Source organism: Micrococcus sp. KRD128 (assembly GCF_017168395.1).
Classification (GTDB): domain Bacteria; phylum Actinomycetota; class Actinomycetes; order Actinomycetales; family Micrococcaceae; genus Micrococcus; species Micrococcus luteus.
Genome location: NZ_JABFAX010000019.1, coordinates 107,417 through 161,653, shown reverse-complemented (window position 1 = coordinate 161,653; position 54,237 = coordinate 107,417). Strand labels below are relative to the sequence as shown.

Here is a 54,237-nt window from a genome sequence, read left to right as displayed (position 1 = left end):
GGCGATCAGGTCGCGGCCGCCGGGGACCTCGTCGATCTCGGGGCGGAACAGCACGCGGGTCAGCAGGAACCAGCACGCGAAGAGCAGCACGACGGCGATTGGCACGCCGACCAGCATCCACTGGCCGAAGCCGATCTCCACGCCGTGCTCGGCGGCCATGTGGCCCGCGAGCAGGGTGTTGGGCGGGGTGCCGATGATGGTGCCGAGCGAGCCGATGGACGCGGCGTACGCGATGCCGAGCATGAGCGCGGTGCCGAAGTTCGACTTCGTGAGGGAGCGGATCTCGGCCTGCGTGGGGGCCTCGCCGGGCGCGGATGCGGGCGCGTCGGGGCGGTCGACCTGGTCCGCTCCCTCGTCCGCGGTCAGGGCGTCGTCCGTGCCGTAGCGCTGGACGAGCACGAGGATGGACACGCCGATGGGGAGCATCATCACGGCGGTGGCGGTGTTGGACACCCACATGGAGATGAACCCGGTGGCGATCATGAAGCCCAGGGCGAGGTTCACGGTCCTGGCGCCCATGAACGTCAGGACGCCGAGCGCGATGCGCCGGTGCAGGTTCCAGCGCTGCATGGCCAGGGCGAGCATGAAGCCGCCCATGAACAGGAAGATGACGTTGTTGCCGTAGCTCGCGCCGACGGCGTCGAAGGTGATGCCGCCGTCGGACTCCTCGGCGGGCACGCCGAGCGGGAAGATGACGAGCGGCAGCAGGGCGGTGGCGGGGATGGGCAGGGCCTCGGTCATCCACCACACGGCCATGAGCACGGCGGTGGCGGCGACGAGGCGGGGCCAGACGCCGAGGTCGCCCGGCATCAGCAGGAACAGGGCGACGGCGAGCAGGGGGCCGGCCACGAGGCCGATGATGCGCTTGACGTTCTCGCCGCCGGTCAGCGGCTCGTCACGCATGCCCGGAGAGAGCTCGTGTTCGAACTCCTGGGCGGCCGCCCGGGGGTCGAAGCGGGAGACGTGCTCGTTGACGTTGCTCGGCGGGGGGATCGATCGGGACTCCACGGGGCCTCCTCATCACGTCAGGCCCTCGGCGCGGCCTGGCAATTCTCTGTGAGTTTCACCGTATCAAGTGATCTGGATCACCAGAAGGCGATCCCCTCCCGGCGAGGGCCCACCCGCCCGGCGCCCGTGCGGCCCTGCTCACGCCTCCCGCGCCGACTCCGCCCGACGACGGCGCAGCTCGTCCTCCTCCACGCCCGCGACCAGTTCCGGGGCGGCCAGGGGCCGGGGTGCGGACTCGAGCGTGCGGATGTCCGGCGTGGGAGCCAGGCCCGGGTCGGCGTCGCGGAGGCGCCGGGCGGCGGGGAGCACGCGCGACTCGACGTTGCCGACGAGCTGGTTGTAGCGGTCCACGGCGGTCTTGAGGGAGCCGCCCATGCGGTCCAGGTGGGTGCCGAGCGTGCCGAGGCGCTCGTAGAGGTCCTTCGCGCTGGCCACCACGGTGTGGGCGTTCTCGGCCAGGGTGTCCTGCCGCCACGCGTAGGCCACGGACTTCAGGGCGGTCAGGAGGGAGACGGGGGCGACGAGCGCGACGTTCCGGGAGAACGCGTGGTCCAGCAGCCCGGGGTCCGCGTCCAGGGCCGCGGCCAGGAGCGACTCGGCGGGCAGGAAGCACAGGACCAGCTCGGGGGAGTGCTCGAGGCCGGCCCAGTAGGACTTCGCCGAGAGCTGGTCCACGTGGCGGCGGACGGCCGCGGCGTGCTGGGCGGCCAGCGCCTGGCGCCGCTCGTACGCCTCCTCGCCGGGCTCGTCCGCGAGGGCCTCGGCGGCCAGCGCGTCCCCGATGGGGGCCTTGGCGTCCACGGCCATGGCCTTGCCGCCGGGCAGGGACACCACGAGGTCCGGGCGGAGACGCTCGCCGTCCCTGCCGGACAGCGTGGCCTGCTCCGTGAAGTCCACGTGGTGGAGCATTCCCGCCGCCTCGACGACCCGCCGCAGCTGCGCCTCGCCCCAGTGGCCCCGGGCGGAGGTGGACTTGAGGGTGGCCATGAGCGAGGTGGTCTGGTTCAGCAGGTCACGGTCGGTGGCCGCGGCGGCGCGGAGCTGCTCCCCGAGCCGGCCGAACTGGGACGCCCGATCCCGTTCCAGCACGCTCACCTGCTCCTGGAGCGCCGCCAGCCGCTGGCCCAGCGGCGCGAGCGTGGACATCACCTGGGACTCCGCGCGTTGGCGTTCGGCGTCCTCGGCGCGCGCGGCCGTGAGCGCGCGCTGCTCCGCCCGGGCGGCCGCGAGCTCCTCTCGCGCGCCCTGGTGCTCGGTGCGCAGCGCGGCCAGCTCGGCCTGGGCCCGGCGGGCCTCTTCACCGCCGCCGGCCGACCGGCGCCACATGAGCCACGCGCCCACCAGGGCGCCCAGCACGAGTCCGAGGATGAGGGCGAGCAGCAGGCTGAGGATCTCCATGCCCCCACCCTCGCAGGCCGCAGGGACACGTTAGGCGGCGGCGCGCCGTCGTCGTGGTGGGCGGCTCAGCCGAAGAGCGGGTTGGGGCCGTTGGCCACGACCTGCGGGTCGCCGTCGACGCGGGCGGCGATGCCCGCCGCGGCCACGCCGGGCAGATACGGGAAGACCATGCGGGTCGAGGCCAGGGCGGCGGCGTCGAAGGCCTCCACCGCGACAGCCGGGCGGGGTCCGTCCGCCGTCTCGATCTCGCCGTCGAACACGGCCACCGCCCGCGTGGGGCGCGGGCTGATCTTCGCGACCGTGGCGGCCGCCTGCTCGGGCTCGAGGTCCGGGTGCTCCCACATGCCGCGCTGGCCGTCGGCGGCGACGGCGAGGATCGTGGGGGCGAACACGGACTGCCGGCCGAGCGTGTCGAACACGTGCTCCACCGCGAGGCTGATCAGCGGCAGCAGCTCGCCGCCGGGAGGCGTGGGGGTCGGGCCGGTGGGCGTGGGGGTGCTCATGGGGCCGAGGCTACCGGCCCTGTCCGACGGCGCCCACCCGCGCCTAGCGTGAACCCATGCAGCTCACCATCGCCCCCGGGGACATCACGGCCACGCGCGCGGACGCCGTCGTCAACGCCGCCAACTCCACCCTGCTCGGCGGCGGAGGCGTGGACGGCGCCATCCACCGGCGCGGCGGCCCCGAGATCCTGGCCGAGTGCCGCCGCCTGCGCGAGACCGACCTGCCGGAGGGGCTGCCCGCCGGGCAGGCCGTGGCGACGACGGCGGGGCGCCTGCCCGCGCGCTGGGTCATCCACACGGTGGGCCCGGTGTGGGCCAAGACGATCGACAAGTCCGACACCCTCGCCTCGTGCTACCGCGAGTCCCTGAAGGTGGCGGCCGGGCTCGGCGCCCGGACGGTCGCGTTCCCGGCGATCTCCGCGGGGATCTACGGCTGGCCCATGGAGGACGCCGCGCGGATCGCCGTCGAGACCTGCCACGCGATGGCGGACGAGGTGGGCGGCACCGTGGACGAGGTGCTGTTCGTGCCGTACGGCGAGACGGCGGAGGCCGCGTTCCGTGCGGCGCTCGGGCGTCTCACCTGAGCGCCTCCGCTGAGCCGCCCCTACAGCCACCCGCGGTCGCGCGCGACCGTCGCGGCCTCGCCGCGCGTGCTGGTGGCCGTCTTGCCGATCGCCGCGCTCAGATGGTTGCGCACCGTGCCCGCCGAGAGGTGCAGGCGTCCGGCGATCGCCCGGACGGAGGCTCCCGTGAGCGCTTCGCGCAGCACGTCGACCTCCCGCGGGGTCAGCGGGCTGGGCCCCGCCGCGAGGGTGTCCACCGCGAGCGAGGGATCCACCACGCGCTCGCCGCGGGCCACCGCGCGCACGGCGTCGGCGAGCTGCTCGGCCGGGGTGTCCTTGACCACGAATCCCCGGGCCCCGGCGGCCAGGGCCCGCTCCAGGTAGCCGGGGCGGCCGAAGGTCGTCACCATCAGCACGGCGCAGTCCAGGCCGCGGTCCCGGATCCGGCGCAGGGCCTCGAGCCCGTCCACGCCGGGCATCTCGATGTCCAGCAGGGCGACGTCCACGTCATGGGCCTCGACCGCGTCCGCCACCTCGTCCCCGGAGGCGGCCTGGGCGACGACGGTCAGGTCCGGCTCGGTGTCCAGGAGGGCGGCCAGGGCGCGGCGACGCTCCGGCACCTCGGTGACGGCGCCGGGCGGCGGGGCCTCGACGGCCATCCCGGCGTCCCGCAGCGCCCCCATGGAGAGGGAGAGCTGCCCGCCCAGCTCCGGGGCGGCGAGCTCGGCGACGGCGGCCCGCGCCTCGGCGAGGGCAGTGCGGGACAGGGCGATCACCTCGGCGGCCTCCTGCTTGGCCCGGGCGGGGTCCGTGTCGATCAGCCGGTGCACGAGCTGGGTCTTGACGTTGATGGTGGTCAGGGAGTGGCCCAGGATGTCGTGCAGATCCCGGCCGAGCCGTTCCCGCTGGCCGGCGAGGTCGAGTTCATGCGTCATCTCCATGACCCGGTCGTCCCGGCCGATGGCCAGGCGCATGCCCACCAGCACCACCAGGACGACGGCGAGGTTGCCCAGCACGACGGGCAGCGCCGGATCGCCGGGGAAGAACAGCAGCCCGGCCGTCAGTGCCGCGGCCACCGTGACACCGGCGCCGATCAGGCCCACGCGGAGCCGGTGGGGGAAGAGCCATGCGGCCACGAGGAAGGGGGAGTAGAGCAGGGCGTGGACGCCCAGGATCCGGGTCAGCACGGCCACGCACGCGGCGAGCACGAGCCAGGTGAGGATCGTGTTGGCCCAGGCAGGCCACGCGCGCACCGGGCGCGGCACCACGAACGCGGCCAGGTAGACGAGGACGAAGACCGCGATGGCCGCCACCCCCAGGATCGCCTCGCCCCGCCCGTCCCCGGGCGTGAACGCCCGGCGGAGGAGCTCGACGAGGACGAAGCCGAAGCTGATGAGCCACACCCCGGCGAACCCCAGCGTGGACGGCCACAGGTGCAGCGGCAGGACGGCGGGGTCGTGCTCCGCCGTGCCGACCGCCGGGCGGGCCGGCGCCGGGGATCCTCCGTCGGGGCTCATGCGCGGGCCGTCCGGGAGCGGGAGGCGAGCAGGCAGACCACCGCGAACACCGCCGTCCAGGCCAGCAGGTTCACGAGCGGCAGCCACAGCGGGTCCGCGGCGGCGGCGGGTTCCGTTCCCATCGGTGCCCTCTCTCCCTCCATCTGCGGCCACCGGGCGAGGGCGCCGGCCCCGTACACCGGAGTGAAGCGCCCGATGTCCAGCATGATCCCCGAGAGCGGGACGAAGAGGTTCCCGAGGAAGCCGAACACCACCAGGATGCCCGACGCCGCGGACACGGCGGCCTCCGAACGGAAGAGCAGGGCGGCCGCCAGGCCGAACAGCGCGAACGGCAGCGAGGACACCAGGGCGAGGGCGCCCGTCGTGAGCCAGCGCAGCGGGCCGTCGAGCTCGGCGCCTGTGAGCGCGCCCGCGGCGAGCACGGCGAGCACGGGCAGGGCGGCGATGGCCAGGGCCACGAGGCACTTGCCGGCGAGGTAGGCGCCCGGGGTGAGCGCGGTCAGGGAGAGCTGGCGGCCCCAGCCGGACTGGCGCTCGACGGCGGCCGAGCCGGCGATCGAGGTGGTGGCCATGACCGCCCCGTACACGGCCATGCCGGTCATGGTGTACGCGGACACGTTCCCGTGGCCGACGGGGAGGTCTCCCCAGTCGGAGAGCGCGCCGAACATGAGGTAGAGCGCCACGGGGAGGACGACGATGAAGAACGAGCTCTCGATCATCCGCACGTTGCGGACGAACTCGCGGCGTGCGTAGCCGACCAGGCGGCCGGGGGCGGTGGTGGTCGTGCTCATGCGAGGGACTCCTGCGGCTCGGAGGGTGCCGGCTGGCCGGCGTCGGTCAGGGAGAGGAACACGTCGTCGAGGGAGGCGTGGGTGATCGCCAGGTCCTCGACGAGGCGCTCATTCAGCAGATGGCGGGCGACGTCGTCGCCGGTGACCGAGCCCCCGCCGGGGACGCGCACGCGCAGGCGGCCGGGGGAGAGGTGCTGTGGTTCGAGCTGGACGGCGTCCTGCGGCAGGCCCAGGGCGGCGGCGAGGCGGGCGGGCGCGTCCGGATCGTCTCCGCCGCCGGCCCAGCGGCCCGTGAGGGTGACGGACCCGCCGGTGGCGAGCTCGGCGGGCGTGCCGTCCGCGTGGATCCGGCCCTCGCGCATCAGGACGATCCGGTCCGCGAAGTCCTCGGCCTCGGGGAGGAAGTGGGTGGCGAACACGATGGTGCGGCCCCGGTCCGCCTCGGCGTGCATGGTGTCCCAGAAGTCGTGGCGGGCGCGGACGTCCATGCCCGCGGTGGGCTCGTCCAGGATCAGCAGCTCGGGGTCGGTGAGCAGGGCCAGGGCGAAGCGCAGCCGCTGGCGCTCGCCTCCGGAGCACTTCTTCACGCGGCGGCCGGCCAGCCCGGTGAGGCCGGCGCGCTCGAGGGCGGCGGGCACGCCGATGTGGCGGCGGTGGCAGCCGGCCACCATGGCCACGGTCTCGCGCACGCTCAGGTCCTCCAGCAGGCCGCCCGTCTGCAGTACCGCGCCCACCCGGCCCTGGCGGACGGCGGCGACGGGGTCGGCGCCGAGGACGCGGACCGTGCCGTCCGAGGGTGGGCTGAAGCCCAAGGCCATGTCCAGCAGCGTGGTCTTGCCGGCGCCGTTGGGCCCGAGGAGGGCGAGGACTTCGCCGACGGGGACGGTGAGATCCACGCCGTCCACGGCCCGGACCGGTCCGAAGCGCCGGGTGAGTCCCCGGGTTGCGAGTGCGGGTGCGTTGCTCATGGCTCCAGCCTCGCCGCGGGGCGCGCCCCGTGGGAGCGGCAGACGTCAGGAATGCGCCATGACGGATGTCATGGGTGGGCCCCGCCGAGGCGGGCGGGCCGCCCTCCAGAAAGTTGAGCGAAGTTCACGCAGATTTCTGGAATAGGTTCGCCGGGCGTGCTGTTGTGGTGATCAGACGCCGCGGTGTCAGCGGCGCCCACCCGACTCCCGAGGAGAGTGAACCGACATGGCCCGTCCCATCGATCCGTTCCGTGAGATGGAGCGTCCCTTCCGTGAGATGGAGCGCCTGGTGAACGGTCTGACGACCCGCGCGACCGGCACCGCGTCCATGCCCATGAACCTGTACCGCGAGGGCGACGCCTTCGTCGCCGAGGTCGAGCTGCCCGGCGTCGACCCGGCCTCCATCGACGTGGACGTGGAGGAGCGCACGCTCACCGTCCGCGCCGAGCGCAAGGAGGACCCGGCCCGCGAGGACCGCCGCTGGCTCACCCGTGAGCGTTCCGCCGGCACCTTCGCCCGCCAGCTCACCCTGGGCGAGGGCCTGGCCCTCGACCGCATCCAGGCCGACTACAGCGACGGCGTCCTGACCCTCACCATCCCGGTGGCGGAGCAGGCCAAGCCCCGCAAGATCTCCGTCACCCACGGCGGCGCCGCCCCCGTGGCCGCGCAGACCGTGGAGGGCGAGACCGCCGAGGCCTCCGGCGAGTGATCGCCCTCTGACGGAGCCGCGCCCGCGACCGGCGCGCGGCCCGTCCCCCGAACGCAGATGCGGCGGGCCCCCACTGGGGGCCCGCCGCATCTGCGTGGTGGTCAGGCGCGGTCGGCCAGGATCAGCTGCGCAGCCTTCTCACCGATCATGAAGCACGTGATGTTGGGGTTCACGGTCACGTGCTCGGGCATCACGGAGTCGTCGGCGACGCGCAGCCCCGTCACGCCCTTGACGCGCAGGCGGGCGTCGAGCGGGCTCATGGCGTCGGCGTCGGCGTCGGTGCCCATGCGCACCGAGCCCACCGGGTGATACACGGTGTTGTGGGTGCGGCGCACGTCGTCGGCGATCTGCTCATCCGTCTGCGCCTGCTCGCCCGGGGCGAGCTCCCGGCCGACCCACTCCGCCATGGCCGGCTGGGAGACGATCTCCCGGGCCAGTCGGATGCCGGCCACCGCGACGGCCATGTCATGGCCCTCCGGGTCGGTGAAGTAGCGCGGGTCCACGGCCGGCTTGTCCCGGTAGTCGTTGGAGCGCAGGCGCACGGTGCCGCGGACCTCGGCGTCGGGCGGACCCGGTGGCCCTGCGGTCTCGGCTGTCGCCCACTGTTCGGCAGACACAGGTGTGCGTCCTCTCATCGGGGTCAGGGCGACCCGACCACCCTCCAGATCGGTCATCTGGGCGGGGCTGCGTGCTGGGCGGTGCGAGTCTCTGGGTTCCGTGGGGGCTGGGGCTGGCGGGCCCCGTGGCCGCTGGGCCTCTGGGTTCCGTGGGCGGAAAAGCGAAGGTTTCTGCCCCCGGACGCGAAAACCCTGCCGGTTCTGCCCCCGGAACGGGGGAGAGCGCGCTTTCTGCCCACGGAGCGGGCGGGGCTGCTGGTTCTGCCCATGGAATGGGGCCGGTGCGGGACGCGTCCGCCTCGGCGGGCCCGCCGGTAGACTGCCGGACTGTGGCTTTGACTATCGGATTCGTGGGACTGCCCAACGTGGGCAAGTCGACCCTGTTCAACGCGCTGACGCGCCAGACCGTGCTCGCGGCGAACTACCCGTTCGCGACGATCGAGCCGAACGTGGGCGTGGTGAACCTGCCGGACGAGCGTCTGCCGCAGCTGGCCGAGATCTTCGGCTCCGAGCGCATCCTGCCGGCGACGGTGTCCTTCGTGGACATCGCCGGCATCGTCAAGGGCGCCTCTGAGGGGGAGGGCCTGGGCAACCAGTTCCTGGCGAACATCCGCGAGGCCCACGCGATCGCCCAGGTGGTGCGCGCGTTCGACGACGGCGACGTCGTCCACGTGGACGGCAAGGTGGACCCGGCCTCGGACATGGAGACCATCAACACCGAGCTGATCATCGCGGACATGCAGACCGTGGAGAAGGCGATCCCGCGCGTCGAGAAGGAGGTCAAGGGCAAGAAGAAGGAGCCCGCCGACCTCGAGGCGCTGCAGGCCGCGCTCGCAGTGCTGGAGCGGGGCGAGACGATCTTCGCCGCGAAGGACAAGGACAAGCTGGACATGGACCGGCTGCGCGAGCTGAGCCTGCTCACCGCCAAGCCGTTCATCTACGTGTTCAACTCCGATGAGGGTGTGCTGGGGGACGAGGCCAAGCAGCAGGAGCTGCGCGATCTGGTGGCCCCCGCCGACGCCGTGTTCCTAGACGCCAAGCTCGAGTCCGACCTCGTGGAGCTCTCCGAGGAGGAGGCCGCCGAGATGCTGGAGATGGCCGGCCAGGACGAGTCCGGGCTGGACCAGCTGGCCCGCGTGGGCTTCTCCACCCTCGGCTTGCAGACCTACCTGACGGCGGGGCCGAAGGAGACGCGCGCGTGGACCATCCCGGTCGGCGCGACCGCTCCGGAGGCCGCCGGCGTGATCCACACCGACTTCCAGCGCGGGTTCATCAAGGCCGAGATCGTGAGTTTCGATGATCTGATCGCTGCCGGCTCTATGGCTGATGCCAAGGCTGCCGGTAAGGTGCGCATGGAGGGCAAGGATTACGTGATGAAGGACGGGGACGTGGTTGAGTTCCGGTTTAACGTGTAGTTTCAAACTGACTGCGAGGAGTAACTCCGTTGCTCTCTACGCGGACTGGGTGAGAACAGCCGGTGCGATCGGAGTTCGCACCGGCTGTTCTTGTACCCAAGCGGCCCTAGGTGTTGTCGGTCATGAGGTTCTTGCCACGGGGTACGGGCTGAGATGAGACGAGCGGGCCCCTGCCGCAGGATGGAAGTTCCTCAACAACCCACCTGCTAGAAGAGACCCGCTCATGACTCACGCTAACGCACCCCTGACCCCGACCGGCCGGCTGCGCATGGTCCAACGCCACCTGCACGACGGGATCCCGCAAGCACACGTGGCAGCCGAGTTCCGTGTGAGCCGCCCCACGGTGGCCACCTGGGTGGCCCGCTACCGCGCCCAGGGAGAAGCCGGCCTTCAGGACCTGCCCAGCCGGCCGCACCGTTCACCTGCCCAGCTCGATCCGGTCCTGGTCGCCCAGATCCACGCCCTGCGGCGGGAGCGCAAGTGGTCCGCACGGCGCATCCATCACCACCTCGTCTCCGAGGGCCACCGGGTGTGTCTTCGTACCGTGGGACGGTGGCTACACCGACTCGGGATCTCCCGCCTACGGGACCTGACCCCGGCCGGAGAAGACCTGCGCCAACGACCGCAGAAGATCACCGCCTGCGGCCCGGGGCACATGGTGCACATGGACGTGAAGAAAATCGGGCGCATCCCCGAGGGGGGCGGCTGGCGTGCTCACGGCCGGGACTCCGAGAACGCGCGGGCGGCCAAGCGCGGGCCTGGCTGCCGGGTCGGGTACACCTACCTGCACTCGGCGATCGACGGGTACACCCGGCTGGCGTACACCGAGGCGCTGGAGGACGAGAAGGCGGTGACCACGATCGGGTTCTTCTGCCGGGCGCGGGCGTTCTTCGCCGCCCACGGCATCACCGTGGACCGGGTGGTCACGGACAACGGGAACAACTACCGGGCCGTGGACTTCACCGCGAAGGTGGTCTCGCTCGGGGGCCGGCACCACCGGATCCGCCCCTACACCCCGCGTCACAACGGGAAGGTCGAGCGGTACAACCGGCTGATGGTGGACGAGGTCCTCTACGCCCGCCCGTACTCCTCAGAGACGGCCCGGCGTGAGGCGTTGGCAGTGTGGGTGAACCACTACAACTACCATCGGCCTCATACCTCCTGCGGGAACATCCCGCCGGCCTCGTTGGCCCCGGCGCGAGTCAACAATGTCATGCCCTCCTACAACTAGGGCGTGTCTCCCTTATGCGCGCAGCCAGGTGAAGATGGCGCAGAGGGTGACGGCGGCGCGGTAGGTGATCGCTAGCTTGTCGTAACGAGTGGCCAAGCCGCGCCATTGCTTGGCTAGGGCATGTCCCGAGCCACCCTAAACCGACGCATCCGCGCCATACCTGCTGCAAATCAGCGCTCTTGGCGCTGCCCCATCGTCTGCAAGCGACAACAGGGGAGGGGGAGCCATCCAGACTTGTGTCATATGACGCCCCATCACCAGGAGGACCACCGGACGGGGACGACGGGACGCGGCCCAAGGCATGTCGACGTTCGTCCACGTGAGCTGCTGGCGTGTCCGGTGGGGTTCGGTCAGCGGGACAGCGGGGTGGGCACGGTGGCTGAGGTCTCCTGAGATCGAACGGCCCCGAGGCTTTCGTCTTGCGGGGCCGTCCCGGGGTGGTGGCGTGCCGTTCAGTAGCGGGCGGCGGTGCCCATCATGTTCCAGGGGCTGTAGTCGACAGCGGTCACGGCCACGCCCATTTGCGGGTTGCGGGCGTGGGCGATCTGGCCGTCGCCGATGTACATGGCCACGTGGTAGGTAGATCCCGGAGGCCGAGCCGTTGTTGGACCAGAAGACCAGGTCACCGACCTGGAGGTCGTCAGGGAGACGTATTGGCTAGCGGCCGCATATTGGGCCTTGGAGTTCAGAGGCAGCTCAATGTCGGCCTGCGCGAACGCGTTCTGAATGAAGCCGGAGCAGTCGTAGCCGGTCGGGCCATTCCACCCCAGACGTAACCGACGCCCGGATCGGCAGCCTTGGCCGTAGCCCACTGCACGGCCGCCCCCCAACCAGTACTACTGGAGGAAGCGGTGGAGTAAGAGGCCCGCTGGATATCCTGGGCCGGCTCACTGCTGGTCGCGGACGAGTGCGTGTGAACCCTGGAAGAGCGGGACGTCTCGGCGGCGGCACCGCCCTCCCACGTTCAGGAATTAGCAGTGGAGCCGCTGGGCGCGGAGTGGGCGCCCTCGTTGGCTGCGGCCGGGCCCATGCCGGCCACCGTGGCTCCCACCACGGTGGTCAGGCCTATCGCACCCATGGTGAGGGAACGGCGGTACTGGGAACGGCGGGCATTGCTTCAGCCTCGATGCGGGCACGGCGGGTGGGGTAGGACATGGGTTACCTCGGTAGACATTGGCGTGCATTTTCTGGACTTTTTCCACGGCCTCCTAATTCGGCGTCGAGCAAGTTATCACTTAGTCGAAATGGTCCGTGACCAGAACGTTATGCAACAATGCGGATTCGTGATCTGGTCGCAATTTGCCGGAGTGCCAAGTTCCGAGCCGATTCAGGGTTGAGCCGGGCCCGGAAAGGCCGTCATTTCGGGCCTAGCCGCCCGCTCGAACGGCTCGGGCGGAGCCCGTGGCCAGCTGGGATCTTCACGCAATCTTCAAAGTTGAGCCCCTTTTCCGGGCCGGGCGGGGGGTCTATGGTGGGTTGCATGGCGGGCCGGTTCCGGCCGGTTCGTTTTCCGAACCGCACCGATGAAGGAGTAAGCCATGACCCATCACGTGAGCTCGATGCTGGAGACCTACCCGAAAGACTTGGGGGACATCGACCGGCAGAAGCTGGCCGAGTGCATCGAGGCCTGTTTCGAGTGCGCTCAGACCTGTACGGCCTGCGCGGACGCGTGCCTGGCCGAGGACATGGTCGCAGAACTGAGGCAGTGCGTCCGGTTCAATTTGGATTGCGCCGACATCTGCGCCACCACCGGGACGGTGCTGTCCAGGCAGACCGGCAACAACGTCGAGACCACTCGTGCCCTGCTGGAGGCCTGCCGGACCGCCTGCAAGACGTGCGGGGACGAGTGCGCCTCCCACGCTGAAATGCACGAGCACTGCAAGATCTGCGCTGAGGCTTGCCGGCGCTGCGAGCGGGCCTGCGCCGAGTTGCTCGCCTCCCTGGGCTGAGCGCAGTCCAGGCCCATGCCGTAATGCCGGTCAGGGCCAGCAGGCGTGGAACATGTGCTGCTGTCCCTGACTGGCCCGGCGGTACAAGAACATCCCCGCAGGAGGAGAACTCGACGTGTCAAAGACAGAGCACAGCAGTGACCTGTAGCGCCCGTTGCGTCCTGACCTCGGAACGAAACCCAGGCGCTTCACTTGTGCATGGCTGCATCCAGTTCCGTCCCGCTGTGGTCAGCGCAGCAGGACGGGTCGGGCGTCGATGCGGGTGCGGAAGAGGGTGTAGGGCTTGACCCGTTCATCCTGCCCCTGCCGGTAGTCGGCCTGGCGGTGGAGCTGGTTCGCGGTGATGTAGAGGTAGCCGTCGGCCGCGACCGAGAGCGTGTCCGGCCACAGCAACCGAGGGTCGCTGACCACGGTCTCCCACGCCCCGACGGTGTCGACCCGACGCCGCAGCACCGCGTTGTGCTCGTAGTTCGTCGCATACACGTTGCCCTGTGCGTCGGACTCCAGGCCGTCGCCGGCCCCGCCCTTGTCGCCTTCATCACGCACGGTCGCGGCCACCGCCGCCTCATCCAGGGCTCGGTCCACCAGCGCGTCGGTAGCCACACTGTAGAGCCGCCGGGATGCCAGCGGGCAGTAGTAGAGGCGGGCGCCGTCGGCGCCGATGGCGATTCCGTCCGCGCCCATCGCGATCGCCGGCGCCACGGTCCCGTCCTCCTGGCGGGCGACCATCGGGCGGCCCTCGACAATCGGCACGAAGTCTGTGAGCGGCTCGGCCTTCGTGGAGGGGTGCTCGTGCAGCCGCCGCCAGCTCTGACCGGTGGCCAGGTCCACCACCACCAGCGCGTTGGGTCCCTGGTCGGAGGAGTCGGTGAGGTAGGCGACGCCCTCGGCTCCGCGGCGCAGGTCGAAGCGCACGTCGTTGAGGTAGCTGGTGGGCAACGCGACATCCTGGGGGAACAGGATGGTCTTGACCACTGTGTCGCTGGTCAGGTCGACGCAGACGAGCTTGGGCCCGCCGTAGGTCGTGGGCTTGAATAGCGGGCTTCCGGTGTCCAGGATCCACAGCCGGTCGGCAGGGTCCACCACCACGCTCTGCACCGAGACCAGGGTGTTCGCCAGGTCGTCGGAATCGGTGCGATTGATGGCCTCGTTCGGGTAGGCCACCGCCTCGCCGTCGCGAATTTCGGCCACCGTGAAGGCGACGTCATCGCCCCACTTCGGATAATTGACGAAGATCCGCCCCCGGTGCGAGACCGTGACGCCGGTGAGCATGGGGCCGTGGAAATGGGCCACCTCCTCCAGCTCGCCCACCGGCTGCTCCGCGGGCAGGCTTTCCGATCGATTCTCCATCACATCGCTCCTGTCGGTCGGGCTCGTGCTCGAAACGGTACACCGGGTTCCCGGCCGCCGGGGCGGGAGCCTTCGGGCAGGACCAGTTCTGCCCGGCAGTCCCAGTGGGTCGCGGTGTGCGGTGCCCAGGGCCCCGGTGCATGGAGAGCCCCCGTCCAAGTCACGTAAGGGGAGTGGTGCGCCGGTCAGCTGGTCCGGGCCACGGCGCTGAGCAGGGTGACCGCGACCGCGTCGATCTCGTGCGCTTCCACGCCGCCGACCTGGTTGAGCACCCGCAGCCGCGCCAGGACGCTGTCTCCGATCGCCAGGACACCGTCTGATGAGACCAGCTCGACGTCGAAGTGCTCGGCCCACTCATCCCAGACGCCGCGGCTTTCGCGCGCGAAAGCAACGAGTCGCGGGTCGTCGTGGGCATGTCGGAAGATCCGCGACTCGCCTCCGGACTGACCCGTCCCGGGCAGACCAGCCTCGTACAAGCGCACCGGCACGCACTGCTCCCGCAGCGCGTACGCCGTCGACAGACCAACGATCCCACCCCCGATCACTGCTACCTCGGGTGAACGCGTCGTGGCAACGCCGTCGTCAGTTCCTGTCATCGTGGTTCCTCGATCTGTTGGTGATGAGCGATACGCCGCAGGAGAAGGGCCGCTGCCACGACGCCAGCGGGCTGTGTAAGCCCGCAGTCGCCGCGCCATTGCTTGGCTAGGGCGAAGTGGCGTTCCACGACGTTGCGCCCGCGGTAGGCCTGGGCGTCGAAGGCCGGCGGCCGCCCGCCGCGGCTGCCGCGACGGGCTCGGGCCGCGATCTGGTCCCGTTTCTCCGGAATTACCGCGGTGATTCGGCGGCGGCGCAGCTCGTTGCGAATCACTCCGGTGGCATAGGCCCGGTCGGCGATCACCGCCTCCGGGCGGGCTCGGGCGGCGCCGGCGCCGAGTCGGGGAATCTGGATCTCGGCCAGCACCTGCGCCAGCACGGCCCCGTCGTTGCGCTGCCCGCCGGTGACGATCGCGGCCAGCGGCCGGCCGCGGACATCGACGGCGTGGCGAATCTTGGTCGTCAGCCCGCCGCGGGAACGCCCGATGCCGTGCCCGGGCGGCTCAACCTCATCCAGCGGCAGTTTCTTGTGATTCGCCCCGGCCCCCTGTGTCCTGGTCCGGACGAGTGGTGTTCGTGGCGTGCTGATGGGCCCGGGCGATGGTCGCATCGACCGAGACGGCCCAGTCAATCATCCCGGCCGCATCGGCCTCGGCCAGCACCTGGGTCAGCACCCGATCCCAGGTCCCATCCGCGGCGTAGCGACGGTGGCGCTTCCACACCGTCTGCCAGGGCCCGAACTGCTCCCGGGGCAGATCCCGCCACGGGACCCCGGTCCGATACCGGTAGGCGATGCCCTCCACCACCCTGCGGTGCTCCCCGAAGGGGTGCCCACGCCGGCCCTGATTCGAGGGCAGCAACGGCTCGATCCGCTCCCACTGCGCGTCCGTGAATACCTGATACCGCGACCCTGTCGACCTCACCCGACCAGCCTGCCGCGAGCCTCACCACCGATAAGGGAGACACGCCCTAGGGCAGATGGGACTTCAACGGCGATGTTGTGGCGAACAGGGTTCGGCCGTGTCGATGGTCCTCAGGACAATAGAACGGCCCGCGGGGGCCTGCGTCAGGAGAGCGGGTGTGGACATCTTCGGGAAGCCCAAGGCGCTCCTGGGAGAGCAGGGGACGCCGTCGCCGCGCCCACGGACCACGAGGGCAAGGAGATCTGCATCCCGCACGGCACCCCCGAGTTCGACAGCTCCAACTGGTACCATAAGCAAGTACCACATCGTACCCGAGGAGGCCAGCATGTCCATCAGCGCCAGTGAAGCCCGCAAGACCCTGTTCCCGCTCATCGAGCGAGTGAATGCGGACCGCGACGCCGTAGAGATCGTCTCCCGCAAGGGGAACGCCGTCCTCATGCCCGCGGACGAGTACGCCGCCTGGCAGGAGACCGCCTACCTGTTCCGCTCCCCGGCCAACGCCCGACGGCTGCTGGACGCCTACGAGCGAGCCCGCGCAGGGAGCGTTGAGGAGCACGCTCTGGACCGCCTGGACGGGGACGCCTGAGTGCGCCTCGTGTGGGACCGCTCCGCCTGGGAGGACTACACGCACTGGCAGACCACGGACCGCAAGGTCCTCAAACGGATCAACACCCTCATCGACGCGGCCCTGCGTGATCCCTTCGAGGGGATCGGCAAGCCCGAGCAGCTGAAGTACGGCGCGGCCGGGGCATGGTCCCGGCGCATCACGGAGGAGCACAGGCTCGTCTACCTCGTCGACGGCGAGGACCTGATCATCCTCCAGGCGAGGTATCACTACTGACATGCGCTTCACCCAGGCCGAGCTCCAACAGTTCCGCGACCGCACCGTCGCCGACCTGCTGCCGGACCCGCTGCGGCTGCTGTTCATCGGCATCAACCCCGGCCTGTGGACCGCCGCCACCGGTGCGCACTTCGCCCGCCGCGGCAACCGCTTCTACCCGGCCCTGTACCGCGCAGGGCTCACCCGACACCTGATCGACGCCTCCGACGGCTACAAGGCCGAGGACCTCGCCGAGCTGCACGCCCGCGGCATCGGGATCTCCAACCTCGTCCCGCGTGCCTCCGCCCGCGCCGACGAGCTCACCGCGGAGGAGCTCGCCGCCGCCCCCGCCCGTCTGGACGCGCTCGTGGCAGCGCATGCGCCGGCCGTCGTCGCCGTGTTGGGGGTGACGGCCTACCGGCAGGCGTTCGGACGCCCGAAGGCGGCGCTGGGGGAGCAGGAGACGCCGTGGCCGGGCACGCGGCTGTTCGTGGCGCCGAACCCCAGCGGGCTCAACGCTCACGCCACCCTGGACTCGCTCGCCGCGGACTACCGTGCGGCCGGTGCCGCGGCGGGGCTCGTGGACTGAGTGCACCCGCCGTCCCTGCGGCCGCGCTGCACGGTCGACAAGGCTCGCCGCCGGGCGCTGCCCTTGGGCGCCGATATGCTTCCCGCATGACGAGCGGGCAGAAGGAACGGCGCATGAGCTGGCGAGCGATTCGCACGGAGGCGGGTTCGGCTGTGCTCTTGGTCGTCGTCACAGCGGTCGCCCTGCTCTGGGCGAACTCGCCACTCTCCGAGGCCTATTTCGGGCTGTGGGATGTCGAGATCGGGTTCGACGTCGGCGGGTTCGGACTGCACATGAACCTGCACCACTGGATCAACGACGGCCTCATGGTGGTCTTCTTCCTCGTCGTTGGCCTCGAGGTGCGACAGGAGTTCGCGCATGGGACGCTCCGAGACGCCAGCCGCGCGCGTCTCGCGTTGATCGCTGGCGTCGCCGGCGTGGCACTGCCCGCAGTTTTCTACATCCTGATCGTGGCCGCCGCGGGCGGCGACGGGCTCGGTGGATGGGGCGCGGTGGTCGGTACCGACACCGCATTCCTGTTGGGTGCCCTCGCGCTCGTCGGCCCGAAGCTCTCCGGCCAGTTGCGGGTGTTCCTCCTCACCCTCACCGTCGTCGATGACTTCCTCGCCGTCTCCATCATCGGCATCGTCTACAGCGACGAGATCCGGCTCGTTCCGCTGCTGATCGCAGTCGCCTGCCTTGCCGGGTTGTGGCTTCTGAGCCGTTCGCGGCAAGGGAGTGCCACACCGTACGTGCTGATTGTCATTGTGCTCTGGTTCGCGACCGTTGATTCCGGAGTCCACGCCTCCCTCGCGGGCATGGTCGCAGGACTCCTCATCCCCGCCTACCCGACGCGTCGGCAACAGGTGGTCGAGGCTCGTCAGCTGTTCCGCGACTTCTGGCAGTCGCCGAGCGCGGCATCGGCCCGCGCAGTCGATCGAGGCTTGGCACAAGGTATCTCGGTCAATGAACGCATGCACGAGGTCTTGCGCATGCCGACCGCGCTCGCCATCGTCCCGATCTTCGCGCTCGCGAACGCCGGCGTCGACCTGCGCGGCGGCGTGCTCGTCGATTCCTTCCAGTCCTCCGTGACGTGGGGAGTCATCGTGGGTCTCGTGCTCGGCAAACTTCTCGGCATCGGTCTCGCCACCTTCGTCGCTGTGAAGCTTGGAGCCGGTCGGCTGCCCGAGGGTGTCGGGATGGGCAGCGTGTTCGGCGGCGCGGCGCTTTCGGGGATCGGGTTCACCGTGTCGCTCCTGGTGATCGGCCTCGCGTTCGGCTCGACGTCCGACCTGGGTCGGCAGGCGACCGTCGGCGTGTTGGTCGCGATGGTGCTCGCGACCGCGCTGGGTTGGCTGATTTTCCGGGTTGCTGCGAAACGCTGGGGAGAGGAGACGGCAGATCTGCCGATGGTGCTCACACCACCCGTTGATCCTGAAGTCGACCACATCCGCGGACCCGAGGACGCCCAGCTCACGCTCGTCGAGTACATCGACTTCGAATGTCCCTATTGCGCGCACGCAACGGGTTCCTGGGAGGACCTTCGCAGCCGGTTCGGGGACGATCTCCGGTATGTCGTTCGCCAGCTGCCACATCACCCTCACGGCCCCCTCGCCGCACGAGCGTCGGGGCGGCATCGAATCAGGGGATGTTCTGGCCGTGGCTGGACTTCGTCTTCACGCGGCAAGATGCGCTCGAGCGCGAAGATCTGATCCGCTACGCCGAAGAGCTGGGCCTGGATGTCGCCCAGTTCACGGCTGACCTCGATAGCGCCGCCGTACGTGCCCGTGTGGAGCGGGATCTCGAAAGCGCTGATGCAAGCGGGGCGCACGCCACCCCGACGTTCTTCGTCGACGGCCGACGGTTGCTGGGCAGCTACGACGCTCGAACGCTCACCTCAACCCTCGAAGCCAGCCGCCGAGGCACACGAACCCAGGAAGTGCGCTCCTGAGTCGTCAGGCATCGCGGGGCCCGTCAGAAGAGCGGCCAGGGCACGGCCTGCGTCAGGCCGCTCGGGGCAGGGAAGATGCCGTCGTCGAGCAACTGGGCACAGCGTTCGGCAAGGGCTTCGACTTCCTCGGCACTGAGCAGCTCCGCCAGCCCCCGCCCCAGCTCACCGTCGAGCCCCGTGCCTACCCGGGCGACGCCGTCGCGCTCCTCCTCGCTCAGCGCCTCGCCCAGCCATCCCCACAGCACGGTCCGCAGCTTGTCCTGCACGTGGAACGTGAGCCCGTGGTCCACCCCGTACCGGTGACCGCCGGGCATGGCGAGGATGTGGGCGCCCTTGCGGTCGGCGTTGTTGACGATCACGTCGAAGACCGCCATGCGGCGCAGCGCCGTCGAGTCCTCGTGTGCCAGGGCCAGCCGATTCCCGTCCTCGTCCTCGCCCTCCAGGATCGTGAGCCACCCTGAGGCCGACACCTCGTCCGCCGGGAACAGGTCCACGGCGTCCTGCTCAGGATCCTGCTCCTGCCAGAGCTGCACCATGCCCTCGCCGAACGGGCCGTCTCGCAGCCACGTGCGCGGCACGATGTCCCACCCCAGCGCCTCGGACACCAGGGACGCGGCCACTTCGCGGCGGGCCAGGGTTCCGGTGGGGAAGTCCCAGAGCGGGGCCTCGCCGGCCACCGGCTTGTAGACCACCGGGGTGTCACCGATCGCGCCGAGGAACGTGGCGTTGGACGCCGTCGTGATGCGGCCGGTGAGCGTCAGCTCCCCGGACACCAGCTCGCCGGCGGGCACGTCCGCGGCGCTCATCAGGAGTCGGGAAGAGTGCAGTCGTGACCGTCGGGGTCGATGGGCTGGCCGCAGTCCGAGCAGAACGGGCGCCCGGCGTCCACGACCTCCCGGGTGCGCCGGGCGAACGCCCGGGCGGCGCCGACGGGCATCCGCACGCGCACGGCCTCGGCGTCCGCCTCGAGCGCCGGGTCGGCGTCGTCGTCAGAGAGCGGGTGCGCGTCGATGAGCACCTGCGCGGTGGTGGGGTCCCAGCCCAGGCCGATGGCCCCCACCCGGAACCACTCCTGCACCGGGTCCAGCGGATCGTTGTCCACGAGTTCCACGGGGGTGCTGGCCGGGACGCTGTGCGGGTTGCCCTCCAGCGCCATCAGGTCGTCGAGGATCTCGTCGATCATCTCCGCCATCAGGGCGGACTGCTGCTTCTCGAGGGCCAGGCTCACCAGCCGGGGCCCGGTGCGCACCTGCAGGTAGAACGTGCGGGCTCCGGGACGCCCGAGCGTTCCGGTCACGACCCGATCCGGCCAGTCGAACTCATGGGCGGGGGCAGGTGCATCAGTCATGTCACGATCCTAGGCGTCTGCTCGTCCACCGCGCCGGGGCCGGTGCCCGCGCCGCCGCCCACCGGGGCGTCGTCGGACGGGCCGAGGCTCGAGAGCCAGGACAGGTCCCCGGCGTCGGTATTGGTCGCCCAGACCCGCGGTCGGCTTGGTCCGTAGCTCACGATGGACACCGACGCCGGCCCCACCTCGATCCGCTGGAACAGATCCAGGTGCGTGCCGAGCGCGTCGGCCAGGATCGACTTGATGACGTCCCCGTGGCTCACGGCCACCCACACCGCCCCGGGCCCGTGCTCGGCCTCGACGGCGGCGTCGTGCCGGCGGATCGCCGCCACCGCGCGGGCCTGCATGCCCGCCATGGACTCCCCGCCGGGGAAGACGACGGCGGACGGCTGGGTCTGCACCGTCGCCCACAGGGGCTCGGTGGCCAGGTCGCTGAGCGCGCGGCCCTGCCACTGGCCGTAGTCGCACTCGGTGAGGTCGTCGTCGACCAGCGAGGGCACCGTCCCCGGCTGGCGATCAAGGAGGGCGCGGGCCGTCTGCGCGCACCGCTCCAGGGGGCTGGCCACCACCGCGGCCACGGGCACGGCCGCGATCCGATCCGCGGTGCGGGCCGCCTGCTCCCGTCCGTGCTCGTCCAGGCCGACCCCGGGGGTGCGGCCCGCCAGCAGTCCGGACGCGTTGGCCGTGGTGCGGCCGTGCCGCACGAGAAGTACCGTCGCCATCACTCCAGCCTACTCACGCGGCGGAGGGCCTCATTGGGACGGGTCACGGGGCAGGGGAGTCCACCTCAGGGTGAGGCCCCCGACGGCGGCCAGCGCCGCGTGGGCGTCGTCGGCGGCGTCCTCCAGCCCGTCCGCCACGTCTTCACCGGCCGAGGTGAGCAGCAGGATCGCGTGGTCGTCCGCGTCGGGCTGCTCGCCCGGGTCGGCGCGCCAGCCGCCCCTGCCCCGCACGCCGTCCTCGTCCCCGGGCAGGGAGGCCAGCCACGCGACGGCGGCCCGGGACGCCCCGGGGCCGACGACGTCCAGCCGCAGGGTCGCGGGGGAGCCGTCGTTGCCCGGCGGGGTGCCCCACAGCCAGTCCAGGTCCACCTGCCATGGCTGGGCGCCCGCGGGGCCACCCGGGGACGGGGGCTGCATCACGCCTCGGCGTCCGACTGGCCCGAGGTCCAGCCCGCCTCACCGATCCACCGCAGGGCGCTGAGCGAGGGCATGAAGAGGTACTCGCCTCCGGCCATCCGGTTGAAGGTGGTGATGCCGTCGATGCGCTTGCGAGCCGGCTCGGCGGGGATGGTGAACCGTCCCTGCGTCGGGTCGTCCTCGTGCAGACCGACGATCGGATCCCGCTCGGAGCCGAGGTCGACGAAGTTGCCTCCGTTGATCCACTCCTGCTGCATGAACTCGATCGTGTCGAAGGCCCGGGCGCTGATGAAGATGAAGTAGATCCCGCGGTCCTCCTTCGCGTCGTCGGCCGAGGTCACCTCCGGCGACCACCCGGGACCGTAGGTCGAGGAGCGCCGGATGATCCGCTTGATGTTGACGTCCGTCATGATCGACAGGTCGCTGTCCCGCGGGTTGAGGCGGCGCATGTGGCTGGAGTGCGGGCACATCAGGCCCTTCGGGTCGTCCTCGAAGGTGAAGTCGTTGCGCCGCTCCGGGTCGTTGCCCAGCTCCTCGTCGTCGTGGTCCGGGGAGAGCACGAGCGGGGCGCCGCTGCGCCACCGACCGAACATCTTCGCGGCGATCCGGTGCTGCTCCTCCGGGTCCGGGCTGTGCGAGGCCAGGTACTCGTTGAAGGCGCCCACCCGGCTGGCGAACTTGCGCAGCACCACGTAGGTCCCGTTGCGGCCCAGCACGTCCGGCTGCGGCACGGCCAGCGGGGAGCCGGTCTCGCTGTTCTCGCCCAGGATGAACTCGCCGGCGGAGATGGAGCGCTCCTGGCCCGGCTGGGGCCGCACCCCGCTGCCGGCCACCGTCGGCTGCGAGATGGAGTCCCGGAAGCCGAAGGGGTTCTTGTTCAGCTCGTCCACCCCGAACCGGTGGGTGGCCACCAGGGTCACTCCGGTGGAGTGCTCCAGCACCTCCCGCGCCTGGTCCAGGGCGGCGTCCAGGGCGTCGGCGTCGGCCGCATAGATCGTCAGCGCGATGTGGCAGGCGTCCTGGGTGAACGCCTCGTCCCAGTGCTCCGGGGCGTTCGGCCCGGTGTCCATGAGCTGCTGGGCGCGGGCGGCCATCCCCTGCTGGTAGGGCAGCGGGAAGCTGGCCAGGGAGTCCTTGGGCAGCCCGAGGGCGCGCAGGCCGGCGTAGCTGATCGCCACGCCGGTCCAGGACTGCAGGTCATCGGCCCAGTCCTGCGCGGAGGTGACGTGCTCGGCCAGGCGACGGACGAAGTCCCGGCCGCCTTCGGCCTCCTCCACGGTCAGCATGGCGTGGGCGCCGACGTAGGGCTCAGGCCGCGACCGCAGCACCAGGCCCTGGATGTCGTCCAGGTCCAGCTCGACCCGCTCCCGATCGAAACGTTCCTTCAGGTCCTTGAGCACGCCCATCTCAGTAATCCACCGCCTCGGGGGTGGAGATCGTGTCGGTGAGCTGCTTCAGGGCGGCCGCAGTGTCCTCGTCCAGGTCGGTGCGCCCGGCCATCTGGTCCAGGAAAGTGTTCACCGCGTCCTCGGTGCGCTGCAGTCGGCGCGTGTCCACCACGGTGACCTGCGGGTTCGCCACGAACCACCCGGAGGCGGTGATCTGGTGGTCGGCGATGAAGTCCTTCACGGTCGGGCTGTCGATGCCCGGCCACCCCTCCACGTTCTGGAAGAGGAGGTCCATCAGCTCGGGGATCTTGGTGGCGAAGTCGTTGATGTACGCGTCCCAGTCGCCGTCGTAGGCCGTGGCGAAGAGGATGCGGGTGTTGTCGTCGAAGAAGACGAAGCGCATGTCGTGGAGCGTGGACACGCGCTGGGCGCCGTCCATGTTGCCGCGGGTCAGGTCGAAGATGCGCTGCAGCCGTTCGGCACCGCCCGGCTTGAGGCGGGCGATCGCGGTCAGCTCCGAGACCTTGCCCGAGCGCATCCCCACGCGGCCGGCGGAGTCGGCGGTGCCGGACAGGTCCGGGTTGTGCTCGCGGATCATCGCCTCGAGGGCGATCTTGGCCAGCGTGGGGGCGTCCTGGGCGACGTCCTCGACGGCGCGTTTGACGGCGTCGAGGCGGCTCTCGTTCTGCAGTCGGGGGTCGGGGCGGTCGTTCATGAGGTCCTCCTTCGAGAATCCTTCGGGATGAATGGTGAGGGGCGAGGCCGGGATCAGTCCGGGATCTCGTCCAGCGTGGCCGGCTCGGGGGCCGGGCGGTCGTTGAACTGGTGGCGGTAGCGGGTGGACTGCTCGTAGGCGTGCCGGCGGACGCGCATGATCGAGCCCAGCGGCTGGTGCTCGACCACGCCGTTCCACGGGTTGAAGGTCAGGACGTCGTCGCCGTAGACGCGGCGGCGAGGGCTGTAGGTGTCCTGCGGGGCGATCCGCAGGGTCGCGACGGGCTGGTGGGGGGCCTGCTCCTCGTCCCAGAGCACGGAGGCGTCCTCCACGGGCATCTGCTCCAGGTCCGTCGCCAGCTGGGCGCGCAGCGTGTACTCCGCGCCCTCGTGGGAGAAGAAGTCCGCGACCACGTCCCGGATCGAGGAGAAGTCCTCCACGTCCATGTCCTGACCGGTCAGGGCGCGCACGTTCGCGGACTCCGGCGCCAGCGAGACCTTGGCGATGTGGTCGCCGTAGCGCAGGGCGCCCTGGGTGAAGTACGTCTCGCCGAGGACGTGGGCGTTGTCCCGCCCCAGGCCCTGCAGGGTGGCGCCGGGGGTCCCGCCCACGGCCTCCACGGCCCCGCGCACCACTCGGGCGGCGCCGGTGGCGAGCCGCTGCAGCAGCTCCGGGTTCTGGGAGTTCTTCTCCAGCAGCCCCAGCATCTCCTGATAGCGACCCACGGTGCCGAAGGCCAGCGTGGGGAAGTTGACCATCAGGAAGTCCTGGTTGTGGCCGCCCGGCTCGGACAGCAGGCGCTCGCCCTCCACGCCGAGCACCTTCAGGGCCCAGCCCCGCGGGGCGGGGGTGCGGTCGGTGTGGATGTCTCCGGGGGCGGAGGACAGCCGCGCGACCGCCTCGTAGCGTCCCGGGCGGGCGAAGATGCCCTGTGCCAGCTCGGGAGCCAGGCCCTCGTGCACCTCCAGGGTGGCCTTGAGGATGGCGTGGCTCTTGGCATGGGCGTCGCGGTGGGCGTGCCGATGCCGGCCGGCGGCCTGGCGCTGGGCCTCGCCCATCTGCTCGAGGATCTCCCGGGTGATGGTCTCTTCGCGTTCGGCGGGGTGCTCGACGTCCGGTGTGAATCGCACGGGTTCGGTCATGAGTGCTGCGCCTCCCTCTCTACGGGTGCATTTACGCTACGATCAGTCGCGCAACCGTCATCAGTGATGCTAGGGCGGTCACAGGATCCGGGGCAAGGGCAGGAGGACGGTGCAGACGAAGACCGCGAACCGAAGCGCGGGCAGGCCCCGCCGTCAAGGCGTGGAGGAGACGGTGCTGGCGGCCGCCGTCGCGTTGGCCGGCGACGAGGGGTACGCCGGCGCCACCGTGGACGCCGTCGCCGCCCGGGCGGGGGTGGCCAAGACGACGGTGTACCGGCGGTGGCCGTCCAAGGAGGCGCTCGCCGTGGACGCCCTCGCCGCAGCGCTGGACCTGCCGCCCGCCGATCCGGACGGGCCCGTGCCGGACGCGACGCTGTGCCGCGCCGTCCGCCGTCTGGCCGCGCAGATCCAGACCACCCCGGTCCGGGCACTCCTCGGCGGCCTGCTGACCCAGGCGATGCGCGACCCCGAGACGCGGGCGCGGCTGCGCTCGCGGTTCCGCGAGCCCTTCCTCCGGGAGGCCCTGGCAGATCCCGCCGGGGACGTCGACCTGGACCCCGCCGCGGTGGACCTCGCCTTCGACCTGGTCGTCGGCACGCTGCTGCACCGGCTGGCGACGGTGGGCGACGTCAGCCAGGCCGAGCTGGAGGCCATCCTGGGGGCCGCCGTCGGTCTGCTCTCGGGCCGGCCTGCGTCCGGGTGAGGCCCGAGGCGGGCTCCCGGGCGCGGCGCCGCAGCGTGAGGCTGGTGGGCACCGTCACCCTTGCCCGAGATTCGGTTGCGTACGACCATGAGAGTGCAGTCCCCACCAACGAAAGGGCCCCAGACATGTCCCGCATCCTGATGATCCTCACCTCGCACGACCAGCTGGGTGACACCGGCCGCAAGACCGGGTTCTGGCTCGAGGAGTTCGCCTCGCCCTACTACGTCTTCACGGACGCCGGCCACGAGGTCACCCTCGCCTCGCCCCGCGGCGGCCAGCCGCCCATCGACCCGACGAGCTCGCAGCCGGAGATGCAGACCGAGGCCACCCGCCGGTTCGACCAGGACGAGGAGGCCAAGGCCGCCCTGGCCCACACCACGCCCCTGGCCCAGGTGGACGTGGACGGGTTCGACGCCGTCTTCTACCCGGGCGGTCACGGCCCGCTGTGGGACCTGGTGTCCGACGCCGACTCCACGCGGATCATCCTCGACAGCGACGAGGCCGGGCGCCCGCTCGGCCTCGTCTGCCACGCACCCGGGATCCTGCACCCGATCACCGCCGCCGACGGCACCCCGTTCGTGCGCGGCCGTCAGGTCGCCGGGTTCACCAACGGCGAGGAGGAGGCCGCCCAGCTGACGGACGTCGTCCCGTTCCTCGTCGAGGACTCGCTGATCGCCGCCGGCGCGGACTACCGCAAGGGCCCGGATCAGGAGAGCTTCGTGGTCACGGACGGCACCCTGGTGACCGGTCAGAACCCGGCCTCCTCCGCCGACGCCGCCCGCCGCGTCCTCGACCTGCTCGCGCGCTGACCCCCCGCCGAGCCCACCACTTCGACCCCGAGGAGACCACTCGATGAGCACCCCCACCCGCACGCGCGAGATCCACCTCGCCTCCCGCCCCCACGGCGCCCCGACGCCGGAGAACTTCCGCCTCACGGAGGTCGAGCTCCCCGAGCTCGCCGAGGGCCAGGTCCTCGTGCGCAACACCGTGATGTCCGTGGACCCGTACATGCGCGGCCGCATGAACGACGTCGAGTCCTACGTGCCCCCGTTCCAGCTCGACGCCCCGCTCGACGGCGGCGCGGTGGGCACCGTGATCGCCTCGCGCCACGCGGACGTGCCGGAGGGCACGTCCGTGCTCCACGGACTCGGCTGGCGCGAGCACGCCGTCCTCGACGGCGACACCGTCCAGGCCGTGGACACCTCCCAGTTCTCGGACAGCACCTACCTGGGCGTGCTGGGCATGACGGGTCTGACCGCCTACACGGGCCTCGTGCACGTGGCCGAGATGCAGGAGGGCGACGCCGTGTTCATCTCGGGCGCCGCGGGGGCCGTCGGCTCGGTCGCCGGCCAGATCGCCCGCCTCCTGGGTGCCTCGCGCGTCGTCGGCTCGGCGGGCACGCCCGAGAAGGTGGCGTGGGTGAAGGAGCTGGGCTTCGACGCCGCGTTCAACTACCACGACGGCTCGCCCACGGACCTGCTGGCCGAGGCCGCGCCGGAGGGGATCGACGTCTACTTCGACAACGTGGGCGGCGACCACCTCGAGGCCGCCATCGCCGCGATGCGGGTCGACGGCCGCGTGGCGATGTGCGGTGCGATCGCCCAGTACAACTCGACGGAGCCGCCGGCCGCCCCGCGCAACCTCGCCCTGGCGATCGGCAAGCGGCTGACCCTGCGCGGCTTCGTCCTGCAGAAGTACGCGGTGCAGGTCCGCCCCGAGTTCCTCGAGCGCGTGGGCCCGTGGGTCGCCGACGGGAAGATCCAGTGGGACGAGACCGCCCGGGAGGGTCTGGAGAACGCGCCCCAGGCGTTCATCGACCTGCTCGAGGGCGCCAACACGGGGAAGATGGTCGTGCGGCTGTGACGAGCGACGGCGCACTCGGGGGCGGCATGGCCACCTTCCGGCATCAGGGCCTGACCTTCGACGTCCGCGACGGCGGACCGGCCGAGGGGGAGGTGGTCCTGCTGCTGCACGGCTTCCCGCAGGACGCCACGTCCTGGAAGCACGTCGAGCCGCTGCTGCACGCCGCGGGTCTGCGCACCCTCGCGCCGGACCAGCGCGGCTACTCCCCGGGGGCCGCTCCGCGGGCGACGGCGGCCTACCGCCTCCCGGCGCTCGTGGGGGACGCCGTCGCGCTGGCGGACGCGGCGGGGGCGCGGCGCGTCCACGTCGTCGGCCATGACTGGGGCGGCGCCGTCGCCTGGGCGATGGCCACCGCCCACCCCGAGCGCGTCGCGTCCCTGACCGTCCTGTCCACGCCGCACCCGGCCGCCCTGGCCCGCGCCCTGCGCGGCCCTGACCAGCTGCGCCGCAGCTGGTACATCGCCGCCTTCCAGGCACCGTCCCTCCCCGAACGGATCCTCGCGCGACGGCTGGGCTCCCTGCTGCAGCGGGGGCAGGTCCCCGGGGCGGAGCACTACGCCCGCCGGTTCTCCACCCCGCAGAGCCTGCGCGGTCCGGTGAACTGGTATCGGGCGAACCCGGATCTGGTGACCACCACGCGCAGCGCGCCCGTGTCGGTCCCCACCACGTACGTGTGGGGCACCCGGGACGCGGCCCTGGGGCCGCGGGCCGCCGAGCTCACGGCCGGGCAGGTGACGGGGGAGTACCGGTTCGTGAAGCTCGACGCGGACCACTGGCTGCCCGAGCGTGAGGCGGACGCCGTCGCCCGGGCGATCCTGGACCGGGTGCGCTGACCCCCGCTCCGCACGCGGGCCGCTCCCGCCGTCTCAGCGCGGCCCGACGGCCTCGGTGATCCGGTTCAGCTGGTCCATGAGGACCTGGCGCTCGGCGACGTCGAGGGGGATCCGGGTGAGGGCGTCCACCGGGACCGTCCGGGCGGACGCCCGCAGCGCCCGCCCCTCGTCCGTCAGCCGCACCAGCACGCGCCGCTCGTCGCGGACGTCGCGCTCCCGCGTGACGAGCCCCATGCCGGCCAGGCGCCGCACCAGAGGCGTGATGGTGCCGTTGTCCATGCCGAGCCTGTCCCGCAGCGCGCCGACCCCCAGCGCCCCGGCGTCCGGTGTCGACGCATCCGTCTCGGCCGAGGCGTCACCCTCCGCCTGCCACAGGGTGAGCATCACGAGGTACTGCGGGTAGGTGAGGCCGAGGCGGGACAGCAGGGGGCCGTAGCCGCGCGTGACGGCGCGCGCCGCCCGGTGCAGGGCGAAGCAGAGCTGGTCCTCGAGGGCGAGGCTGGGGGTCGGCGCGGCATCCATGGAAGCGATTCTAGTGGTCGCTGGGGAACAACTTGGTTGCGCGCGACCTAATCGGGTGGCAGGCTGGAGCCGACTCGTCCCGCACGGGGCGGGCGGATGAAAGGACCTCTCATGGAGACCATCTACACCGCCGAGGCGCTCAGCACCGGCGTCGGCCGCGACGGCCACGTCCGCACCACCGACGGGCGGGTCGACCTCGACCTCGCCGTGCCCACCGAGATGGGCGGCTCCGGCCAGGGCAGCAACCCCGAGCAGCTGTTCGCCGCCGGCTACGCCGCGTGCTTCCACTCGGCCCTGCAGATGGTCGCCCGGGCCTCCCGTGCCGACATCACCGACTCCTCCGTCGGCGCGCGCGTGGGCATCGGCCGCCAGGGTGAGGGCTTCGGCCTGGAGGTCACCCTCGAGGTCGTGCTGCCCCACGTCCCCGCGGACCAGGCCCGCGCCCTCATAGAGCAGGCGCATCAGGTATGCCCCTACTCGAACGCCACCCGGGGCAACATCGACGTCGTCCTCGAGCTCGGGGAGGCGTGATGACGAAGCGCCGGCAGTCTGCCCCCCTCTCCCAGACCGCCGCCCGCCTCGGCCTCGGCGGGTTCATGACCGCCGCGGGGCTGTCCCACCTCACCGTGGCGCGCCGTGAGTTCCGCGCCCAGGTGCCCTCGTGGGTCCCGCTCCCGGCGGACCTCGTGGTGCTCGGATCCGGCGTGGCCGAGATCGGCCTCGGGGCCGCTCTGCTGGCGCTCCCCGGGCAGCGTCGCCTGACCGGCACCGCCCTGGCGGCCTTCTACACCGCGATCTACCCCGGGAACATCGGGCAGTACGCCGAGCGCAAGGACGGCTTCGGGCTGGACACCGACGGCCGCCGCCTGGCGCGGCTGTTCGGCCAGCCCGCCCTCATCGCGGCCGCCCTGTGGGCTGCCGGAATCCCCGAGCGGGAGCAGGGCGGGCGCCGCTGACGCCGTCGCCGGTCCTGCGGTCCCGGGCCGGCTCCGGGCGCGTGCCCGGAGCCGGCGTGATCTCACCCCGCCGCGAGGCGCGGCCCGTTCCGCAGGACCTCCACGACCAGCTGCAGGGCGATCGGGAAGGCGTCCTCATCCAGCCCGAACCGCGGGTTGTGGTGACCCGCGTCGAAGCCCTTGGCGGCGTTGCCGGCCCCCACGAACACGTATGTGGCGGGCGCGGTCCGGGAGAAGGCCGCGAAGTCCTCGCCGCCGAGCATCGGCGGGTCGGTGATCACCGAGCCCGGGAACAGGTCCTCGCACAGTTCCTGGACCACCGCGGTGCGGGCCGGGTCGTTCCACACCATGTCGTAGCCGCGCAGGTAGTCCAGCTCGCAGCTCAGACCGGGGTTCGCCGTCTCGAGGCCGCGGACCATGTCCCGCATCGCCGCCTCGACGGTGTCCCGCACGTCGTCGTCGTGTGTGCGGACCACGCCGCCGATGTGCGCCTCCGGTGGGTACACGTTCAGCGCCGACTGACGCCCGGCGTCCATCCAGGTCGTGGACACCACGCACGGGTCCAGGCCGGCCACCCGGCGGGACGGGATGAGCAGGAACTGCTGGATCAGGGAGCTGGCCGCGGTGACCACGTCCACGGCGTCCTCCGGGGTGGACGCGTGGGCGCCCTCGCCCCGCAGGTGCACCTCGAACAGGTCCGAGTTCGCCGAGGCCGGGCCGGGCTTGATGTCGACCGTGCCCGTGGGGAGGGTGCTCCAGTAGTGGAAGCCGAAGAAGTAGTCGACGTCCGCGAACCGGCCCGTCTCCACCATCTCCTTGGCGCCGCCGGGCGGGGTCTCCTCCGCATGCTGGAAGATGCCGAGCACGGTGCCGGTCAGCTCGTCCAGGTGATCATGCGCCCAGACCAGGGCGGACATGATGGTGGCCGTGTGCCCGTCGTGACCGCAGCCGTGCATGCGACCCGGCGTGGTCGAGGCGAAGTCCAGGTCGGGGCGGTCCTCGGTCATGGCCAGCCCGTCGATGTCCGCGCGCAGACCCAGGGTGGGGCCGGGGCGGCCGGTGTCCAGGGTCACCACCAGGCTCGTCGGCGTGAGGTTCTCGAACGTGGCGCCCGGCAGGCGCGGCTCCAGCTCGGCACGGATGTAGCGGACGGTCTCGTGCTCCTCGAACGAGGCCTCCGGGTGCTGGTGCAGGTGACGGCGCCAGGCGACGAGCTGGTCCTGGTAGGCGTCGATGTCGGTCGACATGGGGTCTCCTCTCGGTCGGGGCGGGGCGTCACGGGGTGGGCAGGTGGATGGGACCGTCCGGCCCCAACGGCCAGCCCAGCAGGTACCAGACGACCATCATGGCGGTCCACACCAGGCCCATCGCGAGCGAGTAGGGCACCAGCGTGGAGATGAACGTGCCGATGCCGAGCTTCTTGTCGTAGCGCTGGGCGTAGGTCAGCACCAGGGCGAAGTACGGGAACATGGGCGTGATCGGGTTCGTGACGGCGTCGCCGATGCGGTACACCATCTGCGTGAACGCCGGGTGGTAGCCCAGCAGCATCATCATCGGGATGAAGATCGGCGCCAGGATCGCCCACTTGGCGGAGGCCGACCCGACGAAGAGGTTCACGACGGCGGAGATCGCGATGATCCCGAGGATCAGCACGATGCCGTCCTGGCCCTCGAGCAGTTCGGCGCCGCGGATGGCCAGGATGGCGCCCATGTTGGACGCGCTCACGTACGACAGCAGCTGCGAGGCGAAGAACACGACGACGATGAAGCTGGCCATCGTGGCCATGGACTCCACCATCATGCGGGCGACGTCCGAGGAGCGCGTGATCGTCTTCGCCCGGACCCCGTAGACCAGCCCCGGGAGGAAGAACGCCAGGGCCAGGATCAGCCCGATGCCGTTCATCAGGGGCGCGTCGGTGGTCAGGGAGCCGGTCTCGGCGTTGCGCAGGAACGAGCCCTGGGGGATGCAGGCGGCCACCACGAGCGCGGCGAACAGCGCCAGCGCCACCAGGGCCCACCGGTTGGCCCGGCGCTGGACGTCAGTGACCTCCATGTCCCCGGCCTCGACGTCGTCCGTCGCCTGGTAGGCGCCCAGGCGGGGGATCGCGATCTTGGTGGTGACGAGCCACAGCACCGGCAGGAGGACGACGACGGAGGCGGCGATGAACCACCAGTTCATCGGGACGGTCGTCTCGATGTCGGGGTCGATGATGACCGCGGCCTCCTGCGTGAAGCCCTGGACGAGCGCGTCGGACATGCCGATCATCAGGTTCGCCGCGAAGCCACCGGTCGCGGCCGCGTAGGCCAGGGCGATGCCGGCGATCGGGTGCCAGCCCAGCTTGAGGAAGATCAGGGCGGCCAGCGGGGGCAGCACGATCGGGGCGGCGTCGCCGGCGATGTTGCCCAGCAGGCCGATGAGCGCGATCGCGGGGATGATCAGGCCCTTGGGGGCGCTGGTCATGGACTGCGTCAGGCCGACCTCGAACCAGCCCGACCGCTCGGCCACGCCGATGCCGAACATGATGATGAGCACCTGTCCCAGCGGGGCGAAGGCGCCGAAGGTCTTGGCGGCGTCGCCGATGACGACGCGCATGCCCTCCGCGCTGAGCAGATTGGTCGCCACGAGGGTCTCACCCGTGCCCGGATGGACCGCGCTCCACCCGCTCAGCCCGGCCACGGCAGACGCCGTCAGGGTCAGGGCGCAGAGGGCCGCGAAGATGATGATCGGGTCCGGGAGCTTGTTGCCGCTCCATTCGATCACGTTGAGGAACCTGTTGAGCAGGCCCCCCGGAGCGCGCTTCCGGGGTGAGGCGTCGGCGGCGGTGGACCCACCGGTGGGCGAGGTCATGGGACTCCTCCGAGGTGCGAGAGACGGTGAGACCTCGGCCACAGGGGCGAGGTACGGCCCACTGTAGGGTGCCCCGTCGCAGGTGACCCGCAGGTGTCTCGTCGGTGTCCGGTCCGGCGGGCCGTCAGCCCTGACGCATCGTCCCGGTCTCGAGGAAGCGCTGGTGCCAGGACAGAGCCTCGCCCAGCAGGTGCGGGGTGTGCAGACCCTCCGACTCACGCATCGCGCGGTCGAAGTAGTCCCGCAGCGGCTCCCTGTAGTCCGGGTGCGCGCACGTGTCGATGATCGTGCGGGCGCGCTGCTTGGGGGAGAGGCCGCGCAGATCGGCCAGCCCCTGCTCGGTGACCACCACGTGCACGTCGTGCTCTGTGTGGTCCACGTGCGAGACCATCGGCACGATGCAGGAGATGTCCCCGCCCTTGGCCGTGGACGGGGTGAGGAAGAACGAGGTGAAGGCGTTGCGGGCGAAGTCGCCGGAGCCGCCGAGGCCGTTCATCATCTTCGTGCCCATCAGGTGCGTGGAGTTCACGTTGCCGTACAGGTCGGCCTCGAGCATGCCGTTCATGGCGAGGATGCCGAGGCGGCGCACGAGCTCGGGGTGGTTGGAGATCTCCTGGGTGCGCAGGATCAGCTTGTCCCGATACTTCGCGGCGTTGTCGTTGAACCGTTCGGCGGCCTCGGTGGACAGGGAGAACGCGGTCGCGGACGCGGTCGCCAGGGTGCCGGAGTCCAGGGCGTCGAGCATGCCGTCCTGCACCACCTCGGTGAACGCGGACAGGCCCGTGAACCGGGACTTCACCAGCTCGGACATCACCGCGTTCGCGATGTTGCCCACGCCCGACTGCAGCGGCAGCAGCCGCTCGTCGTACCGGCCCTGGGCCACCTCGTGCTCGAAGAACTCCACGAGGTGCTGGGCGATCGCGATCGAGTCCGCGTCGGCGGGCTTGAAGGCGGAGTTGCGGTCCGGGGCGTGGGTCTCGACGACGGCCACCACCTTGGCCGGATCGCACCGCAGGTACGTCTCACCGATGCGGTCCGCCGGGTGGGTGAGCATGATCGGCGAGCGGTGCGGGGGCAGCGCGGTGCCGTAGTAGACGTCATGCAGACCCTCGAGGTCCTCGCTCTGCCACGAGTTGACCTCGAGGATCACCTGATCCGCCAGGTCGATCCAGGACTTGTTGTTGCCCACGGAGGAGCTGGGGACGAGACGGCCGTCCTCGCGGATCCCGGACACCTCGATCACCGCGGTGGTCATGGGCCCGTAGAAGCCGTTCCACACGGCCTGCGCCAGGTGGGACAGGTGCGTGTCGATGTACTCGATGGCGCCCGCGTTGATCTTGGCGCGCATCGTCGGGTCCGACTGGAACGGGGTGCGCAGCGCGACGGCGTCCGCCTCGGCCAGAGCGCCGTCCATCTCTGCGGAGGTGGACGCCCCCGTGTGGAGGTTGATGCGGAACTCCTCGCCGCGCGCGTGCAGCGCCTTCGCGCGCTCGGCCAGCGCCATCGGCACGGCCTTCGGGTAGCCGGACCCCGTGAACCCGCTCATGCCCACGGTGGTGCCGTGCTGGATGAACGCCGCCGCCTCCGCGGCGGACATCACCTTCGACCGGAGGCCGGGGTGGTGGATGCGGGACGACATGGGTGAGGCCTCCGTGCGGGTGAGACGAGTCGAGCGAGAGCGCTGTGACGTGGAACAGCGATCAGCGTACCCGCGTCACGGGTGGCCGTGGGGATGATCACGCCGGAGGTCACCGAGCCCGCCCTGCGTGATCGACGACGGCGAACAGGGCTCGGCACTCCGGGTCGGCGCGCCTAGGCTCGGCGGCATGCGAGCACTCGTCCTCCAGTCCTACGGCGGCCGTGAGGCTATGGCCCTCACCGACGTCCCCGCCCCCACGGCCGGCGCCGGAGAGGTGCTGATCCGCACCCGCGCGGTCGGCCTCAACCCCGTCGACGCGATGCATCGCGAAGGCGATTTCAAGGCCATCGCCCCCGACGACTTCCCCACGGTCGCCGGCAACGAGCTCAGCGGCACCGTCGAGACCGTGGGCGCCGGGGTGACCGCGTTCGCCCCGGGTGACGCGGTCATCACCCGCGTGGACCCATCCGGCCACGGGGCGTTCGCCGAGCTGGCTGCGGTGCGCGCGGACTGGGTGGCCGCCGCGCCCGCCCGCATGCCCCTGACGGACGCGGCCGGCCTGCCGCTCGCCGGCCTGACCGCCCAGCAGGCACTTGGCCCGGAGCACCTGGACCTGCAGCCCGGGGAGCGGCTGCTGATCACCGGGGCCGCCGGCGGCGTCGGGCTGATCGCCACGCGCCTGGCACACCTGCGCGGCGCGCACGTGACCGTGACCGCCTCCGCGGCGGGTGAGCCGTACGTCCGCGAGGCCGGCGCCGACGCGGTGATCGACTATCGCGCCCGCACCGTCGCAGAGGGGGGCGAGCGCTTCGACAAGGTGTTCGACCTCATCGGCGGTGATCAGATGGCCGAGCTGCTCGGCTCGATCGAGCCCGGCGGCCGGCTGGTGACCATCGCGGGCCCGCCGAGCCCCGGCAGCCTTCGTGAGACCGCGCGCCCGTCGCGTCGGCCGCTGGCCGCCGTCGTCTCCCGGGTGGCCAGTGCGAAGGTGCGTCGGGCCGCGAAGAAGGCCGGGGTGACCTACGAGTTCTTCCTCATGCATCCGGACGGGGCAGGCCTGGCCGAGCTCGTCCGGCTCGTGGACGCCGGCGAGCTGGCCGTGACCGTGGACAGCCGCTACCCCCTGGCCGATTGGGAACAGGCGTTCGAGCGTCTCGAGTCCCACCATGCGAAGGGCAAAGTGCTGCTCGAGTTCTGACCGGCAGGCGCGTCGGCGCCGGCCTGCCCGGGCCGGCACCGCCTCGTACTCTGGCCTCGTGCACCCGTCTCTGAGCGAGCCCCTCACCCGACTGCCGGACGGCACCGTCAAGCAGCGCAACCCCTTCACCGGCACCGAGGTCTGGACCGTGCCCGGCCGCGGCCACCGCCCGCTCGGCCTCGTCCGGCCCGCCCCGCAGCCGCTCGACCCCGCCCAGCACGGCCGGCACTGCGCCTTCTGCGAGCACCGGATGCTGGAGACGCCGCCGGAGAAGTCACGCATCGTCTCCATGAGGGCCGACGACGGCGCCCCGGCCTGGCAGATCCTGCGGCACCCGGCCGCGGAGCGGCTCGGGGAGACGACCCCGGCCTTTCGCCGGGTCCCCAACCTCTTCGAGATCCTCAGCTACGACTACTGGCGTCTCAACCACGGCTACGAACTCCCCCCGGACGCGCGCCGCCGCCGTGACGAGTACCTGGCCACCGAGGCCGGCCGCTCCCACGTGCACGCCGTCGTCGCCGCGAAGCTGCGCGCCGCCGGCCGCTCCGCCGAGGAGGCGGCGGCGATGTCCGACGCGGAGCTGATCGCGGCGTCGGCCGCATTCTTCGGCGGCACGCACGACGTGGTGATCGCCCGGCGGCACTTCGTCGACGGCGCCGTGGACGACCACCAGCTGGCCTCCTCGGGCACCCTCACCCCGGACGAGCACCACGCGTTCCTGGCCCTGACCGCCGACGCGATGCGGGACCTCTACGCGACCACGCCCGCCGTGCGGTACGTCTCCGTGTTCCAGAACTGGCTCAAGCCCGCCGGCGCCTCCTTCGACCACCTGCACAAGCAGCTCGTGGCCATCGACGAGGTCGGCGCGCAGAACGCCGCCGCCCTGGACCGGCTGCGCGAGGACCCGCAGGTGTTCAACCACGCGGCGCTGGACGTGGCCGTGGCGCACGACCTCGTGATCGCCGCCAACGAGCACGCCGTGATGTTCGCCGGCTTCGGCCACCGGTACCCGACGGTCGAGGTCTACTCCACGAGCCCGATGGGGCAGCCGTGGCGGCAGTCCGCGGCCGAGCTGCGCGCCGTGTCCGACCTGCTGCACGCCGCCCACGCGGCCACCGGGCCCGACGTCCCCTCCAACGAGGAATGGCACACCCGCCCGCCCGGCGTCGCGTCCCCGATGCCCTGGCGCGTGATGCTCAAGTGGCGCGTCTCCACACTCGCCGGCTTCGAGGGCGCCACCAAGATCAACGTCAACACCCTCAGCCCGTGGGACGTGCGGGACCGGGTGCTGGCGCGGCTGCGGGAGCTGCGGACGGCGGGCGCGCTCGCGGACGGGATGCGGATCGGGGCCGACGCACGGGTCCGGCCGGGCGCCCTGCGGTACGCCGACTGAGCGGCGAGGCCCACCCCTCCGCGCGGTCGGTAGCGTGGGCGCCATGGCCCTCCACCTGCAGCGCTACCGCGAGATCGCCCACGTCATGGCCCGCAACGGCCTCATGGCCACGGCCGTGCAGGCCGGGCTCTCCCGGTGGCTGCCCCTCGAGGAGGGGGAGCCGCACCTGGGCATCGACGCCGAGGCCCGCCCCGAGCTGTTCGTGCGCACGTTCGAGGAGCTGGGCGTCACCTTCGTCAAGCTCGGGCAGCTGATCTCGGCGCGCCCGGACCTGTTCCCCGAGGCCTACTGCGCGGCATTCGCCCGTCTCACGGACAGCACGACGGCGGTGCCCTTCGAGGCCGTCGCACGGACGGTCGAGGAGGACCTCGGCGCCGACGTCGACACCCTGTTCGCCTGGTTCGACCGGGCACCCCTGGCCACCGCCTCCATCGGCCAGGCCCACCGCGCGCGCCTGCATGACGGGCGCGCCGTCGTCGTGAAGGTCCGCAAGCCCGGTGTGGTGGAGCAGGTCCAGGCGGACCTGGAGATCCTGCGGACGCTGGCGGCCACATGGTCGCGGGCCTCACGGACCGTCGCCGACCTGGACGTGCCGACCATGGTGGACGAGTTCGACCGCTCCCTGCGCGCCGAGCTCGACTACGTGGTGGAGGCGCGGGCCTGTGAGGAGATCGCCGCCGGCTTCCGGGACACCCCGGGCGTGCGGTTCCCGTGGATCGAGTGGGACCTGACCACCTCGCGCGTGCTGACCATGCAGGAGCTCTCCGGGCTGCGCGTGGACGATCTGGCCGGACTCGACGCCGCCGGCATCGACCGGGAGGAGCTGGCGTACCGGGCCGCCGAGGTGCTGCTGGCCATGGTGTTCGAGCACGGCGTGTTCCACGCGGACCCGCACCCGGGCAACCTGTTCATCGAGCCGGACGGGACCGTCGGGTTCATCGACTTCGGCTCCGTCGGGCGGATCTCCCCGTCCCTCCGGCGCCGGTTCGCGGGCCTGGCCATGGCGCTGGCCCGGCAGGACACCGACGGGCTGGTGCGGGCCCTGCTGGACATCGCCCCGCCGCGCGGCCCGGTGGACCGCCGTCGGCTCCGGCTGGAGGTGGCCCGGATCGTCGGCCGCCTCGAGGGGCGGGAGCTCGAGGACATCCGCGTGGCGCAGCTGGTCTCGGAGATCTTCGCCCTCGTGCGGCGCCACCGGCTGTCCCTGCCGCCCGAGCTCGTGCAGCTGCTGCGGATGCTGATCATCGTGGACGGCATCGGCCGCCGCCTGCACCCCGGCTTCGACTACACCCGCGTGCTCGACCCCTTCGCCCTGCGCCTCGTGGGGGAGCACCTCGACCCCCGGCGGGTGGCGGGCCGGATCGGCCGGGCCACGATCGCGGCGGCCGAGCTCGGCATCGACCTGCCCGAGTACGCCCGCAAGGTGATGGAACGCATCGACGACGGCGGGATCGACGTCACCGTCCGCGCGAGCGAGCTCGAGCCGCTCGTGACGCGCCTCGAACGGACGGGCGACCGGGTGGTGGCCGCCATGGTGGTGGCCGCGATGATCACCGGCGGCACGAACGTGCTCGTGGCGTACAAGGACCGGCTCGGACGCTTCGCCGGGCCGGTGGTGGCCGCCGGCGGCGCCGCCCTGACCGGCGGCAGTGCCTATCTGGCCTGGATCAGCCGCCCCCGGCGTCGCCCCCGTTGAGGGCCGCGGGCGGGTGCAGTCGTCGGGATCATGCCCGCACCAGGCCGGCCGCGGCGCAGGCCTTCTCGAAGTCGTCGAGGCCGAACGCCTGGATCGGGCTGACGACGCCGGCCTCGCGGGCCCGGCCTGCGGCGAGCTGCCGGGCGCCCCAGGCCATGAGGTCCCCGGTCAACGTGTAGGCGTTGGGGCCGCGCAGGTGCACGTCCGCCACGACGCGGCCGGCCGCGTCGCGCGCGATCGCCCCGACCCGGGAGCCCGTGCGTGCCCGGTCCGCGGCGTCGGGACCACCGGGGTCCCCGGCCAGGGGCCGCAGCAGGGCCTGCACGCCGCGGGCGACGCCGGGGAGCCACCCCACCGCGCCGAGGGCGGCCGCGCCGATCTGCGTGGGCCGGGCCGGGAACCAGCCGTTGAAGACCTCGACCTCGTCCAGGCCGGGCTGCATCCGCGGCAGGAACAGGGACTCCGTGCCGCCGAACAGCACGCCGCGGCGGTCCTGCCTGTCGACCCGGAAGACGGCCGATCGGCTGGCCAGGCCCGTCGTCGCCAGTCGCCCGCCGCGCCACGTGATGGCTCGCTCGGTGAGGGCGTCCACCATCGTCTGCCGCGTCCCGTGGCTGAGGTCGACGCGGGGGTCCAGCTCGCCGTCGGCGAAGTAGCCGATCTGCAGGGACCGTGCGCGTCCATCGGCCGCCGCCAGCGCGAGCCCGCCCGCCAGCATGCCCGGCGCGTAGTCGAAGCCGAGGGCGGGCAGCAGGGTGGCGCCCGTGCGTCGGGCGGTGGCGTCCAGGTCCGCCTTGAGGTCCTTCACGAAGCCGATCTCACCGGTCGAGTCCACGTAGTGCGCGCCCCGCTCCGCGGCGGCGCGGGCGACCGGTCGGCCGTAGCGTTCGAAGGGGCCGACCGTGGAGACCAGCACATCGCCCTCCGTGACCAGGGCCCTCAGCGAGGCGGGGTCCCCGGCGTCGGCGACGGCGACCTCCAGCCCGTCGTGCCGCCTCGCCGCGTGCTGGAGCGAGTCCCGGTTCCGGCCCGCCAGCACGGGCCGTGCGCCCTGGGCCACGAGGGCGTCCACGACGAGGGATCCGGCGTAGCCCGTCGCGCCGAGCACGATGATGCGGGGGGCGTCGGGGCGGTCGAGGTGCAGGGGAGAATCCGTCATGGCCCCACGCTAGGCCGCGCCCGCGGAGACCTCACGGGCTCGGCGACGCCGATCCGCGTGGACCCCGTCTCGCGCTCCCGGACCGGCGGACCCGGACATGGCGAGCCTGGCCCGGCACCCGCCTGCAGGGGCAGACTCGGGGGATGACCCGTACCCCGCCCGCCGTCGCCTCGCCCGCCCACTCCGCCTCGCCCGCCGCCGAGACCGGCGGCGAGAGCCTGCTGACCGTCCTGATCGCCCTCGGCGTGAACACGGTGATTGCCGTCGTCAAGTCGATCGTGGGCGCGGTCACCGGCTCAGCCGCGATGGTGGCGGAGGCCGCGCACTCCTGGGCCGACGCCGGCAATGAGGTCTTCCTGCTGCTGGCGGAGCGTCGGGCCGGCCGAGCCCCCGACGCGCGGCATCCGCTGGGCTACGGGCGGGCGGCCTACGTGTGGTCGATGGTCGCGGCCTTCGGCCTGTTCGCGGTGGGCTCGGCGGTCTCGGTCTGGCACGGGATCACGGCCTGGTCCGCCCCCGAGGAGGAGGCGGAGTACACGATCGCGTACATCGTGCTCGCCGTCGCGTTCGTGCTCGAGGGCGTCTCGTTCCTGAACGCGCACCGGCGCGTCCGCCGCGACGCGGAGCGGCGGCACATCAGCGATGCCACGTTCCTGCGCCAGACCTCGGACCCCACCCTGCGCGCCGTGTGGGTGGAGGACGCCTCGGCCCTGATCGGCCTGGCCATCGCGGCGGGCGCCCTCGCCCTGCACCAGCTCACCGGGGACCCCCGGTGGGACGCCGCCGGCTCGATCCTCGTGGGCGTGCTGCTCGGGGTCGTCGCGATCTTCCTGCTCTCGCGGAACATGGCGTTCCTCGTCGGCGAGGTCGCCGACCCGGTGGTCCGGACCCGGGTGCTGCGCTGGCTGCTGGAGCGGCCCGAGGTGCTCTCCGTGAGCTACCTGCACCTGGAGTACGTCGGCCCGGAGAAGCTCTTCGTCGTCGGGGCCGTGGACCTGGCCGGGGACGAGCGGGAGAGCGAGGCCGCGGTCCTGCTCCAGCGCGTGGAGGACGCCCTCCTCGAGCACCCGCGCGTGGCCGCCGTCGTGCTCTCCCTGTCCAACCCCGCCCACGCGCCCCTGGACCCGGAATCGCAGAACGCCCGCGCCTGAGCCCGCGCGGCCGGCGTCGTACAGTGGCCTCTCGTGACCCAGACCACCCCCGCCCCGCCGCCCGCTCCGTCCCTCGACCGCCTCCGGGAGGTGGCCCCGTACCTGTCCCGGTGGCTGGCCACCCAGGTGGAGACGCAGCACGTGCCCGGCGCCCAGGTGGCCGTCCGGCTCGGCGACGAGCTGGTGCTCTCCGCCGCGTTCGGGGTGGCCGACGAGGACACCGGGGCGGAGCTGACCACCGGCCACCTGTTCCGCGTGGCCAGCCATTCCAAGACCTTCACGGCCGTCGCCGTGCTGCGCCTGGTCGCCGCCGGTCGTCTGCGCCTGGACGACACCGTGGCCGAACGACTGCCCGACTGTGCCGACACCCCGCTGGCCCGGGTCACCGTCCGCGAGCTGCTCTCGCACACCTCCGGCGCCATCCGCGACGGGGTGGACGCGGACCACTGGCAGCTCGACGGCCCCTTCCCGGACGCCGACGCCCTGCGCGCGATCGTCCGGGACCACGGCGCCACCTACGCCCCGCAGGAGCGGTTCAAGTATTCGAACATCGGGTACGGCCTGCTGGGGGCGATCATCGAGGCTGTCACGGGCCGCGGCTACGCCGAGCACGTCACGGAGGACATCCTCGTCCCGCTCGGCCTTACCGACACCCGCCCCGAGATCGACGACGACGCGGCGGGCCGGGCCGTCGTCGGCCACACCCGGGCCCACGGCCGTGGGCGTCGCGTGACCGTGGCGCCGACCGCCACCGGCGCGCTGGCCGCGGCCACCGGCTTCGTCTCCACGGCGGAGGAGCTCAGCCGCTTCTTCTCCGCTCTCGCACTGGATCGGCGCGAGCTGCTGGACGAGCACGCGCTGCGCCTGATGCACCGGGCCGAGGCCTCCTTCCCGCGGGGGACCGGGACGGGCACCTACGGGCTCGGCCTGATCGGGATCAGCGTGGGCGGACGACGGCTCGTGGGCCACTCCGGCGGCTTCCCCGGGCAGATCACCCGGACCCTGGTGGACCCGGCGACCGGTCTGACCGTCAGCGTGCTCACCAACGCCGTGGACGGTCCGGCGGACGCGCTCGCGGTGGGCCTCGTCGAGCTCATCGACCTGCTCGCCCAGGACGCCGCCGACGGGCAGGCGCTGCCCGCCGGTGTCACGACCGACGACCTCGACCGGCTGACCGGCCGCTACGTCTCCCTGTGGGGCGAGACGGACGTGGTTCGCGCCGGTGAGCGCCTCGTGCTGATCGACCCCGGCACCCCCGGCCCCCGGGACAGGATGCACGAGCTGCGAGCGCTGGACGCCACCACGTTCCTGCCCGAGGACGAGGACGGCTTCGGCGCGTCGGGGGAGCGCATCCCGTTCGACCTCGGCGACGACGGCCGGGTGGTGAGGATGCGCGTGTCCGGGGTGAGCAGCTGGCCCGAGGAGGACTACCTCGCCCGGCGTGGCGACGCGTGGGGTCACCGCTCGGCCGCGGGCCGTGGGGTGACCGGGCGGGACTGAGCCGCCGCCTGTGGGCGAGCGACCTCAGTCGAGGCCGGGGCGGCGGCGCGTGCGCTTCACCTCGGAGCGACGGTGTTTGGCCTCCAGGCGGCGCCGCCGGGAGCCGCGCGTCGGCGTCGTGGCCCGCCGCGGCGTCGGCGGGGCGAGGGCCTCGCGCAGCAGCGCCGCGAGCCGCTCGCGGGCGGCCACCCGGTTGCGCCGCTGGGCCCGGTGCTCCGCCACGCTGACGGTGAGCACCGTCCCGGCCAGCCGGGGCGCCAGCCGCGCGAGGACGCGGGCGCGCTGGATGTCGTCGAGGGCGGAGGTGGCCGCCAGGTCCAGGCTGAGCTGGACCCGCGAGTCCGCCGTGTTCACGCCCTGACCGCCCGGGCCGGAGGCGTGGGAGAAGCGCTCGACGAGTTCGCCCGCGGGGATGACCAGCCCGCGGGGTGCGCCGGGGCCGGGGGTGACGCGCACGTCCCCGGGGCGGGGCTCAGCCACGGGGGGCCGCCGTCCGTGGTCCGCGCAGGTCCGCGAGTGCGACGAGGAGCGCGAGGGCCAGGCACCCGGCCACCAGCGCGAAGGCGGCCATGAACGCCCCGTCCCAGTCGGCACCGGAGGCGACGCCCAGGAACACCCCCACGATCACGGCGGTGCCGACGGCCGTGCCGACGCGCTGGCCGGTCTGCAGGACGCCGCCGGCGGTGCCGGAGTGCCGCGGTGGGACCTCGGCCAGGCTGAGGGTCTGGTTGGGGGAGACCACCAGCCCCTGTCCGGCGCCCAGGATGCCCAGGGTGAGCAGCAGCCACCACGGGCTCAGGCCGAACTCCCGGTTGGCCCACGCCACCCCGATGGAGCCCACGACGGCGAGCAGCGCCAGCGCGATGCCGAGGACGACGATCTTCCGGCCCGTGCGCAGCACCACGCGACCGGCCACGGTGGACATCACGCTCGACATGACCGCCGAGGGAAGGCCGATGAGTGCGGCGTGCAGCGCCGGGTAGCCCAGCCCGTTCTGCATGAACATGGCGATCACCACGAACATGCTGGTCGAGCCGGTGAAGTAGATGGCGATCAGCAGGGCGCCGCACGCGAAGCTGCGGGTCTGGAACAGGCGCAGGTCCACCATCGGGGCGCGGCCCCGTCGGGCGTAGCGGGCCTCCCAGCGTGTCCAGAGGGCGGCCAGGCCGATGCCGACGGGCACGAGCACGACCCGCCACGGCCCGAGCTCACGGTCCAGGAACGGGAGCATGACGGCCACGAGGGCGCCCGCCAGCAGGACGACGCCGACCGGGTCCAGGTCCGGGCGCCGCGCCCGCGCGGGGGCGGTGCGTGGCAGCCAGTGGCGGGCCACGACGAGGGCGCCGAGGGCGATCGGCACGTTCACCAGGAAGGTCGCGCGCCAGCCGAGGTCGCCGCCGAGCCACGCGATGAGCCCGCCGCTGAGCAGCGGCCCCACCGCCACGGACACCCCGACGACGGCGCCGAGCGCCCCGAACGCCCGGGCGCGGGAGGCGCCGGAGAACTCGCTTTGGATGAAGCCGGTGACCTGCGGGTTGAGCAGGCCCGCGCCCACGCCCATGACGAGGCGTGCGAGCACGAGCAGGACGCCCGTGGGCGCCAGGCCGGACAGGAGCGCACCGAGCGCGAACACGCCGAGGCCCACCATGAACAGCCGGCGTCGTCCGAAGAGGTCACCCGCCCGGCCCGCCGGCACGAGCACCATGCCGAACACGAGGGTGTAGCCGGAGATGGCCCACTGCAGCTCCGCGTCGCTGGCGTCCAGGCCCCGCTGCAGGGCGGGCAGCGCCACGTTGATGCTGGACACGGCCAGCAGGGACATGAAGATCGGGATGAGGAGCACCGCGAGGATGCGCTGCTGGTGCGGGGTGAAGACCGGGGACGCGGCGTCGTCGGACGGACGCGGGGCGACGGGCATGCGGTCTCCTTCTCGGGGGTGTCTCGGGCGCTCTCCAGGATCGGCCCTCGTCCCGCATCGTGCCAGGTCCCAGGGTCCTCGGCCCGGTGCGGCGCACGGAGGCTGTGACCGCGACCGATGCCCTGCCGCCCCTCACTTCGCGTCCGCGTACGACCCCACGCTGGAGACGGTGAGGGGGAAGTCCACGGGGGCGGGACCGAACAGCAGACGACCGGCGGCGCTCGCGGACTCCGTCACGACCGTCCGCACGGCCTCGGCCTCCGTGGCCGGTCCGTGCAGGACGACCTCGTCGTGGACGAAGAACACGAGTTCCGTGCGCATGCCCGCCGACCGCAGTCGACGGCGGATCTCGCCCATCCAGCACAGCGCCCACTCGGCTGCGGTGCCCTGCACCACGAAGTTCCGGGTGAAGCGGCCCTGGGAGCGCCGCCGTCGTCGGGCCGCGGACTCGGCGGCCTGGGTGCCGACGTCGGACACGGACTCCTGCCACTTCCGCCCCGGTGCGGGGGACCAGCGGCCCAGCCACGTGGACACCTGGCCGCCGCCCTCGCCGACGGAGGCCGCCCGCTCGAGCAGGCCGATCGCCCGCGGGTAGAGCCGGCGCAGGTGCGGCATGAGCGCCGCGGAGTCGCCCGTCGTCGAGCCGTACATCGCACCCAGCAGGGCGATCTTCGCGCGCCCACGGTCGGCCAGCGCGGTGCCGGCCGCCCGGCCCTGCTCCGCCACCTCCCGGTACAGGTCGGGCGTGGTCCCGGCACGGGCCAGTGCCTCGTCGGCGGCCATCGCGGCGAGGATGCGCGGTTCCACCTGGGAGGCGTCGGCCACGGTCAGCGTCCACCCGGGGTCTGCGCGGACGGCGTCGCGCACCCCGGCCGGGATCTGCATGGCCCCACCGCCGTGGGCGGCCCACCGCCCGGTCACCACGCCACCGACCAGGTAGGCGGCGTGGAACCGGCCGTCGTCGCCGATCCACTGGTCCAGCCAGTGCCAGCCGTTGGCCGTCCACAGCCGGGCCAGGGCCTTGTACTCCAGCAGCGGCGCGAGCAGCGCGGCCCGCGCCTCGCGCTCCGCGCCGCCGGCGTCGATCCAGTGCTTCAGGTCCCACTGCCGCGTGGACTCCACGGCCACGCCCGCCGTCTGCAGCGCCCGCAGCAGGCTCGGCTGCGAGTCGGGGCTCAGCCCGGGGGAGCCCAGGACGTCGGCGATGCGTTCGGCCAGGGCCTGCAGGCGGGCCGGACGCTCGCCCGGTGCAGGCCGGGGGCCGAGCTGCTCGGCGAGGAGCGCCTCGTGCACGCCCCGGTCCCACGGCAGACCCGCCGCCCGGATCTCCGCGGCCACGAGTGCGCCCTGCGACTCCGCCGCCGCGAGCAGCCGCAGCCGGTGCGGGTGGGCCGAGCCCTCGACGGCCGCCCGCTGCGCGGCCAGCTCGGCCGCGAGCAAGGTGACGTCCGGGGCAGGGCCGGTCTCGTCCGGCAGGTCGAAGAAGGACTCCTGACCGGCGGGCACCCGCGCGGGGCGCTCGGGCTCCGTCGGGTCGGCGACCTCGAGCTGCGCCACGGGCGTGTAACGCACCCCGCTGCCCGGCGCCGTTGCCGCGTGCCGCAGGATCCGCTGGACGAGGGCCAGGTCCCAGCACCGATCCACCCGCACCCCCGCCGCCAGCCAGGCGGCGTACTCCGTCCCGACGTCGGCGAGCACCCAGCGGACCGTGCTCGGGTCCACGCCCAGGCGGGCGGGCAGACCGGCCACGAGCCCGGCCACGGACCCGGCGGCGCAGGATCCCAGGGGAGAGGCGTCGTCCCCGTCCACGGCCCACCAGGCGCCGGGGCTGCCGACGGAGGCGGGGGCGGGGCCCAGGACGACGAACATGGCCCTCATTCTGCCCCGTGCCCCGAGGCGCCGTCTGCCGCAGCCCTGTGCGGCAGACCTCCCGGCACGGCGGCGACCACGGCGGGCACAGCGGGCACGGTTCCCCCTGACGCCCGCCGCCTCGCCGGGAGGCGGGGAGAGGGGCTGTGCGACTTGCACGCTCGCCGAGCGGAGAACACACTGTGCGGACGCACCGGCGCGCAGCGGGCCGTCGGGCGCCACCCAGAGAGGACCCATCATGACAGCGACCCGGTCCGGCGGCGGCGCGACGTCTCGCCTCAACGCCAAGGTGGTCGGCATCTCGGTCGCCGCCGCGCTCGGCGGCTTCCTGTTCGGCTTCGACACCTCTGTCATCAACGGCGCCGTGGACGCCCTCGCCGGGGAGTTCGGCCTCGGCGCCGGTCTCACGGGCTTCGCCGTCTCCTCGGCGCTGATCGGCTGCGCACTCGGCGCCTGGTTCGCCGGGCCGGTCGCCAACCGCCGCGGCCGCGTGCCCGTGATGGTGATCGCCGCGATCCTGTTCCTGGTCTCCGCCATCGGCTCGGGCCTGGCGTTCGGCGTGGTCGACCTGATCTTCTGGCGCATGGTCGGCGGCCTGGGCGTGGGCGCCGCGTCCGTGATCGCTCCGGCGTACATCGCGGAGGTCAGCCCGGCCCATGTGCGCGGGCGCCTCGGCTCGCTCCAGCAGCTGGCGATCGTCCTCGGTATCTTCGCCGCGCTGCTCACGGACGCGCTCTTCGCGACGATGGCCGGGGGAGCGGCGCAGCCGTTCTGGCTCGGTGTCGACGCCTGGCGCTGGATGTTCCTGGCCGAGGCCGTCCCGGCGGTGCTGTACGGCCTGTTCGCCCTGAAGCTGCCGGAGTCCCCGCGCTACCTGGTCGCCCGCGGTCGTACGGACGAGGCGGCCGAGGTCCTGCACGAGTTCACCGGCGTGGACCGGGTGAACCTGATGATCGAGGACATCCGGCGCTCGCTGGACTCGGAGCGCCGCGAGTCGCTGGCGGACCTGCGCGGACCGTCGGCGGGCCTGCAGCCGATCGTGTGGATCGGCATCCTGCTCTCCGTCTTCCAGCAGGCCGTGGGCATCAACGTGATCTTCTACTACTCCACCACCCTGTGGCGTTCGGTGGGCTTCGGGGAGTCGGACGCCCTCACGGTCACCGTGATCACCTCGGTCACGAACATCGCCGTCACCTTCATCGCGATCGCCCTGGTGGACCGCGTCGGCCGTCGCCCCATGCTGATCGCCGGCTCCGCGGGCATGACGGTCAGCCTCGGCCTGATGGCACTGGCCTTCTCCTTCGCGCAGACCGGCGGCGCCGAGTCCGTGTCTCTGCCTCAGCCGTGGTCCACGGTGGCGCTGGTGGCCGCGAACGCCTTCGTGGTGTTCTTCGGCGCCACCTGGGGTCCGCTGGTCTGGGTGCTGCTGGGCGAGATGTTCCCGAACCGCATCCGCGCCGGCGCGCTCGCCGTGGCCGCCGCCGCGCAGTGGGCGGCGAACTTCACCGTCTCCACCACGTTCCCGTGGTTGGCGGACATCGGCCTGACCCTCGCCTACGGTCTGTACGCGGTCATGGCGGCGCTGTCCCTGGCCTTCGTGGCGGCCTTCGTCCCCGAGACCAAGGGCAAGACGCTCGAGGAGATGAGCGACGTCGTCGTGCGCTCCCCGGGGCAGCGGCGCGCGGTGCGCGCCGAGGCGGAGCGGGGCCTGCGCGGCTGACACCGCCCGTCCCGACGACGGCCCCCTCCCGGAGCTGCAGACAGGGAGGGGGCCGTGGTGTGTGCGGGGCGGGTCAGCCGGCGTCGGCGCCGGTGGCGGCCTCCTCGTCGTCGCGGCGCTCCAGGCCCTCGTCCTCGGAGTCCTCGATGAGACGGTCTCCGGCGATCTTGTCGACGATCATCGCGATGGCGGCGTCGCCGGTCACGTTGGTGGCGGTGCCGAAGGAGTCGATGGCGATGTACGTGGCGACCATGAGCGCGACCTGCGGCTCGGTGAAGCCGAGCATCGAGGACAGCAGGCCCGAGGCCGCCACGATCGCGCCGCCGGGCACGCCGGGCGCCGCGACCATGGTGACGCCCAGCATGAAGATGAAGCCCACGAACACCGGGACGTCGATCGACTGGCCCGAGAGGAACAGCACCGCGATGGAGAACGAGACGATCTTCACCGTGGAGCCGGCCAGGTGGATCGTCGCGCACAGCGGGACGACGAACGAGGCGATCGGCCGGCGCACGCCAAGCAGCAGGGTCTGGCGCAGGGTCACCGGGATGGTCGCCGCCGAGGACGAGGTGCCCAGGGCCGTCGCGTAGGCCGGCAGCATCGTCTTCAGGGCCGTGAACGGGTTGCGGCCCGCGATCGCGCCGGCGACGACGTACTGGACGAGCAGCAGCACCACGGTGAGGCCGAAGACCAGCAGGATCACGCCGAGGAACGTGGTGATGACCTTGAAGACCTCGCCGGCGGCGGTCATGTTCAGGAACACGCCGAAGATGTAGACGGGCAGCAGCGGCACGATCAGGCCCATGACGACCCGCACGATGATGGATCGCAGCTGGTCGAAGCCTTCGTGCAGGGCACCGCGCGGCAGCGTCGTCAGGCCGATGCCGAGCACGAACGCGAGCAGCAGGGCCGTCATCACGCCGAAGGGCGGGTCCATCTGCACCTCGAACAGCGGGCCGAGCAGCGCGTCCTCGGGGTTGGCCATCGCCTCGAAGGACCCGGGCGTGAGGATCAGCGGGAAGACGAGCAGGCAGACCAGCAGGGCGCCGAAGCCGCCGAACAGGGTGGAGCCGTAGGCGATGCCGCCGGTCAGGGCCAGCAGCTTCCCCGCGCCCCGGCCGATGTCGCCGATCGCGGGGGCGACGAGCGCCAGGATCAGCACCGGGACGATGAAGCCCAGGAAGTTCGAGAACAGCCCGTTGAAGGTGGCGAAGGCCTGCACGAGCCAGGTCGGCGCTACCAGGCCGACGAGGACGCCGGCCACGATCGCGACGAGGATGCGGGGCAGCAGGCCGAAGCGGCGGCGGGGCGCGGCGACGGCGCCCCCGGAGTCGGGGCCGGACGCGTCGAGGGCGTCGGAGTGGGAGCGAGACATGGCCGACACGCTAGCGCAGGCCGTCCTGCCCGTCGCCCGGTCGGCAGGCCATCCGTGGCGGTGCCGGTGACCCCCGTCGTGATGCAGAACACAGGGAGCGCCACCCTCTCGGGTAACGTGCAAGAGCACGCCCGCCCCACCCGGACCGAAGGAGACGACGATGACGGTCCTGCCCCGCCCCGCAGACGCCCGGGCCGCCCAGGGGCGCGCTGCCGGCGTGGAGGCCGCATGAGCGAGTTCCTCGCCTCACGCTGGCCGGACATCCTCTTCCGGGCGTGGCAGCACGGGTGGCTCGTGCTGCAGGCGCTGGCCATCGCCACCGTGCTCGCCATCGCGCTGGCCGTGATCGCCACGCGGATCAAGGCCCTGACCCCGATCGCGAACGCCTTCACGGCCGTCGGGCTGACCCTGCCCTCCTTCGCGCTCATCGGCGTCCTGATCCCCCTGGTGGGCATCGGGACCGTCCCCGCCGTCGTGGTGGTGGTCTTCTATGCCCTGCTGCCCATCCTCCGCAACGCGCTCGTGGGTCTGCGCGGCGTGGACCCGGAGGTGCTGGAGGCCGCCCGGGGGATGGGCATGGGGCCGGTGGCGCTGTTCACCCGGGTGCGTCTCCCGCTGGCCTGGCCCGTGATCCTCACCGGCATCCGGGTCGCGGGTCAGCTCGGCATGGGCGTGGCCGCGGTCGCGGCCTACGTTCTGGGGCCCGGACTGGGCTCGTACATCTTCACGGGGCTGGTCTCCCTGGGCGGCGCCAACGCGTTGAACTACGCCCTCGTGGGCACCCTCGGCATCGTCGTCGTCGCCCTCGTCCTGGACGGGCTGCTCGTGCTGCTCGGCCGGCTCACCATCTCGAAGGGACTGCGCGCATGAGCACCGACCGTGACGCCGGGGCCGAGATCCGTCTCGAGTCCCTGACGAAGCTCTATCCGGGGCAGGACCGTCCCGCCGTGGACGCCCTGGATCTCATCATCCCCGCGGGGGAGACCGTGGTGTTCGTCGGCCCGTCCGGCTGCGGCAAGACCACCTCGCTGAAGATGATCAACCGCCTCATCGAGCCCACCTCCGGGCGGATCCTGATCGGTGGGGAGGACATCACACGCCGCGACCCCACCCGGCTGCGCCGTCAGATCGGCTACGTCGTGCAGGGTGGCGGGATGATGCCCCACCTGTCCGTCGCCGAGAACGTCGGCCTGGTGCCGCGCCTGCTCAAGTGGGACCGCCGACGCATCGCCGAGCGCGTGGACGAGCTGCTCGACCTCGTCGGCCTGGACCCGGCGATCTATCGAGACCGTTTTCCGCGCGAGCTGTCCGGTGGACAGCAGCAGCGCGTCGGCGTGGCGCGGGGCCTCGCGGCGGATCCTCCCGTGCTGCTCATGGACGAGCCCTTCGGCGCCGTGGACCCCCTCACCCGCCAGCGCCTGCAGCAGGAGATGCTCGACATCCAGGCCAGGGTGGGCAAGACCATCGTGATGGTCACCCACGACGTGGACGAGGCCGTGCTCCTGGGCGACCGGATCCTGGTGCTCGAACCCGGCGCGCACGTGGCCCAGTACGCCACCCCCGAAGAGGTCCTGGCGCGGCCGGCCACCGAGTTCGTGGCCGACTTCGTGGGGTCGGGGGCGGGGCTCAAGCGGCTGGGGCTGCGGTCGGTCGACTCGCTGCCGCTGCGCCCGATCGCACAGCACCCGACGGGCACGCCGCCGGGCGGGCCCGTGCTCGACGCGGCCACCCCGATCAGCGAGGCCCTCGCCGTGCTGGTCACGGCCCCGACGGAGGAGATCGCCGTGGTCCGTGATGGCACGGTCATCGGTCTGCTCGACTATCCGACGCTGCGCGCGCACGCCCGCGCCGGCGACGAGCAGGCTCGGCCATGATCGCCCGGCTGCGTGCGGCCTCCGCCGAGGACCGCCTGCTCCTGATCGGCCTGCCGCTGCTGGTGGCCGCCCTGCTGATCGGGTGGACCGTCTGGGTGCGCGGGGCCGCCCTCGACGACGTCGAGGCCCGGCTGCTGACCTGGCCCACCGTCCTGCGCCTCACCGGCGAGCACCTGGCCCTCGTCGGCGTGTCCACCGTTCTGGTCGTGGCGACGGCCGTCCCGCTCGGCGTGCTGCTGAGCCGCCCCGCCGCCCGGCGGTTCACCCCCGTCGCCATGGGGCTGGCCAACGCCGGCCAGGCCGCTCCCGTGATCGGTGTGATCGTCCTGCTCGCCATGGCGTGGGGGTTCGGCTTCCGGGTCGCCGTCCTGGCCCTGTCCCTCTACGCGTTCCTGCCCGTGCTGGCCAACACCCTGGCCGGGCTGCGGGGCGTCGACCCCACCGTCGTCGAGGCGGCCCGCGGCATGGGCATGTCCCCGCTGCAGACCCTGCTCCGGGTGGAGCTCCCCCTGGCCCTGCCCGTGATCATGGCAGGTCTGCGGACCGCCCTGGTGCTGCTGGTGGGCACCGGGGCGTTCGCGACGTTCATCGACGCCGGCGGCCTCGGCCTGCTCATCCAGACCGGGATCGTCCTGTTCCGTTTCCCGCTGCTCGTCTCGGGGGCGATCCTCGTGGCCGCCCTCGCCCTCATGATCGAGTGGATCGGCCGCCTCGTCGAGACGCTGGCCACCCCGAGGGGGCTCGCATGACCACCCCGCGCGCGACCCTCCCATCCCGCCGTCGCGGCCGGACCCCCGCGCGTGCCGCGCTCGCCGCGCTCGGCCTGGCGGCCTCCCTGGTCCTGTCCGGGTGCGGGCTGAGCACCGCCGGCGGCTACCTGCCCTCGGGCACGCCCGCCGGCGACGTCGCCGGGATCGACCTCGAGGGCGCCCACGTGGCGGTGGGGTCCAAGAACTTCAACGAGGGCGTCGTGCTCGGCAAGATCACCGCGATCCTGCTGCGCTCCGCGGGGGCCGACGTCGAGGATCTGACCAACATGCCGGGTTCGCTCAGTGCGCGCCAGGCCCAGGTCGCCGGCGTCGTGGACGTCGAGTGGGACTACACGGGGACGGCCTGGATCACGTACCTGGGCCACACCGATCCGATCCCGGACGCCCAGGCGCAGTGGGCCGCGGTCCGGGACGAGGACGCGCAGCAGGGCCTGGTGTGGCTGCCGCCGGCCGAACTCGACAACACCTACACCTTCTCCGTGCGCCAGGACCGGGCGGAGGAGCTCGGTTTGGAGACACTCGCGGACATCAAGGACCTCCCCACGGAGGACCAGTCCTTCTGCGTGAGTGCCGAATTCGCCGCCCGCAATGACGGGTTCCTGCCCATGCTCGAGGCCTACGGGATCGAACGGCCCACCGGATCCCGGTTGCGCCAGATGGACATCGGGGCGGTGTTCGCCGCGGTGGCGGACGGGTCGTGCACCTTCGGGGAGGCGTACTCCACGGACGGGCGGATCGCCGCGCTGGACCTGACGACCCTGCAGGACCCGCTGAGCTTCTTCCCGAAGTACAACGCGGCCCCCATCGTGCGCGAGGAGGTCCTGGCCCAGCACCCCGAGATCGCCGACCTGCTGGCGCCCGTGACCGCGCGCCTGGACAACGCGACGGCCGCGCGCCTGAACGCCCGGGTGGACGTCGACGGCGAGGAGCCCACCCAGGTCGCGTGGGACTGGCTCCGCGAGGAGGGCCTGATCACCGACTGACGGTCCGCCGACGACGCCGTGGGGGACGCCCCGTTGGGGGCGTCACCCGCCGCGCGGCACGGCGGATCAGGCCGCCGTCAGCGTGCGCGAGTAGACCGTCCGGCCGGCGGCGTTGATCAGACGCACCCGGAACTCGCGGCCGTCCTCGGGGATCTCCACGTGGCCGAAGTACTGGTGCTCGCCGGAGCGCGGGGAGCCCATGACCGGGCCGTGCGCTTCGAAGTCCAGCCGCGGACCGAAGGTGCCGTCCAGCGTGTTCGGGCCGAAGGAACCGGCGTTGATGGGGCCGGCCACGAACTCCCAGAACGGCTCGAAGTCGGTGAACGCCGCGCGGTCGGGGGAGTAGTGGTGCGCCGCGCAGTAGTGGACGTCGCCGGTGAGGAACACGACGTTCTTCACGCCGTGGTCCTTGATCGCCTTCAGGAGGCGGGCGATCTCCAGCTCGCGGCCCAGCGGGGCGCCGTCGTCGCCGTTGGACAGGGACTCCTGCCCCGTGCCGTCGGGGACGATCAGGCCCAGCGGCAGGTCGTTGGCGATGACCTTCCACGTGGCGGTCGACGCGCGCAGCCCGCGGATGAGCCACTGCAGCTGCTCCTCGCCCAGGATCGGGGTCTCGTGGGTCTCGAGCCCCGGGGTGTTCTCGCCCTTGTGGGTGCGCATGTCCAGGGCGAACACGTCGAGCGTCGCGCCGCGGGGGATCCTGCGGTAGATGCGGGCCGGCTCGAAGCCCGAGCCGCGGCGCAGGGCCGTGGAGTCGGCGATCGGCATGTACTCCTGCCACGCGCGGCGGGCGCGGGCGGCCAGCGTGTCCACGTCACGGACCTGGGTGTAGCGCGGGTCTTCGAGGACCTCGCCCGGCCACCAGTTGTTGGTCGTCTCGTGGTCGTCCCACTGGGCGATGACGGGGACGTCCGCGTACAGGGCGCGGAGGTTGTCGTCCATCATGTTGTAGCGGTGGCGGCCGCGGAACTCGTTCAGCGTCTCGGCGACCTTGGACGTCTCCTCCGTGACGAGGTTGCGCCAGGTGGGCTCGCCGGCCACCTCGAGGGTCTCCGGGATGGGGTTGTCCGCGTAGATCGTGTCGCCGGAGTGCAGGAAGAAGTCGGGCTTCGTGGCATGCATCGCCGCGTAGCCGCGCATGCCGCCGATCTCCGGGTTGATGCCGTAGCCCTGCCCCGCGGTGTCCGCGGTCCACACGAAGGACTGGGCGGCGGAGGTCTTCCGGCCGAACCGCGCGCCGGGCGCCGTCGTGAAGCGGGCCACGGCCGACTCGCCCAGGCGGCCGGCCTCGTCCTCGAACGCGTACGTCACCTCGAAGCGGGTGCCGGAGGGCAGCGTGTCCGCGAGGATCTTCGCGGTGTGGTCGGTGGCCCCGTCGACCCAGCCGGAGCGCAGGGTCAGCCCGCGAGCGAAGCGGCCGCGCAGCACCTTCCCGTCCTCGTCGACCGCGCGCAGCGTGGCGTGCAGACGCGAACGGCCGGACGAGCGCGCCCACAGCACGGCCGAGTTCGAGGTGACATCGCCGGTGGCGACGCCGGACGGCAGCGTCAGGCGGGACGCGACCAGGCCACCGGCCGCACCCGCGACGGCGCCGTCGTCCCCGCAGAGCAGGAGGCCTGAGCCATGAGCACCACCCACCCCGAGCGCACCTGGACCGGCCC

Annotated in this window: 53 protein-coding genes and 3 pseudogenes (1 of these 56 running past the window's edge); 26 read left to right on the top strand and 30 right to left on the bottom strand. The window is 72.3% G+C overall.

The annotated features are described in order from the left end of the window. From J1M44_RS10355 to J1M44_RS10345, 3 genes are all read right to left on the bottom strand, one after another. Window positions 1-1,008, bottom strand: the 5' portion of a protein-coding gene (locus J1M44_RS10355; protein WP_206480939.1) for a DASS family sodium-coupled anion symporter. Its footprint begins 693 nt before the window's first position; 1,008 of the gene's 1,701 nt are visible here — the first part of the coding sequence; the start codon lies at window positions 1,006-1,008; its stop codon lies beyond the left edge, outside the window. A 138-nt stretch (window positions 1,009-1,146) separates the two neighbouring features. After that, on the bottom strand, window positions 1,147-2,406 hold the full coding sequence (gene rmuC, locus J1M44_RS10350) for a DNA recombination protein RmuC (RefSeq protein ID WP_145032980.1): 1,260 nt from the start codon (window positions 2,404-2,406) through the stop codon (window positions 1,147-1,149). Between the two features lie 65 nt (window positions 2,407-2,471). After that, window positions 2,472-2,909 (bottom strand): hypothetical protein, encoded by a 438-nt coding sequence (locus tag J1M44_RS10345; protein WP_051995311.1) that lies wholly within the window; start codon window positions 2,907-2,909, stop codon window positions 2,472-2,474. 56 nt (window positions 2,910-2,965) lie between these two features. Here J1M44_RS10345 and J1M44_RS10340 point away from each other — a divergent pair, with 56 nt between their 5' ends. Further along, window positions 2,966-3,493: an O-acetyl-ADP-ribose deacetylase gene (locus J1M44_RS10340; protein ID WP_065573512.1), complete on the top strand. Its 528-nt coding sequence runs from the start codon at window positions 2,966-2,968 to the stop codon at window positions 3,491-3,493. 20 nt (window positions 3,494-3,513) lie between these two features. Here the strand turns inward: J1M44_RS10340 and J1M44_RS11795 are convergent, their stop codons facing one another. From J1M44_RS11795 to J1M44_RS10325, 4 genes and pseudogenes are all read right to left on the bottom strand, one after another. After that, window positions 3,514-4,131: a response regulator transcription factor gene (locus J1M44_RS11795; protein WP_241253024.1), complete on the bottom strand. Its 618-nt coding sequence runs from the start codon at window positions 4,129-4,131 to the stop codon at window positions 3,514-3,516. A 63-nt stretch (window positions 4,132-4,194) separates the two neighbouring features. After that, window positions 4,195-4,407: pseudogene (locus tag J1M44_RS11790) on the bottom strand (histidine kinase); the annotation flags it as partial. Window positions 4,408-4,985: 578 nt separating this feature from the next. After that, the gene (locus tag J1M44_RS10330; protein WP_145032972.1) at window positions 4,986-5,780 is read right to left on the bottom strand and encodes an ABC transporter permease; all 795 of its coding nucleotides are present in this window, start codon (window positions 5,778-5,780) and stop codon (window positions 4,986-4,988) included. Further along, entirely contained in the window at window positions 5,777-6,748 is a 972-nt protein-coding gene (locus J1M44_RS10325) for an ABC transporter ATP-binding protein (RefSeq protein ID WP_145032969.1), read from the bottom strand. The genes J1M44_RS10330 and J1M44_RS10325 overlap by 4 nt, the downstream gene beginning before the upstream one ends. Before the next feature lie 226 nt (window positions 6,749-6,974). Here J1M44_RS10325 and J1M44_RS10320 point away from each other — a divergent pair, with 226 nt between their 5' ends. After that, a complete protein-coding gene (locus J1M44_RS10320; RefSeq protein WP_145032966.1) occupies window positions 6,975-7,457 on the top strand; it encodes an Hsp20/alpha crystallin family protein in 483 nt (160 codons plus the stop codon). 101 nt (window positions 7,458-7,558) lie between these two features. On the opposite strand, the pseudogene J1M44_RS10315 reads toward J1M44_RS10320, so the two are convergent. Next, window positions 7,559-8,017, bottom strand: a pseudogene (locus tag J1M44_RS10315) (GMC oxidoreductase); the annotation flags it as partial. A gap of 386 nt (window positions 8,018-8,403) precedes the next feature. Here J1M44_RS10315 and ychF point away from each other — a divergent pair. Continuing rightward, window positions 8,404-9,489: a redox-regulated ATPase YchF gene (gene ychF / locus J1M44_RS10310; protein WP_134377058.1), complete on the top strand. Its 1,086-nt coding sequence runs from the start codon at window positions 8,404-8,406 to the stop codon at window positions 9,487-9,489. 223 nt (window positions 9,490-9,712) lie between these two features. Then, complete coding sequence (locus J1M44_RS10305; RefSeq protein ID WP_206480937.1) at window positions 9,713-10,720, top strand: IS481 family transposase; 1,008 nt, start codon at window positions 9,713-9,715, stop codon at window positions 10,718-10,720. Window positions 10,721-10,732: 12 nt separating this feature from the next. Here the strand turns inward: J1M44_RS10305 and J1M44_RS10300 are convergent. Both J1M44_RS10300 and J1M44_RS10295 read right to left on the bottom strand, forming a co-directional pair. Continuing rightward, a pseudogene (locus J1M44_RS10300) lies at window positions 10,733-10,837 on the bottom strand (IS5/IS1182 family transposase); the annotation flags it as partial. Between the two features lie 335 nt (window positions 10,838-11,172). Beyond that, window positions 11,173-11,532, bottom strand: a complete 360-nt coding sequence (locus J1M44_RS10295) for a C40 family peptidase (protein ID WP_186321690.1) — start codon at window positions 11,530-11,532, stop codon at window positions 11,173-11,175. Window positions 11,533-12,258: 726 nt separating this feature from the next. Between J1M44_RS10295 and J1M44_RS10290 the strand changes: the two genes are divergently transcribed. Next, a complete protein-coding gene (locus tag J1M44_RS10290) occupies window positions 12,259-12,669 on the top strand; it encodes a four-helix bundle copper-binding protein (RefSeq protein ID WP_145032951.1) in 411 nt (136 codons plus the stop codon). Window positions 12,670-12,897: 228 nt separating this feature from the next. Here the strand turns inward: J1M44_RS10290 and J1M44_RS10285 are convergent, their stop codons facing one another. The 3 genes from J1M44_RS10285 to J1M44_RS10275 form a co-directional block, all read right to left on the bottom strand. Further along, a complete protein-coding gene (locus J1M44_RS10285; RefSeq protein ID WP_145033021.1) occupies window positions 12,898-14,019 on the bottom strand; it encodes an L-dopachrome tautomerase-related protein in 1,122 nt (373 codons plus the stop codon). Window positions 14,020-14,204: 185 nt separating this feature from the next. Continuing rightward, entirely contained in the window at window positions 14,205-14,615 is a 411-nt protein-coding gene (locus J1M44_RS10280) for an FAD-dependent oxidoreductase (protein ID WP_410992358.1), read from the bottom strand. Continuing rightward, window positions 14,612-15,536 (bottom strand): IS5 family transposase gene (locus tag J1M44_RS10275; protein ID WP_186321689.1). Its coding sequence is split into 2 segments (ribosomal slippage): window positions 14,612-15,160 and window positions 15,162-15,536, totalling 924 coding nucleotides; the frame shifts between segments, so codons are not numbered across the junction. Before J1M44_RS10275 ends, J1M44_RS10280 begins: the two co-directional genes overlap by 4 nt. Window positions 15,537-15,861: 325 nt before the next feature. On the opposite strand from J1M44_RS10275, the gene J1M44_RS10270 reads away from it, so the two are divergent. The 5 genes from J1M44_RS10270 (at window position 15,862) to J1M44_RS11895 (ending at window position 18,875) form a co-directional block, all read left to right on the top strand. Then, on the top strand, window positions 15,862-16,122 hold the full coding sequence (locus J1M44_RS10270) for a type II toxin-antitoxin system Phd/YefM family antitoxin (protein ID WP_002855277.1): 261 nt from the start codon (window positions 15,862-15,864) through the stop codon (window positions 16,120-16,122). Beyond that, the gene (locus tag J1M44_RS10265; protein ID WP_049159304.1) at window positions 16,123-16,377 is read left to right on the top strand and encodes a Txe/YoeB family addiction module toxin; all 255 of its coding nucleotides are present in this window, start codon (window positions 16,123-16,125) and stop codon (window positions 16,375-16,377) included. A gap of 1 nt (window position 16,378) precedes the next feature. Then, window positions 16,379-16,945, top strand: coding sequence for a mismatch-specific DNA-glycosylase (locus tag J1M44_RS10260; protein WP_145032949.1), 567 nt, complete (start codon window positions 16,379-16,381; stop codon window positions 16,943-16,945). Window positions 16,946-17,031: 86 nt separating this feature from the next. Next, window positions 17,032-18,636 (top strand): Na+/H+ antiporter NhaA, encoded by a 1,605-nt coding sequence (gene nhaA / locus J1M44_RS10255; protein ID WP_274607911.1) that lies wholly within the window; start codon window positions 17,032-17,034, stop codon window positions 18,634-18,636. Continuing rightward, the gene (locus J1M44_RS11895) at window positions 18,573-18,875 is read left to right on the top strand and encodes a DsbA family protein (protein WP_274607910.1); all 303 of its coding nucleotides are present in this window, start codon (window positions 18,573-18,575) and stop codon (window positions 18,873-18,875) included. Before nhaA ends, J1M44_RS11895 begins: the two co-directional genes overlap by 64 nt. Before the next feature lie 23 nt (window positions 18,876-18,898). On the opposite strand, the gene J1M44_RS10250 is transcribed toward J1M44_RS11895, so the two are convergent. From J1M44_RS10250 to J1M44_RS10220, 7 genes are read right to left on the bottom strand one after another with little or no spacing between them, the layout of a single operon-like run. Next, on the bottom strand, window positions 18,899-19,681 hold the full coding sequence (locus tag J1M44_RS10250) for an SCO1664 family protein (protein WP_145032946.1): 783 nt from the start codon (window positions 19,679-19,681) through the stop codon (window positions 18,899-18,901). Continuing rightward, complete coding sequence (locus J1M44_RS10245) at window positions 19,681-20,223, bottom strand: DUF3090 domain-containing protein (protein ID WP_145032943.1); 543 nt, start codon at window positions 20,221-20,223, stop codon at window positions 19,681-19,683. Before J1M44_RS10245 ends, J1M44_RS10250 begins: the two co-directional genes overlap by 1 nt. Continuing rightward, the gene (locus J1M44_RS10240; RefSeq protein WP_186321688.1) at window positions 20,220-20,945 is read right to left on the bottom strand and encodes a histidine phosphatase family protein; all 726 of its coding nucleotides are present in this window, start codon (window positions 20,943-20,945) and stop codon (window positions 20,220-20,222) included. The genes J1M44_RS10245 and J1M44_RS10240 overlap by 4 nt, the downstream gene beginning before the upstream one ends. A 30-nt stretch (window positions 20,946-20,975) precedes the next feature. Then, window positions 20,976-21,362, bottom strand: coding sequence for a hypothetical protein (locus J1M44_RS10235; RefSeq protein WP_098470637.1), 387 nt, complete (start codon window positions 21,360-21,362; stop codon window positions 20,976-20,978). Next, on the bottom strand, window positions 21,362-22,768 hold the full coding sequence (locus J1M44_RS10230; RefSeq protein WP_145032941.1) for a Dyp-type peroxidase: 1,407 nt from the start codon (window positions 22,766-22,768) through the stop codon (window positions 21,362-21,364). The genes J1M44_RS10235 and J1M44_RS10230 overlap by 1 nt, the downstream gene beginning before the upstream one ends. A gap of 1 nt (window position 22,769) precedes the next feature. Beyond that, window positions 22,770-23,465 (bottom strand): hypothetical protein, encoded by a 696-nt coding sequence (locus J1M44_RS10225; protein WP_136940306.1) that lies wholly within the window; start codon window positions 23,463-23,465, stop codon window positions 22,770-22,772. Window positions 23,466-23,518: 53 nt separating this feature from the next. Continuing rightward, window positions 23,519-24,607, bottom strand: a complete 1,089-nt coding sequence (locus tag J1M44_RS10220) for a catalase family protein (RefSeq protein ID WP_145032938.1) — start codon at window positions 24,605-24,607, stop codon at window positions 23,519-23,521. A gap of 160 nt (window positions 24,608-24,767) precedes the next feature. Here J1M44_RS10220 and J1M44_RS10215 point away from each other — a divergent pair, with 160 nt between their 5' ends. From J1M44_RS10215 to J1M44_RS10200, 4 genes are all read left to right on the top strand, one after another. Beyond that, the gene (locus J1M44_RS10215; protein WP_145032935.1) at window positions 24,768-25,310 is read left to right on the top strand and encodes a TetR/AcrR family transcriptional regulator; all 543 of its coding nucleotides are present in this window, start codon (window positions 24,768-24,770) and stop codon (window positions 25,308-25,310) included. Window positions 25,311-25,435: 125 nt separating this feature from the next. Then, entirely contained in the window at window positions 25,436-26,119 is a 684-nt protein-coding gene (locus tag J1M44_RS10210; protein ID WP_145032932.1) for a type 1 glutamine amidotransferase domain-containing protein, read from the top strand. 43 nt (window positions 26,120-26,162) lie between these two features. Then, a complete protein-coding gene (locus J1M44_RS10205; protein ID WP_145032929.1) occupies window positions 26,163-27,173 on the top strand; it encodes an NADP-dependent oxidoreductase in 1,011 nt (336 codons plus the stop codon). A gap of 26 nt (window positions 27,174-27,199) precedes the next feature. Then, window positions 27,200-28,006, top strand: coding sequence for an alpha/beta fold hydrolase (locus J1M44_RS10200; protein ID WP_241253002.1), 807 nt, complete (start codon window positions 27,200-27,202; stop codon window positions 28,004-28,006). 33 nt (window positions 28,007-28,039) lie between these two features. On the opposite strand, the gene J1M44_RS10195 is transcribed toward J1M44_RS10200, so the two are convergent. Further along, window positions 28,040-28,528: a MarR family winged helix-turn-helix transcriptional regulator gene (locus J1M44_RS10195; RefSeq protein WP_206480935.1), complete on the bottom strand. Its 489-nt coding sequence runs from the start codon at window positions 28,526-28,528 to the stop codon at window positions 28,040-28,042. 111 nt (window positions 28,529-28,639) lie between these two features. Here J1M44_RS10195 and J1M44_RS10190 point away from each other — a divergent pair, with 111 nt between their 5' ends. Further along, on the top strand, window positions 28,640-29,059 hold the full coding sequence (locus J1M44_RS10190; RefSeq protein ID WP_144824809.1) for an organic hydroperoxide resistance protein: 420 nt from the start codon (window positions 28,640-28,642) through the stop codon (window positions 29,057-29,059). Continuing rightward, window positions 29,059-29,484, top strand: coding sequence for a DoxX family protein (locus J1M44_RS10185; RefSeq protein ID WP_002855230.1), 426 nt, complete (start codon window positions 29,059-29,061; stop codon window positions 29,482-29,484). The genes J1M44_RS10190 and J1M44_RS10185 overlap by 1 nt, the downstream gene beginning before the upstream one ends. Window positions 29,485-29,546: 62 nt before the next feature. On the opposite strand, the gene J1M44_RS10180 is transcribed toward J1M44_RS10185, so the two are convergent. The 3 genes from J1M44_RS10180 to J1M44_RS10170 all read right to left on the bottom strand — a co-directional run bounded on the left by J1M44_RS10180 (window position 29,547) and on the right by J1M44_RS10170 (window position 33,970). Next, window positions 29,547-30,731 carry a M20 metallopeptidase family protein gene (locus tag J1M44_RS10180; RefSeq protein WP_206480934.1) on the bottom strand — a complete coding sequence of 395 codons (1,185 nt, stop codon included), beginning with the start codon at window positions 30,729-30,731 and terminating at the stop codon, window positions 29,547-29,549. Between the two features lie 28 nt (window positions 30,732-30,759). Next, window positions 30,760-32,331 carry an AbgT family transporter gene (locus tag J1M44_RS10175; RefSeq protein ID WP_206480933.1) on the bottom strand — a complete coding sequence of 524 codons (1,572 nt, stop codon included), beginning with the start codon at window positions 32,329-32,331 and terminating at the stop codon, window positions 30,760-30,762. A 124-nt stretch (window positions 32,332-32,455) separates the two neighbouring features. Continuing rightward, window positions 32,456-33,970, bottom strand: a complete 1,515-nt coding sequence (locus J1M44_RS10170; protein ID WP_206480932.1) for an acetyl-CoA hydrolase/transferase family protein — start codon at window positions 33,968-33,970, stop codon at window positions 32,456-32,458. 187 nt (window positions 33,971-34,157) lie between these two features. On the opposite strand from J1M44_RS10170, the gene J1M44_RS10165 reads away from it, so the two are divergent. The 3 genes from J1M44_RS10165 to J1M44_RS10155 all read left to right on the top strand — a co-directional run bounded on the left by J1M44_RS10165 (window position 34,158) and on the right by J1M44_RS10155 (window position 38,257). Beyond that, complete coding sequence (locus tag J1M44_RS10165) at window positions 34,158-35,168, top strand: NADP-dependent oxidoreductase (protein ID WP_049160996.1); 1,011 nt, start codon at window positions 34,158-34,160, stop codon at window positions 35,166-35,168. A 70-nt stretch (window positions 35,169-35,238) separates the two neighbouring features. Then, window positions 35,239-36,561 (top strand): DUF4921 family protein, encoded by a 1,323-nt coding sequence (locus tag J1M44_RS10160; RefSeq protein ID WP_206480948.1) that lies wholly within the window; start codon window positions 35,239-35,241, stop codon window positions 36,559-36,561. A 43-nt stretch (window positions 36,562-36,604) separates the two neighbouring features. Beyond that, a complete protein-coding gene (locus J1M44_RS10155) occupies window positions 36,605-38,257 on the top strand; it encodes an ABC1 kinase family protein (protein WP_206480931.1) in 1,653 nt (550 codons plus the stop codon). A gap of 28 nt (window positions 38,258-38,285) precedes the next feature. On the opposite strand, the gene J1M44_RS10150 is transcribed toward J1M44_RS10155, so the two are convergent. Further along, window positions 38,286-39,416 (bottom strand): saccharopine dehydrogenase family protein, encoded by a 1,131-nt coding sequence (locus J1M44_RS10150; RefSeq protein ID WP_206480930.1) that lies wholly within the window; start codon window positions 39,414-39,416, stop codon window positions 38,286-38,288. Window positions 39,417-39,559: 143 nt separating this feature from the next. Here J1M44_RS10150 and J1M44_RS10145 point away from each other — a divergent pair, with 143 nt between their 5' ends. Continuing rightward, complete coding sequence (locus J1M44_RS10145) at window positions 39,560-40,567, top strand: cation diffusion facilitator family transporter (protein WP_206480929.1); 1,008 nt, start codon at window positions 39,560-39,562, stop codon at window positions 40,565-40,567. A gap of 33 nt (window positions 40,568-40,600) precedes the next feature. Then, complete coding sequence (locus J1M44_RS10140) at window positions 40,601-42,067, top strand: serine hydrolase (RefSeq protein WP_206480928.1); 1,467 nt, start codon at window positions 40,601-40,603, stop codon at window positions 42,065-42,067. Window positions 42,068-42,091: 24 nt separating this feature from the next. Here the strand turns inward: J1M44_RS10140 and arfB are convergent, their stop codons facing one another. The 3 genes from arfB to J1M44_RS10125 all read right to left on the bottom strand — a co-directional run bounded on the left by arfB (window position 42,092) and on the right by J1M44_RS10125 (window position 45,854). Beyond that, a complete protein-coding gene (gene arfB, locus J1M44_RS10135) occupies window positions 42,092-42,547 on the bottom strand; it encodes an alternative ribosome rescue aminoacyl-tRNA hydrolase ArfB (RefSeq protein ID WP_206480927.1) in 456 nt (151 codons plus the stop codon). Continuing rightward, window positions 42,540-43,985, bottom strand: a complete 1,446-nt coding sequence (locus tag J1M44_RS10130; RefSeq protein ID WP_206480926.1) for an MFS transporter — start codon at window positions 43,983-43,985, stop codon at window positions 42,540-42,542. Before J1M44_RS10130 ends, arfB begins: the two co-directional genes overlap by 8 nt. Window positions 43,986-44,117: 132 nt before the next feature. Further along, complete coding sequence (locus J1M44_RS10125; protein ID WP_206480925.1) at window positions 44,118-45,854, bottom strand: bifunctional 3'-5' exonuclease/DNA polymerase; 1,737 nt, start codon at window positions 45,852-45,854, stop codon at window positions 44,118-44,120. 238 nt (window positions 45,855-46,092) lie between these two features. Here J1M44_RS10125 and J1M44_RS10120 point away from each other — a divergent pair, with 238 nt between their 5' ends. Next, complete coding sequence (locus J1M44_RS10120) at window positions 46,093-47,574, top strand: sugar porter family MFS transporter (RefSeq protein ID WP_206480924.1); 1,482 nt, start codon at window positions 46,093-46,095, stop codon at window positions 47,572-47,574. Window positions 47,575-47,647: 73 nt separating this feature from the next. On the opposite strand, the gene J1M44_RS10115 is transcribed toward J1M44_RS10120, so the two are convergent. Then, entirely contained in the window at window positions 47,648-48,949 is a 1,302-nt protein-coding gene (locus tag J1M44_RS10115) for a dicarboxylate/amino acid:cation symporter (protein WP_206480923.1), read from the bottom strand. Between the two features lie 228 nt (window positions 48,950-49,177). Between J1M44_RS10115 and J1M44_RS10110 the strand changes: the two genes are divergently transcribed. The 4 genes from J1M44_RS10110 to J1M44_RS10095 are packed head-to-tail and all read left to right on the top strand — an operon-like array spanning window position 49,178 to window position 52,576. Then, window positions 49,178-49,819 (top strand): ABC transporter permease, encoded by a 642-nt coding sequence (locus J1M44_RS10110; protein WP_002855197.1) that lies wholly within the window; start codon window positions 49,178-49,180, stop codon window positions 49,817-49,819. Further along, complete coding sequence (locus tag J1M44_RS10105; RefSeq protein ID WP_206480922.1) at window positions 49,816-50,823, top strand: ABC transporter ATP-binding protein; 1,008 nt, start codon at window positions 49,816-49,818, stop codon at window positions 50,821-50,823. The genes J1M44_RS10110 and J1M44_RS10105 overlap by 4 nt, the downstream gene beginning before the upstream one ends. Continuing rightward, complete coding sequence (locus J1M44_RS10100; protein ID WP_002855193.1) at window positions 50,820-51,572, top strand: ABC transporter permease; 753 nt, start codon at window positions 50,820-50,822, stop codon at window positions 51,570-51,572. Before J1M44_RS10105 ends, J1M44_RS10100 begins: the two co-directional genes overlap by 4 nt. After that, the gene (locus J1M44_RS10095) at window positions 51,569-52,576 is read left to right on the top strand and encodes a glycine betaine ABC transporter substrate-binding protein (RefSeq protein ID WP_206480921.1); all 1,008 of its coding nucleotides are present in this window, start codon (window positions 51,569-51,571) and stop codon (window positions 52,574-52,576) included. Before J1M44_RS10100 ends, J1M44_RS10095 begins: the two co-directional genes overlap by 4 nt. Before the next feature lie 66 nt (window positions 52,577-52,642). Here the strand turns inward: J1M44_RS10095 and J1M44_RS10090 are convergent. Further along, the coding region (locus tag J1M44_RS10090) for an alkaline phosphatase D family protein (protein ID WP_446724875.1) at window positions 52,643-54,237 on the bottom strand (1,595 nt) is incomplete at its 5' end.

What these genes read in the sequence shown, in the direction of transcription:
- rmuC (WP_145032980.1), bottom strand. Translation starts at nt 2,406, where the DNA reads ATGGAGATCCTCAGCCTGCTGCTCGCCCTCATCCTCGGACTCGTGCTG.
- J1M44_RS10345 (WP_051995311.1), bottom strand. Translation starts at nt 2,909, where the DNA reads ATGAGCACCCCCACGCCCACCGGCCCGACCCCCACGCCTCCCGGCGGC.
- J1M44_RS10340 (WP_065573512.1), top strand. Translation starts at nt 2,966, where the DNA reads ATGCAGCTCACCATCGCCCCCGGGGACATCACGGCCACGCGCGCGGAC.
- J1M44_RS11795 (WP_241253024.1), bottom strand. Translation starts at nt 4,131, where the DNA reads ATGGCCGTCGAGGCCCCGCCGCCCGGCGCCGTCACCGAGGTGCCGGAG.
- J1M44_RS10330 (WP_145032972.1), bottom strand. Translation starts at nt 5,780, where the DNA reads ATGAGCACGACCACCACCGCCCCCGGCCGCCTGGTCGGCTACGCACGC.
- J1M44_RS10325 (WP_145032969.1), bottom strand. Translation starts at nt 6,748, where the DNA reads ATGAGCAACGCACCCGCACTCGCAACCCGGGGACTCACCCGGCGCTTC.
- J1M44_RS10320 (WP_145032966.1), top strand. Translation starts at nt 6,975, where the DNA reads ATGGCCCGTCCCATCGATCCGTTCCGTGAGATGGAGCGTCCCTTCCGT.
- J1M44_RS10305 (WP_206480937.1), top strand. Translation starts at nt 9,713, where the DNA reads ATGACTCACGCTAACGCACCCCTGACCCCGACCGGCCGGCTGCGCATG.
- J1M44_RS10290 (WP_145032951.1), top strand. Translation starts at nt 12,259, where the DNA reads ATGACCCATCACGTGAGCTCGATGCTGGAGACCTACCCGAAAGACTTG.
- J1M44_RS10285 (WP_145033021.1), bottom strand. Translation starts at nt 14,019, where the DNA reads ATGGAGAATCGATCGGAAAGCCTGCCCGCGGAGCAGCCGGTGGGCGAG.
- J1M44_RS10280 (WP_410992358.1), bottom strand. Translation starts at nt 14,615, where the DNA reads ATGACAGGAACTGACGACGGCGTTGCCACGACGCGTTCACCCGAGGTA.
- J1M44_RS10270 (WP_002855277.1), top strand. Translation starts at nt 15,862, where the DNA reads ATGTCCATCAGCGCCAGTGAAGCCCGCAAGACCCTGTTCCCGCTCATC.
- J1M44_RS10260 (WP_145032949.1), top strand. Translation starts at nt 16,379, where the DNA reads ATGCGCTTCACCCAGGCCGAGCTCCAACAGTTCCGCGACCGCACCGTC.
- nhaA (WP_274607911.1), top strand. Translation starts at nt 17,032, where the DNA reads ATGACGAGCGGGCAGAAGGAACGGCGCATGAGCTGGCGAGCGATTCGC.
- J1M44_RS11895 (WP_274607910.1), top strand. Translation starts at nt 18,573, where the DNA reads ATGTTCTGGCCGTGGCTGGACTTCGTCTTCACGCGGCAAGATGCGCTC.
- J1M44_RS10250 (WP_145032946.1), bottom strand. Translation starts at nt 19,681, where the DNA reads ATGAGCGCCGCGGACGTGCCCGCCGGCGAGCTGGTGTCCGGGGAGCTG.
- J1M44_RS10245 (WP_145032943.1), bottom strand. Translation starts at nt 20,223, where the DNA reads ATGACTGATGCACCTGCCCCCGCCCATGAGTTCGACTGGCCGGATCGG.
- J1M44_RS10240 (WP_186321688.1), bottom strand. Translation starts at nt 20,945, where the DNA reads ATGGCGACGGTACTTCTCGTGCGGCACGGCCGCACCACGGCCAACGCG.
- J1M44_RS10235 (WP_098470637.1), bottom strand. Translation starts at nt 21,362, where the DNA reads ATGCAGCCCCCGTCCCCGGGTGGCCCCGCGGGCGCCCAGCCATGGCAG.
- J1M44_RS10230 (WP_145032941.1), bottom strand. Translation starts at nt 22,768, where the DNA reads ATGGGCGTGCTCAAGGACCTGAAGGAACGTTTCGATCGGGAGCGGGTC.
- J1M44_RS10225 (WP_136940306.1), bottom strand. Translation starts at nt 23,465, where the DNA reads ATGAACGACCGCCCCGACCCCCGACTGCAGAACGAGAGCCGCCTCGAC.
- J1M44_RS10220 (WP_145032938.1), bottom strand. Translation starts at nt 24,607, where the DNA reads ATGACCGAACCCGTGCGATTCACACCGGACGTCGAGCACCCCGCCGAA.
- J1M44_RS10210 (WP_145032932.1), top strand. Translation starts at nt 25,436, where the DNA reads ATGTCCCGCATCCTGATGATCCTCACCTCGCACGACCAGCTGGGTGAC.
- J1M44_RS10205 (WP_145032929.1), top strand. Translation starts at nt 26,163, where the DNA reads ATGAGCACCCCCACCCGCACGCGCGAGATCCACCTCGCCTCCCGCCCC.
- J1M44_RS10200 (WP_241253002.1), top strand. Translation starts at nt 27,200, where the DNA reads ATGGCCACCTTCCGGCATCAGGGCCTGACCTTCGACGTCCGCGACGGC.
- J1M44_RS10195 (WP_206480935.1), bottom strand. Translation starts at nt 28,528, where the DNA reads ATGGATGCCGCGCCGACCCCCAGCCTCGCCCTCGAGGACCAGCTCTGC.
- J1M44_RS10190 (WP_144824809.1), top strand. Translation starts at nt 28,640, where the DNA reads ATGGAGACCATCTACACCGCCGAGGCGCTCAGCACCGGCGTCGGCCGC.
- J1M44_RS10185 (WP_002855230.1), top strand. Translation starts at nt 29,059, where the DNA reads ATGACGAAGCGCCGGCAGTCTGCCCCCCTCTCCCAGACCGCCGCCCGC.
- J1M44_RS10180 (WP_206480934.1), bottom strand. Translation starts at nt 30,731, where the DNA reads ATGTCGACCGACATCGACGCCTACCAGGACCAGCTCGTCGCCTGGCGC.
- J1M44_RS10175 (WP_206480933.1), bottom strand. Translation starts at nt 32,331, where the DNA reads ATGACCTCGCCCACCGGTGGGTCCACCGCCGCCGACGCCTCACCCCGG.
- J1M44_RS10170 (WP_206480932.1), bottom strand. Translation starts at nt 33,970, where the DNA reads ATGTCGTCCCGCATCCACCACCCCGGCCTCCGGTCGAAGGTGATGTCC.
- J1M44_RS10165 (WP_049160996.1), top strand. Translation starts at nt 34,158, where the DNA reads ATGCGAGCACTCGTCCTCCAGTCCTACGGCGGCCGTGAGGCTATGGCC.
- J1M44_RS10155 (WP_206480931.1), top strand. Translation starts at nt 36,605, where the DNA reads ATGGCCCTCCACCTGCAGCGCTACCGCGAGATCGCCCACGTCATGGCC.
- J1M44_RS10150 (WP_206480930.1), bottom strand. Translation starts at nt 39,416, where the DNA reads ATGACGGATTCTCCCCTGCACCTCGACCGCCCCGACGCCCCCCGCATC.
- J1M44_RS10145 (WP_206480929.1), top strand. Translation starts at nt 39,560, where the DNA reads ATGACCCGTACCCCGCCCGCCGTCGCCTCGCCCGCCCACTCCGCCTCG.
- J1M44_RS10130 (WP_206480926.1), bottom strand. Translation starts at nt 43,985, where the DNA reads ATGCCCGTCGCCCCGCGTCCGTCCGACGACGCCGCGTCCCCGGTCTTC.
- J1M44_RS10125 (WP_206480925.1), bottom strand. Translation starts at nt 45,854, where the DNA reads ATGTTCGTCGTCCTGGGCCCCGCCCCCGCCTCCGTCGGCAGCCCCGGC.
- J1M44_RS10120 (WP_206480924.1), top strand. Translation starts at nt 46,093, where the DNA reads ATGACAGCGACCCGGTCCGGCGGCGGCGCGACGTCTCGCCTCAACGCC.
- J1M44_RS10115 (WP_206480923.1), bottom strand. Translation starts at nt 48,949, where the DNA reads ATGTCTCGCTCCCACTCCGACGCCCTCGACGCGTCCGGCCCCGACTCC.
- J1M44_RS10110 (WP_002855197.1), top strand. Translation starts at nt 49,178, where the DNA reads ATGAGCGAGTTCCTCGCCTCACGCTGGCCGGACATCCTCTTCCGGGCG.
- J1M44_RS10105 (WP_206480922.1), top strand. Translation starts at nt 49,816, where the DNA reads ATGAGCACCGACCGTGACGCCGGGGCCGAGATCCGTCTCGAGTCCCTG.
- J1M44_RS10100 (WP_002855193.1), top strand. Translation starts at nt 50,820, where the DNA reads ATGATCGCCCGGCTGCGTGCGGCCTCCGCCGAGGACCGCCTGCTCCTG.
- J1M44_RS10095 (WP_206480921.1), top strand. Translation starts at nt 51,569, where the DNA reads ATGACCACCCCGCGCGCGACCCTCCCATCCCGCCGTCGCGGCCGGACC.